We start from the raw sequence: 57,671 nt of genomic DNA, 5'->3' as shown, positions 1-57,671 counted from the left end.
CCGCGCCGCCGTGGCTGGCCGCCACCGGACCGTCGGTCTGGCCGCTGGATGCCGCTGCCCGCGGCGAGTCGGCACTCGTTGCGCTGTCCGGACCGCCGTACGTGGACCTGCCCGCCGGCGACTGGCACGCTCCGCCACAGGGTGCCTTGGTGACGCCGTTGCTGGTCCAGGGCGGCGCGCCGTGCGGATTCCTGGTCGCCGGCCTCAACCGCTACCGCCCCCTCGACGACGGATACCGGGGCTTCGTCAACCTGGTTGCCGGGCACATCGCTACCGGCATCAGCAGTGCCCGCAGCTACCGCGCCCAGCAGCGCCGGGCCGAGGAACTCGCCGAACTCGACCGCGCCAAGACTGCGTTCTTCTCCAACATCAGCCACGAGTTCCGCACCCCGATCACCCTGATCCTGGGACCGGTCGCCGAACTGCGCAGCCGTACGGCAGGGCTCGACGAACACGCCCGCCAGGAACTCGACGTCGTGCACCGCAATGGGCTGCGGATGGCCAAACTGGTCAACACCCTGCTGGACTTCTCCCGGATCGAGGCCGGCCGGATGCAGGCCCGCTACGAGCCCGTCGACCTGGGCGAGGTCACCGCGGAACTGGCCAGCGTCTTCCGGTCGGCGATCGACCGCGCCGGGCTGCGTCTGGTGGTGGAGTGCGAGCCGCTCGACGAGCCGGTCTACCTCGACCGCGACATCTGGGAGAAGGTGATCCTGAACCTGCTGTCGAACGCGCTGAAGTTCACCTTCGACGGCGCGATCACCGTGCGGGTGAGGGCTGAAGACTCCGCGGCGGTGGTCAGCGTGACCGACACCGGCATCGGCGTGCCCGCCGCAGAGATGCCCCGGCTCTTCGAACGCTTCCACCGCATCCAGACGGCGCGGGCCCGGTCCACCGAGGGCAGTGGAATCGGGCTGGCGTTGGTCCGCGAGCTCGTCGGACTGCACGGCGGCACCATCACCGCCGACAGCATCGAAGGGGCCGGGACGACGTTCACCATCCGGCTGCCCCTGGGCGCCGGGCACCTGCCCGCCGACGCCGTTATCGCCGCGGGATCGGGGTGGACGTCCTCGGGTGCCGCAGAGCCGTTCCTGCAGGAGGCATTGCGCTGGCTGCCGGGCGATGTGCGCGGCGGCAGCGATACCGGCCACCTGACTACCCTCGCCGGGCCGGCCGGGAAACTCGGTTCGCCGGCGCAGGTGCTGGTCGCCGACGACAACGCCGACATGCGCGAGTACCTGGTGCGGTTGCTGCGCAACGCCGGATATGAGGTCGAAGCCGTGACCGACGGCCATGAGGCCCTCGAACGGATTCGTTCCGGCCTGCCCGACCTGGTGGTCAGCGATGTGATGATGCCCCGGCTCGACGGGCTGGAGTTGGTCGCGGCGCTGCGGGCCGAAGCACGTACGGTCGCGGTCCCGGTTCTGCTGCTCTCGGCCCGCGCCGGGCAGGAGGCCTCGATCGAGGGATTGCAAGCCGGTGCCGACGACTACCTGGTCAAGCCGTTCGCGGCCGCCGAGCTACTGGCCCGGGTCCGGGCCAATATCGAACTCGCCCGGCTGCGCAACCACCACAGCCGGTGGCGCACCGCGCTGGTGGACTCGCTGCAGGAGGCATTCTTCGTTGTCGACGAACGCGGTGCGGTGATCGAGATCAACGCCGCGTTCACCGACATCCTCGGCTACGGGCCGGAGGGGCTGCCCTATCAGCCGATGCACCCCTGGTGGCCGAACATCGACACCGAGCCGGAAGCCAACCGGGAGATCGTCGACGCGTTCGCCGGCGTTCCCGAGGGGCCCGACGGCACCTACACGGTGCCGGTGACCCATCGCGACGGGCACCGGCTGTGGATCACCGCCAACATCGCCCACGCCGAGGATCCCGACACCGGCCGCTCGGTGATGGTAGGAACGTTCCGCGATGTCACCGCGGAACACTACGCCGTACAACGCCAGACGGCACTAGCAACACTCAATGCCCAACTCGCACAGGCAGATACGGTCGATGATGCACTGCGCGCCGCACTCGACCAGCTACGTGGGCAATGGGCCGCCATGCAGGTGCTGGCGGCGACCTTCTCCAGCCCGGGCGGCACCCCGGACGATCAACCCGAGGTTCCGGACCTGATCAGCACGCCCGGGGACGCGCGGTGGTCCGCGCTGCCCGAACGAACCCGAGAACGGATCAGCACACTGGCCGACAGTGGCGATCTGCTCACCGTCGACACCAGGACACCCGGATCCGCGGGTATCGCGCTGCAGCACCCGCAGGGAATTCTGGTGGTGTGGATAGAGCTGCCCGAGCAGCGACCGTTCACCGCCGAGGATCAGACCCTACTCAGCGTGCTAGCCGGCCGACTCGGCCAGGGACTGCAGCGCGTCCACCAACTCGACCAGCAGCGTGAAACCGCACTGGCACTGCAGCATTCGATCCTGGGCCCCGCTGATCTGCCTGCCGGGTTCGCCGTCCGCTACCAGCCGGCATCACGCCCCCTGCAGGTCGGCGGCGACTGGTACGACGTCGTCGACCTCGAAGACGGCCGGATCGCGCTGGTAGTCGGCGATTGCGTGGGCCACGACCTGAGCGCGGCCACCGTCATGGGCCAGCTACGCAGCGCCTGCCGCGCTCTGCTACTCGAAAAGTCAAGTCCGGCAGCAACATTAGCTGGCCTGGACCGGTTCGCGGCCCGATTGCCAGGCGCACAGTGCACCACCGCGTTCTGCGCCGTGCTGGATCCCGAAAGCGGTGAGCTGACCTACTCCAGCGCCGGTCACCCACCGCCGATCATGGTCGACATCGACGGCAGCACAACGCTTCTCGAGGGTGGTCATTCGATATCGCTGGGCATCCGGCCCCAACGGGTTCGCCCCCAGGCCCAGGTGACCGTGCCCGCCCAGGCGACGCTGCTGCTCTACACCGACGGGCTGGTGGAACGGCGGCGCCGGTCCCTAGACGACGGGATCACCGACGCAGCCGCCCTCATTCGCGACGACAGCTCACTCGAACTCGATTCACTCGCCGACGCGATCATGTCGAAACTGGCACCTCCGGGCGGCTACCAGGACGACGTCGCGCTGCTGCTCTACCGCCATCCAGCGCCACTGCGCGTGCAGATCCCCGCCGATGCGGTCCATCTGGCCCCGGCGCGCGCAGCGCTACGCAGCTGGCTGTCCTCGGCCGGTATCAACTATGACCAGGCCCAGGACGTGCTCGTAGCGGCGGGCGAAGCCGTCACCAACGCCATCGAGCACGGCTACCGCGGCAGCGACGGCCATGGCACCATCACGCTGCAGGCCGCCGCCGAGGTGGACCAGCTCCGCCTGACGATCACCGACGGCGGCAGCTGGAAGCCCAAGGACAATCCGGCCAACTCCCATCGCGGCCGGGGCATCCAGATCATGCGTGCACTGATGGAAGATGTCGATATCCTTCCGGATACCGCGGGCACCACCGTCCGCCTGTCCACGAGGATTCGCCGTTGACCACGCCGCTGACCGTTCAGACCAGACGCGAGGAGGACACCGTCGTGCTGGAAGCGGTCGGCGAGATCGACGCCAGTAACGTCAGCAGGTTCGCCGAGGCGCTCGACACCGCCACATCGCAGGCCACCGACAAGCTGGTCGTGGACCTCAGTGCGGTGGAATACCTCGACAGCGCGGCCATCAATGTCCTTGTGCCGCATGCGGAATCACTGCACATCGTTGCCAACCCGCTGTTGTTGCGGGCGTTTCAGGTCAGCGGCCTCGCTGCGCTGGCCCGGATCGACGAAGCAGCGCGTGACGGGAATCACTGAGCGCACACGCGCCACCCACACCACCCACAGAGAAGTCGCCGCCCGCATGTTGTAACGTGCCTACCGATCGGAACCCGAGTTCCGTTTGCGGCGAGAGGTCCGCCGCGCGGCCGTCTGGACGGTGAATGAAGGGCAGGTACCGCGGAGTGTTGCGACTTCTTCGGCGGGCATGGATCCCGCTGCTTCTGGTCGTCGTCGTCGCGATCGGCGGCTACGCGATCGTCAGGATCAAAGAGGGACTCAACCCGCCGGCAGCCACTAACGCTGACGGCAACGCCGACAACACCGCTCCGTTCAATCCCAAGAAGATCACCTACGAGATCACCGGTGGCGTGGGCGGTACGGCGACGATCGACTACCTCGACGAAAACGGCCAACCCCATCACGTGGAGACCGCCCTGCCCTGGTCGTACTCGATCGTCACCACCCTGCCGTCGATGTCGGCCAACATTGTGGCGCAGGCGAGCCCGGCGACCGATGGGTTGCGGTGCCGGGTGGTCGTCGACGGACAGGTTCGCGATGACCGCAGCACCGACGAGTACCAACCGTTCATCTACTGCTTGGTGAAATCCGTATGAGCACATCTCACGCCCAGCCCCACCGTCCGTTGGTGCCGCGACTGGTCCGCATCTTCGCACTGCCGATCATCGCCTTCTGGGTGCTGTTGGCGGTCGGCTTTGCCGTTGTCGCGCCAAGCTTGCCGGAAGTAGCCGACGCGCACTCTGCCAACCTGGCGCCGACGAACTCACCGGCCTATATCGGCATGCTGCGCATCGGCAAGGTGTTCCAGCAGTTCGACTCCGATTCCTCGGCGATGGTCGTCATCGAGGGCCAGGACAAACTTGGCGACAGCGCACATCAGTATTACAACCAGATCGTCGCCAAGCTCACCGCAGACACCGCACACATCGAGAATGTCCAGGACTTCTGGGGAGATCCGCTCACTGCGGCCGGCGCGCAGAGCGCCGACGGGAAAGCTGCCTACGTCCAGGTGTTTCTACGGGGGGCTCAGGGCACCAATCTGAGCCACGAATCCGTTGCAGCGGTGCGCAGTATCGTCGATTCGGTGCCGGCGCCTCCCGGGGTCAAGGCTTACGTGGGTGGCAATACCGTGATCGTCGCCGACACCAGCATCGCCGGCAAGAAGAGCATGGGCCTGATGGCCGGCCTGTCGATCCTGGTCATCCTGGTGATGCTGCTGATCGTCTATCGCTCGGTGATCACCACGATCGTCGCCCTGCTCATACTCGGAATTGAACTGTTTGCCGCACAAGGATTGGTGGCCTTCGTCGGCGACAAGAACATCATCGGGCTCACGCCGTACGCCGAGAGCATGGTGACCATGCTGGCCATCGCGGCCGGCACCGACTACATCATCTTCCTGATCGGCCGCTACCACGAAGAGCGATCCAAGGGGCTTGATCGCGAGGAGGCCTTCTACACCTCTTATGCAGGCGTATCGCATGTCATCCTGGGCTCCGGGCTGACCATCGTCGGCGCATTGCTGTGCTTGAAGATGACAACCCTGCCGTACTTCAATTCAATGTCGGTACCTTGTGCTGTCTCACTTTTGGCCATTGTGGCCGCGGCACTGACGCTCGCACCAGCGGTTCTGGCCGTGCTGTCGCGCTTCGGGTTGCTCGATCCCAAACGAGAACCGTCCACCCGCGGGTGGCGCAAGGTGGGCACCGTCGTCGTGCGTTGGCCCGTTCCCATCATCGTCGTCACTGGAGTCATCGCGATCATCGGTTTCGTGAGCCTGTTGACCTACGTTCCGCAATACAACGACGCGAAGTTCACGCCCGCGGACATGCCATCCAATATCGCCCAGGCCGCGGCCGAACGGCACTTCTCCAAGGCACGTATGAACCCCGAATTGTTGATGCTGGAGGCCGACCACGATCTGCGAAATCCGGCCGACATGCTGGTCATCGATCGCGTGGCGAAGGCGGTTTTCCACTTGCACGGTATCGAACGGGTACAGACCATCACCCGACCGCTGGGCGCGCCGATCGAGCACAGTTCGATCCCGTTCCAGATCGCCATGCAGAACGCGGGAACGCTGCAAACGGCAAAGATTCAGAGTGACAACACCGCGCAGATGCTCGAACAGGCTGACGAGATGAGCAAGACCATCGCCAGCATGGAACACATGTATGACCTGATGACGCAGCTCAACACCACCACGCACGACATGGTGGGTCGCACCCACGAGATGGCCGATACCACCAACGATCTGCGCGACAAGATCGCTGATTTCGACGATTTCTTCCGGCCGATGCGTAACTACTTCTATTGGGAACCGCATTGCTTCGACATCCCGGTTTGCCAGTCGATCAGGTCCGTGTTCGACTCCCTGGACGGCGTCGACACCCTAGCCGACCAGATCGGTGGCCTGACCGGTGACCTGGATCAGATGGACAAGTTGATGCCCCAGCTGGTCGCGACGTTGCCACCGACGATCCAGTCGATGAAGACGATGCGTGATTTCATGCTGTCCACGCACAGCACCATGGCCGGAATCCAAGCCCACCAACAAGAACTGGCAGAAGGGTCCACGCTGATGGGCCAATACTTCGACGAGGCCAAGAACGACGACTCGTTCTACCTACCACCGGATGTGTTCAAGAACCCCGACTTCCAGCGCGGCATGAAGATGTTCATGTCCCCGGATGGCAAAGCCGTGCGGATCATCATCACCCACCAGGGCGATCCCGCCTCCGTGCAGGGCATCGAGCACGTCGCCGGGATCAAGGACACCGTGGCCGACGCCCTCAAGGGCACGCCGCTGGAGAACGCCCGTGTCTCATTGGCGGGCACCGCGGCGATGTATGCCGATATGCAACGCGGAGCCAACAACGATCTTGCCGTCGCCTGCCTGTCGGCGATGATCCTGATCTTTGCGATCATGCTGCTGATCACCAGAAGCGTGGTGGCTGCGCTGGTGATCGTCGGAACAGTGGCCGCCTCACTCGGCACGGCGTGCGGCCTGTCGGTTCTGCTCTGGCAGGACATCCTCGGACTCGGGGTGCAATGGATCGTCATTCCGCTGGCGGTCGTCATCCTGCTGGCCGTGGGCTCCGACTACAACCTGCTGGTGGTGTCCCGTCTCCGTGAGGAGATCCATGCCGGCCTCAACACCGGCATCATCAGGGGGATGGGCGCGACCGGCCGGGTGGTGACCTCAGCCGGGCTGGTGTTCGCCTTCACCATGATGTCCATGGTCGTCAGTGACCTGCGCGTGGTCGGTCAGATCGGCATGACCATTGGCATCGGCCTGCTGGTGGACACCCTGATCGTGCGGTCATTCATGACTCCGTCGATCGCTGCGGCACTGGGGCGCTGGTTCTGGTGGCCACTCAATACCTACAAGATCACCCACCCGCAACCGGCACCGCCCAAGTCAACGGACGATCCCGAAACCGAGCCAGTGGCGGTCGCTCCGGCAGAATGACCTGATGCGTACGAGCCGTGAGCTGGCCGCCTCGGAGGGGACCAGAGTCCCCCCGGTGACCCGGCAGCGCAGCAGCGGCAGACTAGACCGCTCACGCGATGTCGCGATCCTCAATGCGACGGTGGCGGTACTCGCCGAATCGGGATACGCGGCCACCAACATGAACGACATCGCCGCACGGGCTGGAGTGGGAAAAGCCGCGATCTACCGGCGGTGGTCGTCGAAGGCCGCGCTGGTCACCGATGCGCTGGTGTACTGGCGACCTGAACTTCTCGACGACGAACCACCGGACACCGGCAGCCTGCGCGGGGACCTGGACCTGCTCGTGACACGTGTCGCCCGCAATGACGACGACATCATCACCAACGAACTGATCATGCAGGTGGCCCTGGAAGCCGGCCGAGACACCGAACTGAGCGCGGCGCTCGAGGATCTCTTGCTGGGCAAGGGAACCCGCAAGATCTCGGCGTTGTTTGAGCGGGCCGTCGAGCGCGGGGAGATCCCGCCCGGACTCGACCTACCGATGATCGCAGGTTCACTCACTGCGATGGCCCTTCACCGTGTCATCAACGGACTCCGGGTCGACGCACCGTTCGTCCGCAAGGTCATCGACACCCTGATCCTGCCCGCGCTCGGACTGGACTGAGCCCGGATCACAGACCACCCTGGCGGCTGAGCGCCAGCAGCCGCGAGGTGGCACGCAGATACTTTTTGCGGTAGCCCCCGGCAAGCATCTCCTCGGAGAACAACGTGTCGAGCTTCGCGCCGGACGCCACCACCGGAATGCCGGCGTCGTAGAGTCGGTCGGTGAGCGCCACCAGACGCAGCGCGACGTTCTGGTCGTCCAGCGGATGCACGCCGGTGATGTAGACCGCAGTCACACCCTCGATGAGCGTCAGGTAGCGGGAGGGATGCATGGTGGCCAGGTGGGCGCACAGCGCGTCGAAGTCGTCGATGGTGGCACCCGGGGTGCCGGCCGCTCCCGAGGCCACCTCGTCATCGGAGAGCGGGTCGGGCGCCGGCGGCAGGCCGCGGTGCCGATAGTCCGGACCTTCGATGCGAACGGTGGTGAAAATGCTTGCCAGCGTGTTGATCTCACGCAAGAAATCCTGGGCGGCGAATCTGCCCTCACCCAGTTGTTCGGGCAGCGTGTTCGACGTGGCCGCGATCGACACGCCGCGCTCGACCAATTGGGAGAGCATCCGCGAGATCAGTGTGGTGTTACCGGGATCGTCGAGCTCGAACTCGTCGATGCACAGCACCACATAGTCGGCCAGCAGGTCGATGCACTCGACGAAGCCGAACACCCCGGCCAGCTGGGTGAGCTCACCGAAAGTGGCAAACGCCCTGGGATGTTCGGCCGAATCCGCCAGTTGCCGGTACGTCGACGCCAGCAGGTGGGTCTTGCCGACCCCGAACCCACCGTCCAGATAGATCCCCACCCCCGGCACCGTCTCGCGCTTGCCGAACATCTTCTTCTTGCCGGCCCGCCGCTGGTGCGCCTGCACACAGAACGCCCGGCAGGTCTCCAGCGCGGCGGCCTGGGTTGGCTCGGCGGGGTCGGGCCGGTAGGTGTCGAAGGTGACGTCGGCGAAGGTGGGCGGCGGAACCAGTTGGGCGATCAGACGCTCCGGCGAAACCGTCGGATGCCGGTCGACGAGATGGTCAAGCCCCGGTACCGAATTGGCTTCGGCTGTGCGGCTTTGCATGGACGCACTGTAGCGACGTGTTGGAATCGATGACATGGCAAGCCCACCCCACGACATGCCGGATGGGACGTACTTCACACTGCTGGGCCCCGCGGGCCCCGTGGACGACGACGGGCTCTATGCGCTCTATGGCTATCCCGCCGATGGGGCGCCCTGCGTCCGCGGCAACATGATCGCCAGCCTCGACGGCGGAGCCACTACCGACGGCACGTCCGGCGGCTTGGGCGGAGCCGGTGACCGGCGGCTGTTCAACGTGCTGCGCGAGCTGGCCGACGTGATCGTCGTCGGAGCCGGCACCGCGCGCAGCGAGAACTACTCCGGCGCGCAGATGACCGTCGCGCAGCGGCGCAACCGTCAGCACCGCGGCCAGACCGAGATCCCACCGATCGCCCTGGTGACCCGCTCCGGGCGGCTGGACCACGACCTGCCGGTGCTCACCCGGACCGAAGTGCCGCCGCTGGTGCTCACGTGCACCGATGCCGCCGAGACGTCCCGTTCGCTGCTGGGTTCGGCCGCCGAGGTGATCGCCTGCTCCTCGGACGACCCGGCCGAAGTCGACCCGGCGGTCGCGGTGGCCGCGCTGGCCGACCGGGGTCTGCCCCGGATTCTGTGCGAAGGCGGTCCCAGCCTGATGGGCACATTCCTGGCGGCGGGACTCCTAGATGAGATGTGCCTGACCAGCGCCCCGGTGCTGGTGGGCGGCGACGGACCCCGCATCACCGCCGGGGCGGCGCAGGCGTTGACCCGGATGCAGCGCACCCATCTGATCTCCGATGCCGAGGGTTACATCTACGGCCGATACACGCGCGTGCGCTGACGCGGCCATCGCGGGACCGGTCGCTACTGTGGTGGGCATGCGTGATCGCCGGGTGCTCGCCGCGGTCGGCGTCGGGACCGCGGCGCTGACGGCTCTGTTGACCGGGTGCGCCCCATGGCTGGCTGCCAACCCGCAGTTCGCCAGCAACTCGGCGCACAACCCCGGCGGCGGTCCCACCACCGCCAAGCCCGCTGGTGGGCCGCCCGATATCGCGGCCCCCAAGAAAGATCTGACGGGGTGGAAGGACTGCACGTCGAAGGTGTTCGGCGATGCCGGCATGCCCGCCCTGCCCGGGGTAATCCTGGAATGCACCAACTACGACGCCGACCTCGACTCGATCGCCGGGGCCACCGGGACGATCAGCGTCGGCGTGGTGCGCGCCCGTTCGGTCCAGACCCCGCCCGACGCCGGACCGGTGGTGTTCACCACGGGCACCGACATTCCGTCGTCGATGCAATTACCGGTGTGGCTGAGCCGTTCGGGAACAGACGTCCTCAAGACGCATCCGATCGTGTCGGTGGACCGCCGCGGTATCGGGCTGTCGAGCGCGGTGGACTGCCGCGACGCGTTCGACCGCCAGGAGATGCGCGACCAGGCGCAGTTCGAATCCGGCGACGACCCGGTGGCCAACCTCGGCGCGATCACCATGACCGCCACCACCGGCTGCACCGACGCCATCGCGCCCGGCGACTCGGCCTATGACAACGCCCGCGCCGCCGAGGACCTCGAGCGGCTGCGCAGCAACTGGGACGTCCCGGCGCTGGCGATCGTGGGCGTGGGCAACGGCGCGCAGATCGCGCTGGCCTATGCCGGGTCGCATCCGGACAAGGTGGCCCGACTGGTGCTCGACTCCCCCGTCCCGCCCGGGATCAGCGCGGAGGCCGAAGCCGAAGACCAGGTCAAGAGTCAGCAGGGCGCTCTCGACGCGTTCGCCGCTCAGTGCGTCGCCGTCAACTGCGCCCTGGGCCCCGACCCCAAGGCCGCCGTCGATGCGCTGCTGTCGGCCGCCAGGGCCGGACGCGGCCCCGGTGGGGTGTCGGTGGCGGTGCTGGCCAACGCGATCGTGACCGCGCTGGGTTACCCGAGCGGGGATCGGATCGGCAGCACCGTCAACCTCGCCAACACGCTCGCCGCGGCACGCAACGGCGATACCAACGCGCTCAACAGCCTGATCACCCAGGCGCAGGGGACGCGGGATTCCGACGGCCAGTTCGTCAACTCCTGCAGTGATGCGCTGAACCGGCCCACCCCCGACCGGGTGCGCGAACTCGTGGTCGCCTGGGGCAAGCTCTACCCCCAGTTCGGCACCGTCGGCGCGCTCAACCTGGTCAAGTGCCTGAACTGGCCCAGCGGCGCGGCTCCGAAGGAACCGAAGAACCTGAAGGTCAACGTGCTGCTGATGGGTGTGCAGAACGATCCGATCGCCGGCGGCCAGGGTGTGCCGGCCTCCGCGGCCACCATCATCAACGCCGGCGCGGCCAGCAAGCGGGTGATGTGGCAGGGCATCGGCCATGGCGCCAGCATCTACTCGGCCTGCGCGCTGCCCCCGATGATGAGCTACATCGACACCGGCAAGATGCCGCCCACCGACACCTACTGCCCCGCCTGATCGGTCCGGGCCGCGGTCCGGTGTACGGTGCGGACGTGGCGGTAGCTGACTCCCTTCGTTCCGGCCTGCGACAGGCGTTCGCCCCCCGAACCAGCCCGGCCAGCGCGGCCTCCGTGCTGCGCTCGGCGCTGTGGCCGATCGCGATCGTGTCGATCATCCATCGCAGCTATGTGCTGTCCTCCAACGGATACATCACCGACGACTTCGGCCCCGTGTACCGGGCGGTGTCGAACTTCCGCCGCGGGCTGGACATCTACAACGAGCACTTCGACCACGTCGACCCGCACTATCTCTATCCGCCGGGCGGCACTCTGCTGATGGCGCCGTTCGGCTACCTGCCGGTCTTTGCCTCGCACAACTGGTTCGTGTTCTTCAACACCGTCGCGATGATCGTCGCGGCCTGCCTGATCGTGCGCTTGTTCAACTTCCCGCTGACCTCGGTGGCGCTGCCCGCGCTGCTGCTGGCCATGTTCTGCACCGAGTCGGTGACCAACACGCTGGTGTTCACCAACATCAACGGCTGCATCCTGCTGGCCGAAGTGCTGTTCTTCCGCTGGCTGCTCGACGGCAAGGTCAACCATCAGTGGCTGGCCGGCGTGGCGATCGGGCTGTCACTGGTGGTCAAACCGCTGCTCGGGGTGCTGTTGCTGCTGCCGCTGCTCAACAAGCAGTGGCGCACCCTGATCGCTGCCTTCGCGGTGCCGCTGGTGTTCAACATCGCCGCCTGGCCGCTGGTATCCGACCCGATGGATTTCGTGCGGCGCACCCTGCCCTACATCTTCTCCACCCGGGACTATTTCAACTCCTCGGTGCTGGGCAACGGCGTCTACTACGGCCTGCCGATGTGGCTGATCCTCGCTCTGCGGGTGCTGTTCGCAGTGCTGGCGGTGATCAGCCTGTGGCTGCTGTACCGCTACTACCACCAGCGCGACCAACTGTTCTGGATGCTGACCTCCTCCGGCGTCCTGCTCATCACGTCGTGGCTGGTGCTGTCGCTGGCGCAGGGCTACTACTCGATGATGTTGTTCCCGTTCCTGATGACGGTGGTGCTGCCCAACTCGGTGTTGCGCAACTGGCCGGCGTGGCTGGCGACCTACGGGTTCTTGACGATGGACCGCTACCTGATGTGGCGCTGGCCGACGACAGGCCGGTTCCTGGAGTACATGAAGATCACCTACGGCTGGTCGCTGATGCTGATCGTGGTGTTCTGTGTGTTGTACTTCCGCTATCTCGATGCCAAGGCCGACGGCCGGCTCGACGAGGGCATCGACCCGCGCTGGATGCACGAGAACGACGCGGCCGAGGCGCCGAACGCCACACCGGCGTGACGCCCGCCGCCGAGAGCGGCTCTGATGTGACGCTCGACGGGGGTGCACGCGTACGCGGTACCGTGGTGCCATGAGTTCGATTCCCGCCCCAAAGCTGGAACTGACCGACGACGAGTGGCGCACGCGCCTGACGCCCACGGAGTATCACGTGTTGCGCCAGGCCGGCACCGAGCGCCCGTTCACCGGCGAGTACACCGACACCAAGACCGAAGGCATCTACCAGTGCCGAGCCTGCGGAGCCGAATTGTTCCGCAGCACCGAGAAATTCGAGTCGCACTGCGGCTGGCCGTCGTTCTTCGACCCGTCGCATTCCGAAGCGGTGATCCTGCGCCCGGACGACTCGCTGGGTATGCACCGGGTCGAAGTGTTGTGCGCCAACTGCCACAGCCACCTGGGTCACGTGTTCAGCGGCGAGGGCTACCCCACCCCGACCGATCAGCGCTACTGCATCAACTCGGTGTCGCTGAAGCTGGTGCCCACGGAGGATTAGCGAGCATCGCGAGCAGAACGTCGCGCTCCACCGGCCTGCTGAAGTAAAAGCCTTGTCCCACATCGCAACCCAACTCGCGCAGACGGGACAACGTGCCGAAATCTTCGATGCCTTCGGCGACGGCGCTCAGACCCAACTCGTGCGCCAGGTCGACGACGGCACGCACCACCGCGGCCGAGCGCGGGTCCGATGTGATCGGTTCAACGAACCGGCGATCCAGTTTCACCACATCCAGCGGAAGGTCGGGCAGATACGACAGCGCCGAGTAGCCACTGCCGAAATCGTCGACCGCGATCCGCACCCCCGCGGCTCGCAGCAGTCCCAGCACCCGGGTGGTCCGCTCGAGCCCTTCGAGAAACAGGTCTTCGGTGATCTCCACGATCAACGAGGAGGCGCTTAGACCTCGCGCGGACACCGCACGGGAGATCGTCGTCGCGAGCTTCGCCGTGGCCAATGACGGCGCGGCGACGTTGACCGCCACCGGAACCTCGAAACCGGCCCGGTGCCAGATCAATGCGTCGTCGAGAGCTCGGTTGATCACCTGATCGGTGACCGTCAGCATCAGCCCGTGCCGCCGCACCAGCGGGAGGAACTCCTCGGGCCCCAGCATCCCGCGCGAAGGATGCGGCCAGCGCACCAATGCCTCCACTCCGACGATCTCCAATGAGCGCAGGTCGACTTTCGGTTGATAGTGCAACGCGAGTTCATCGCGATCGATGGCCTGCCGAAGCTCGCCGAGGAGGCGGACGGCCGAGGTCTGCTTGCTGCCCACTGGCACCGGCTCCCGATGCAGGAAACTGCCCACGAAGAACTCGGCCACCATCTCGGGGGCAAACGCGTGGACACCAGGGACCCTCGACTTCTTGGCCGCCACCCGCGCGACATCGGATCGCTGCAACAATTCAGCGGTCGTGATGTCACAGTCGTCCGGATCTGCGATGGCCAACCCCATGCTGGCCCGAATGATCAGTTCCTGACCGGCGACGGTGAACGGCCGGTCCAGCGCCTCGGCCACCCGATGAGCGACCACCTGAGAGTGGTCATCCCGTCCCTCGATGAGCACCGCGAATTCATCGCCACCCACCCGTGCCACCGTGTAGCCGGAATGTACAGCGGTCACGATCCGCTCGCCGACTAGCAGGAGCAACTCGTCGCCGATGTGATAGCCGAAGGTGTCGTTCACCATCTTGAAGTCGTCGATGTCGAGGGTCATCACCGCGACCGAGACCCCGTCCCGATCCCGCATCTGCATCGCGTGACTGACCCGGTCGTGGAAAGCCGCGCGGTTGGCCAGGCCGGTCACCGGGTCATGCAGAGCGTAGTCGGTGACGGTCGCGAACAGCCTCGCGTTCTCGCCGGCGACGAGGATCTGCCGCGCCAGGAACGCGACGATCAACAGCGCCCCAGCGACCAATGACGGGCCGGACAGCAGTTGCTGAGGCTGTCGGGTGAAGGTCGCCGCGATCGCCGCCACCACCGGCACGAAGGGCAGCAACACCGACGCCGACGACGGCGGCTGTACCACCGTGGTGTACCGGTATGCGCACGTCCGTCCTGCGATGGCGACTGCGACGAACAGTAAGAGCCCGGCGAGCCATCCGACGGCGACCACCCGATGGTCGAAGTACTGCTGCGCCGAAATGTAATACACCGCGGCGTCGTTGGTCAGTGCGAAGCAGAAGCCGGTTGCGGTGATCAGACCGGTGGTCAAGCGTTGCCCGGGCAACGCCCGCAAGAACGCCAACAGCGCGATGGTCACCCACGCCGCGTCGACCATCGGGTAGGCGATCGACATGGCGAGCATGGCCCGGTCGGCCGGGCGGCTCTGATAGACCTCGTCCAACACCCCGATCCACACCACGATGATGAACGAGCCGGTGACGACGAGCCCGTCGAGCAACAGTCGCAGACGCGACATCCGGGTCAATCCCAACGGCAGCAACAACACCACGACACATCCGGCCAACGGAAGCACCAGTCGAAGCAGATCCGCCCAGAAGGGGAACGCTCGCTCGCTGCCGGCGATCGCGTCCCACGCGCGCGTTCCCACGGCGACCGCGTACACGGCGAGAGCGCCGGCCAGCGCCAGCCACGCCACCCGGGCCTGCCCCCGCGCCAGGAGACCGGTACGCACGGTCAGCACCGACGCCAGCACTGCCGCCAGCGTCAGGACGGTCTTGAAGGCGGCGATCGTCGACTGGCTGGGCGAACCACTCAGTGCGACCACCGCGATCACCAGCAATCCGACCGCCGCAGCGACACCGCCGCGCACCGATCTGGACGCGACACAGCGCTGTTGCATCAGGCCCCCGCCCCCGCATCGAAAGTCAGGACAGCCTAACAAATTGATGGGGGGTACCTGACTAGCGCATACCATCCGCCCAGATCATCCATTTCCGCAGCGCTACGGCGTCGATCTCGATCGCGTCGACGCTCGCGTCTGACGCCTGAGCAATTCCAGTAGTTGGGCAGCCGTCACAGGTCGGCTGAAATAGAAGCCCTGCCCGATATCGCTGCCGTACTCGCGGACCTTCGCCGCCGTCTCCGCGTCCTCGACACCCTCCACCACGATGACCAAACCGAGCACATGCGCCAGCCCGACGACGGCCTCCACGACCGCGGCCGCACGCTCGTCGGCGAGGATCGGCTCGATGAAGGCGCGGTCCAGCTTCACCTCGTCGATCGGCAACTCGCGCAGATACGACAGCGCCGAGTAGCCACTGCCGAAGTCATCGATAGCAATACGAATCCCGTTGCGACGCAGCTCTTCCAACACCGATCGGGTGCGCTCGAGATGGTCGAGGAACATGTCCTCGGTGATCTCAACGGTAATGCTCGCCGGAGCCAGGCCCCGCTCGGTCAGCGCGTGATCGATCTTGGCCGGGATGCCCAGATTGGCCAGCGACGGTGCGAACAGATTGACCGCAACCGGGACGTCGAAGGACGCCCGCTGCCATACCAGCGCGTCATCAAGGGCCCGGTTGATGACGAAATCGGTCACGGGACCCATCATTGCGTGCCGGCGGACCAGCGGCAGGAAATCGTCGGGGGTCAGCACGTGACCGTCCGGACGCGGCCATCGCAGCAGAGCCTCGGCACCCACGATGCGCTCGGTCGACAGCTCGAACTTCGGTTGGTACACCAGCGTGAGGTCGCCGTTGGCGATCGCGTGCCGCAGGTCGCCGAGCAGCTGGATCGCCAGCACCCCGTCGGAATCCCGCGCCATCGCCGACTCGTTGAGAAGCTGGGCGTCGACGGCCTCATCAGCCAGCTTGAGCTCGGGATCGTAACTTTGGACGTTGCGGCTGCGTGAGCGCTTGGCGGTGTACATCGCCGTGTCGGCGCGCCGGACCAGCTCCTCGGAACTGAGCACAGCCTCCTCACCGTCGGCGACGGCCAACCCGACGCTGGGGCGCACCAGCAGCTCGTGGCCGGCCAGCACGAAGGGCCGCTCGAACGCATCCACCACCCGATGGGCCACCAGATACGAGGCGTCGACGCCACCGCAGACCAGGATGGAGAACTCGTCACCGCCCAGTCGTGCGACGGTGTCTCCGTCGCGCGCACAGTGACCCAGCCGGTTGGCCACCCCGATCAGCAGATCGTCACCCACCGGATGGCCGAGGTGATCGTTGACCAGCTTGAAGTCGTTGAGATCCAGCGTGACCACACCGACCGACGTTCCGTCGCGGTCTCGTACGGCCATCGCGGAGTCCAGCCGCTCGTTGAACACCGCCCGGTTGGCCAGACCAGTCAACGGATCGTGCAGGGCCTGCTCGGCAACGGTGGCCAACAGCGTGCGATTCTCACTGACCGCCAGGAACTGCCGGGCCAGCACCGCGATCACCAGGAGTGCCCCGATGGTCTCGACCGGCCCTGACCGGAGCAGCGTGGGCGGGTTGGCGCCCATGACGATGCCGGCCAGCAACAGCGGCGCATAGGGCAACCACACCGAGGCCCATCCGGGTAGCTCCGCGGCGTCGGGGTCATCCCCGATACTTTGACGACTCGCAGCCGCCGCCACCGCGATCAACAGCAGGCCGGCGACCCAGCCGATGTCGATGACGTCGCCACTCTCGTACTCGTTGAGCACCGTCAGGTACGTCCACACGCTGTCCGACAACGCAATACAGGCGACACCGACGGTGACCAGGGTGAGGGCAACCCGGTGCTCGGCGTCTGAGCGCACCAAGACCACCGCGGCCAGGGTGAGGGTGACCAGATCCGAGGCCGGGTAGGTCAACGACACGAAGAACGCCAACCGATCCGTACCGCCGCCGGTGTAGATGGGGCCGAGCACGGTCACCCAACTGGCCAGGAACAGCGAGCCGGCGACGATCAGGCCGTCCAGGAACACCCGGCCGCGGAAACGGCCGGTGCGTTCGGTCGGCATCAGCAGCAGGCCGATGCACGCACCGATCGGGAAGATCAGGTAGGCGGCATCGGCAGGCGAGGGAAACGGCGTCCGTTCGAGGACCAGTTCGTAGTAGCAGGCGATCGCCTGGCCGACCGTCCAGCCCAGCAGGCCCACCGTGATCCAGAGCCAGCCGAGCCGCAACCGGCCGCGGGTGCCTCGGGCCACCAGTGCGGCGAACACCGTGGCGGCTGCCGCGGCGACCAACAGCGTGACATCGGAGACCCCCAGCCGCACCAGCCCGTGCGACCAGTCACCGAGCACCCAGACGGCGAAGGCGAGGAAGAAGACGCTCCCTACCGCGGCGACATGTCGAGTCCTCGGCAATCCAGAATCCTCCTACGAATCGAGTGTGCCGCTGCCGGAGGGCGATGTGCCGGCCACCAAGGCCACCAGCGTCGCCGCATCCACTGGCGGACTGAGGTAGAAACCCTGCCCGATGCGGCAGCCGTGATCACGCAGCCACGCCACCGTCTCGGCGTTCTCGATGCCCTCGGCGACGGTGGTCAGGCCCAGCTCGTCGGCCAGCGAGATCACCGCACGCACCACCGCCGCTGCGCGCTGGTCGACCAGGATGGGCGCGATGAACGTGCGATCCAGCTTGACCTCGTCGATCGGCAGGTCCCGCAGATACGACAACGCCGAGTAGCCGCTGCCGAAGTCGTCGATGGCAATCCGGATCCCGTTGTGCCGCAAGGTTTCCAAAACGTTCTGGGTGCGCTCCAGATTGTCCAGGAACAGATCCTCGGTGATCTCGACAGTGAGCGCCTCAGGCGGAAGCCCACGTTCGGCCAGCGCCCGGTCGATGGTGGCCGGGATCCCGAGATTGGCCAATGACGGCGCGAACAGATTGACCGCGATCGGCAGACCGACCGACGCCGCCCGCCATGCTCTGGCGTCGTCGAGCGCACGATTGAGCACGAAGTCGGTGATCGTCCCCATCAGTCCGTGCCGTCGAACCAGCGGAAGAAACTCCTCGGGGGTCAGTACCGGGCCGTCGGGCCGCGGCCAGCGCAACAACGCCTCCACGCTGACGATCCGCGCACTGATCAGGTCAAATTTGGGCTGATACACCAACGTCAAGATGCCGTCGGCAATGGCCCGGCGCAGGTCGCCGAGAAGCTGGATCGCCGCGACCCCGCCGGGTTCGGACGTCGCGGCCGGCTGAGCGAACACGTCGGCCAGCGCGGTCAGTTGCATCTCGGGGTGATAGGTCTGCACCCCGTGCAGGCGGGCCCGTTTCGCGGCGTACATCGCGGCGTCCGCGCGGATCAACAGGTCGTCGGCGGTGAGGGCGGCTTCGTCAGGTTCGGCGATCGCCAGGCCGATGCTGGGACGCATCAGGAGTTCGTGATCGGCGATGCGGAACGGCAGATCGAAGGACTCCGCCACCCGGTGGGCAACCAGATGCGCGGCGTCGGCACTACCTTCGACCAGGACCGAGAACTCGTCGCCACCGATGCGGGCGGCGGTATCGCCGGCCCTGATCGAGTTCATCAGCCGATTGGACACCCCGATCAGCAGATCGTCCCCGACGGGATGCCCGAGGTTGTCGTTGACCAGCTTGAAATCGTTGAGGTCCACCGCCACGACGCTGACGGTGGTCCCGTCGCGCTGGCGAAGTTGCATGGCGTGGTCGAGACGCTCGCTGAACAGCGCGCGGTTGGCCAGACCGGTCAGCGGATCCCGCATGGCCTGCTGGGCGACGGTGGCCAGCAGGCGCCGGTTCTCCCTGACCGCCAGGAACTGGCGGGCCAGCACCGCGATCACCAGCAGTACCGCCACCACCTCCACCGGCGATGTTTTCAGCAGCGGTACCGGCTGCGCGGCAGCGATGATGCCGGCGAGCAGCAGCGGCGCATACGGCAACCAGATCGAGGCCCACCCCGGCAGTTCCGGCGCTTCGGTGGGCTCGTGGGTGCTCTGCCCGCTCGCCGCCGCGGCCACCGCGATCAACAGGAGGCCGGCCGCCCACCCGATGTCGATCACATCCCCGCTGGCGTACTCGTCCTTCGCGGTGAGATAGGTGAACAAGCTGTCCGACAACGCAATACACGCCAGCCCGACGGTGAGCAGGGTCAACGTCAACCGGTGCTCCGGCCCGGTACGGACCAGCACGACCGCAGCCAGCGTCAGGACGACGACATCGGAGACCGGGTAAGCCAGCGATACCGCGAACGCCACTTGGTCGGTGCCGCCGGCAGCATAGAGCGGCTGCAGGATCGTCACCCAGCTGACCAGAAACAGCGAGCCGGCCACGATCAGTCCGTCGAGGAAGACCCGACCGCGAAACGGCCCGCCGTGTTCGCTGGGGAACAACAGCAATCCCGCGCAGGCCCCGACCGGAAACATCAGGTAGGCGGCGTCGGCCACCGACGGATAGGGCACCTCGTTGAGGACAAGTTCGTAGTAGGTCCAGATCGCCTCGCCGATCCCCCACGCCACCAATGCCACCGTCATTGCCACCCACGCCATCCGCAGGCGGCCGCGCGCCGAGCGCGCCGCGATCGCGGCGAACACGGCGGCCGGAATGGTCACGATGAGCAGGACGAGGTCATCGATGGCGGATAGCTGCTTGCCCTGGGACACCCCGCTGAGAATCCAGCCGACGAACGCGAGGAACATCGCACCGGAGAAGGCAGCTACATGCGCAGCCCTGGGCACAACACCGCCCCCCTCCCCTAGGCCGCCGCGGGTGAGACGACGGCAGAAGTTTATCCGAGCACACCCCTGCCGGTATGCGTCTCGCCACACTCTGCGGCGCGCCGATTCAGCAATGTCAGCAACTCGTGGGTGCTCAATGGCGGGCTCAGGAAGTGCCCCTGCGCCAGGCGGCACCCATTGCCGCGAAGCCATGTCTCGGTCTCGGCGTCCTCCACCCCTTCGGCCACCGCGGCCAGGCCCAGCCCGTCGGCCAGGCCCAACAGCGCACGTACCACCGTCGCCGCCCGCGGGTCGTCCACGACCGGCGCGATGAAGTGCCGATTGAGCTTGACCTCGTCGATCGGCAGCTCCCGCAACAGCGGCAGCACCGAGTCACCACTGGCGAAGTTGTCGATTGCAATCCGAATACCGTTGCGGCGCAGATCTTCCAGCACTGCACGCGTCCGTTCGACATTGTCGAGGAACACGTCCTCGGTGACTTCCACCGTCAAAGTGTCCGGAGCCAGGCCACGCTCGGACAGCGCTGCGGTGAGCCGGGCCGGGATCCCCCGGTTGGCCATCGAGGCGGCGAACAGATTCACCGACACCGGAATGTCGAACGACGCCGCATGCCAGGACACCATGTCGTCGAGGGCGCGGTTGAGCACGAACTCGGTGACCGGAGCGGTGAGTCCATGCCGGTGGACCAACGGCAGGAAGTCCTTCGGCGTCACCACCCGGCCATCGGGCCGGTTCCAGCGCAACAATGCCTCCACCCCGACGACGCGCTCGGTGAGCAGATCGAACTTGGGCTGATAGACCAGGGCCAACTCGGCATTGGTGAGCGCGCCACGAAAGTCGCCCAGCAACGCAATCGCCTCCACTCCAACGGATTCCGACTCTGCGGGGACGAACATCTGCCCGTCGTCGGCCTCCGCGCTGAGCTGCATCTGCGGGTCATAGGTCAGCACGCCGCGGTTGCCGCTACGCTTGGCCGCATACATCGCCGTGTCGGCGCGCGTCATCACCTCGTCGGCGCTCAGCGCCGGCTCACCTGCCCCGGCGATCGCCAGTCCGATGCTGGGCCGCATCGGCAGTTCATGACCGGCGATCATGAACGGCTGGTCGAACGCTCGGGCCACCCGGTCGGCCACCACGTGCGGGGCGTCGGCACCCCCCGACACCAGCAGGCAGAACTCGTCACCGCCAGGCCGGGCGACGGTGTCGACCGATCGGACCGCGCCGCGAAGTCGGTCCGCGACACCGATGAGCAGTTCATCACCGACGGAATGACCGAGGTTGTCGTTGACCAGCTTGAAGTCGTTGAGGTCCAGGGAGATCACGCCGACCGAGGAGCCGTCGCGCTGACGCATCCGCATCGCGTGATCCAGCCGGTCGTCGAAGCGGGACCGGTTGGCCAGGCCGGTCAGCGGATCTCGCAGGGCCTGCTCGGTCACCGCGGCGACCAGCATCCGATTCTCACTGACCGCCAGGAACTGCCGCACCAGAACCGCAACCACCAACAGCCCGGCCACTGCCAAGACCATCCGGTTCCGGAACAGATCAGGCGGGTTGGCCGCCGCGACGACACCGGCCAGCAGCACCGGCACGTAGGGCAGCCAGATCGAGGCCCAGCTCGGAAGTTCCTGCGCCTCGCGGTTCTCCCGGGTGGTCTGCATGGCGGTCACTGCGGCGACCGTGATGAACAGCAGACCCGCCACCCAGCCGATGTCCGGGGCGCGGCCGCTGCTGTACTGCCCCTTGGACGCCAAGTAGGCAAAGGTACTGTCCGACAGCGCAATACATGCCACACCGACGGTCACCAAAGTCAGCGGGAGCCGGTCGCGAGCTCCCGAGCGGACCAGGACGACGGTGGCCATGGTCAACACGACGACATCGGAGAGCGGGTAGGCGATCGCGACGACGAACGCAAGCCGCTCCACTCTGCCACCGCTGGCGTACAGCGGTCCCAGGACCGTCACCCAGCCGACCAGGAACAGCGCGGCCGCCACGATGAGCCCGTCCAGCAACGCCCGACTGCGAAACGGTCCGGTTTGCTCGCCGGGCAAGACCAGCAGACCGACACATGCGGCAACGGGGAAGACCAGGTAGGCGGCGTCGGCCGGGGACGGGAACGGGCTTTTGTGCGCGACCAGCTCGTAGTAGGTCCACAACGCCTCGCCGATCCCCCAGCTGAGCACGCCGACGGTCAGCGCCGCCCAGGCCAGCCGTACCCGGCCGGCCGAGGCTCGCGCGGCCAACGCGCTGAACACGACCGCGGGCACCACGAACAGCAGCATCGCGATGTCGGAGACCGCCACGAGCGTGGTGCCGTCAGACAGCCCGCCCACGAGCCAGACGGCGAAGGCGAGGAAGAAGACGCCGGCGGCGACGGCCAGATGCGCAGCCCTGGGCACGGCACCTCCCGACTGGACAGGCGGACAAATATTGACGCTGGCGGAAGTTTAGCGAAGGGTGCGCGCCAGAGTGTGGACCGCGGACCGGCGGAACAGGTCGATCACCTCCTTCGAGGACACCGGCGGGCTCAGGAAAAAACCTTGGCCGATGCTGCATCCGTGCTCGCGCAGCCAGCCGGCGGTCTGCCCGTTCTCGATACCCTCGGCGACGATGGACAGACCCAGTTCGGCGGCCAGATCGATGACGGCTCGTACCACCGCCGCCGCCCGTGGGTCGCCCAGCATCGGGGCGATGAAGTGCCGGTCGAGTTTGACTTCGTCGACGGTCAGCTCGCGCATGTAGGACAACGCCGAATAGCCGCTGCCGAAGTCGTCGATGGCGATGCGGACCCCGCGCTCACGCAGGCGAGCCAGGACGAGCTTGGTCCGTTCCATGTTGTCCAGGAAGAGATCCTCGGTGATCTCGACGGTCAAGATGGACGGATCAAGGTCGCGGTTGCCCAGAGCCAGACTGATCGTGTCCGGCAGCCGCAGGTCGGCCATCGACGGCGCGAACAGGTTGATGGCGATAGTCGTGGGAATGCCTGCGGTACGCCACTCGACGACGTCGTCGAGCGCCTTGTTGACGACGACATCGTTGACGCGGCCCATCAGCCCGTATCGGCGGACCAGAGGAAGGAACTGATCGGGTGCCAGCACGCCCCGCTCGGGATGCGGCCAGCGCACCAGCGCCTCGACACCCACGATCACCCCGGTACGCAGGTCGAACTTGGGCTGGTAGACCAGGGTCAGCTCGAAATGGTCGATGGCCTGCCGCAATTCGCCGAGCAGCCGGACGGCTTCGGCGCCGCGGCCACGGTTGGCCGGCGCCGGCTTGCCGAACAGGTTGCTGTCGGGCGACTCGGCCAGCAGCATCTCGGCGTTGAAGGTGTGCACACCGCCGGTGCGGGTGCGCTTGGCCCGGTACATGGCGATATCGGAGCGCTTGAGCAGGTCCAGGGCCGTCACGTCGGGGTCCTCGGTGTCGGCGATGGCCAGCCCGGCACTGGGCCGCACCAGCAGCTCTTGGCCGTCGACCACGAACGGCCGGTCGAAGGCCTCCACCACCCGGTGGGCGATCAGCTGGGTCTTGTCGTCGCGCCCCTCGAGCAGCACCGCGAACTCGTCGCCACCCAGGCGCGCCACCGTGTCGCCGTCGCGGACACAGCCCAGGATGCGCTCGGCGACCAGGCTGAGCAGTTCGTCACCGGCCGGATGGCCGAGGGTGTCGTTGACCACTTTGAAGTCATCGAGGTCCATCGCCAGCACCCCCACGGTCAGACCGTCGCGCTGACGCATCTGCATGGCGTGGTTGAGATGGTCACCGAACACGATGCGGTTACCGACACCGGTCAGTGGATCACGCAGCGCCTGTTCGGCAACCGCCCCGAGAAGTCTGCGGTTCTCACTCATCGTCAGGAGCTGACGGGTCAAGAAGGCGATGACGAGCACGATGCTGGGCACCATGATCGGCGGCGTCCTGATCAGCTCCGGCGGCACCAGCAGCGCCGCCACACTCGCCGCCACCACCGGGACGAACGGCAGCCACACCGAAGCCGCTGAAGGCGGCTGGGCCGCAACGGTATCCCGTACCGCGAAGTCCCGCCCGGCGACGGCCGCCGCGATCATCAAGGCCAGCCCGGCCAGCCATCCCAGATCGATCACCTCGAATTGTGAATGACGTTGGGTGGCAGCCAGATACACGAAGGCGCCGTCCGAGATGGCGATGCAACTCGTGGCCAGCGCCAACAAGGCCAGCGTGCGCCGCTGGCCCGGCAGGGCCCTGGCCAACACCAACACGGCGACGGTCAGAACGGCGGCGTCGAGCACCGGATAGCTCAGGGATACCGCGATCTTGACCTCGTTGACCCGCTCGGCCTCGACCACTTCCTCGAGCACCAGCACCCACGCCACGATGGTGAACGACGCCGCGACGATGAGTCCGTCGAGGATCAGACGCGTGCGCGAGGTCCGGGACAGCCCGGTGGCCAGCAGAACCAGGGCGATGGCCGTCATCACCGGCAGGATCAGATAGGCGATATCGGCCACCGACGGGAAGGGGGCTTGGTTGCCGCTCACCTGGTAGTACCGCCAGATCGCGGCACCGACGGTGAATCCGGTCAGACCGGCGGTCATCGACAGCCACGCGGCTCGAACCCGGCCCCCGGTGACGCGGGCGGTGACCGCCGAGGCGAACGCCGCCGCCGCGGCGACCACGACCAGCAGCGTGTCCGAATCCAGAATCAGTGACAGCAGCTCCGACGCCGGACGCAGGGACATCAGCCAGCCGAGGTAGCCGAGGACCACGAGGCCGGCAACGGCCGCGCTCATCCCCACCCTCGGTGTCACCTGAGGTCGACCCACCCGGCCCCCGATCGTCGTGGCACTTCTTGCCGAAAAATGATCGTCGGAAAAAATGCTATCCAGGTGGGGCGCTCCGGGCGGGGCTTCAGGGCAGCTTGGCGACCAGTTCCTCCACGCCGACCCGCGGGCCGGTGAAGAAGGGGATCTCCTCGCGCACGTGCCTGCGGGCTTCGGTGGCCCGCAGATCACGCATCAGATCGACGATGCGGTGCAGCTCAGGGGCCTCGAACGCCAGGATCCACTCGTAGTCGCCGAGCGCGAACGCGGGAACGGTGTTGGCGCGGACGTCCTTGTATCCGCGGGCGGCCATCCCGTGGTCGGCGAGCATCTTGCGACGCTCCTCGTCGGGCAGCAGGTACCAGTCCAGCGACCGGACGAACGGGTAGACACACACGTAGTTGCCGGGCTCCTCGCCGGCGAGGAACGCCGGGACGTGGCTCTTGTTGAACTCCGCCGGGCGGTGCAGTGCCACGCTGCTCCAGGTGGGCCTGCTGGCCCGCCCCAGCGTGGTGGTGCGACGGAAATCGCTGTAGGTGGCCTGCAGCGATTCGATCCGCTCGGCGTGGGTCCAGAACAGGAAGTCGGCGTCGGCGCGCATGCCGGCCACGTCATAGATGCCGCGGAACACGACCCCGCTCTCCTCCTGCTGCTTGAGGAAGGTGGCGGTCTCGTCGACGACGGCGGCGCGGGCGTCGTCGTCATAGCCCAGCGCCCCGGGTTCCACGGCGAACGCCGAGAACATGACGTATCGGATCGTGGCGTTGAGCTCGTCGTAGTCCAGTCGTGCCATGGCATCCATCGTGCCACGCGGGCCGGTGGCTATCTGCGCGTGGTGGCAGCCACCACGGCCGCGGCGGCAGCGCCGGCGACCGCGAGGCAGGCGGGCACCCCGATGCCGTCGAGATAGTTGCCTGCCAGAGCCAGCGTGGGCGGCAGATCGGCCCGCAGCTGGGCGGCCAGCGCGGCATGGCCGGGGCCGTATTGCGGCATCGCGTCGAGCCAGCGGTGGACCAGGACCTCGACCGGGTCGACGTCGATGCCGAACACCGTCTCGAGATCAGCTCGAGCCCATGCCTGCAGCTCGGCGTCTGAGGTGACGCGCGCCGGATTCTTCTCGGCGTCAGCGAACCGGCCGAACGACATCCGCAGCAGCTCGCAGTTCCCGTGCGCACCCCATTTGCGGCTCGACAACGTTATTGCCTTGGTGTGCAACTGTTCTCCGCTGGCCACCAGCACCCCGGACTGCGGTGGGAACGGGGTGCCCCCGGGCGCGGCCATCGCGAGGACCGCGGCCGAGGCGACCGGGATCCGGGCGGCCACCGCGGCCGTGCGGGGTGCGATGTCACCGATCAGCGCGGCCAACCGCGGCACCGGCACAGCCACCACCACGGCGTCGGCATGCCAGTGCGTGCCCTCGTCGTCACGCAGCGACCAGCCCGCGCCGTCGGCGGCGATCCGGCTGACCGCCGCCTGCACCCACTGCAACCCGCTGCGCTGGATCAGCGCGTCGAGCAGCACCTGGTATCCGCCGTCGATGGCGCCGAACACCGGCCCAGGGCTGCCGGCGGGCAGGGCGCGGCGGGCCGCCTCGGTGAGGCTGGTCGCGCCGGCGTCGAGGGCGGCGGCGATGGTCGGCGCCGCCGCGCGGATGCCGATGGTTGCCGCCGATCCGGCGTACACCCCGGACAGCATGGGATCGACCGAGCGGGCCACGACCTGCTCGCCGAACCGGTCGGCCACCACCGCACCCACCGCGGGATCGGCACCGGCCTGCCAGGACAACAGCCGATGGGGTTCGGCAGCCATCTGGGCGATGGTCGCGTCGTCGACCAGACCGGCCACCGAGGCCGCCGAGGTCGGAATGCCGTTGACCGTGTCCGGCGGCAGCGGATGGATCCGTCCCTGGCTGAAGATCGTCGGACGTACCCCGGTGGTGCTGACCTGGCGGGCCGCCAGGCCCAGCTCGGCCAGCAGCGCAGGCACCTCGGGACGGCGCGCGACGAACGCCTCGGCGCCGATGTCCATGACCTGGCCGCCGATCCGCTCGGTGCGCAAGATGCCACCGAGCCGGTCGGCCGGGTCGAACAGCGTGATGGTGGCGTCCGGACCGACGGCGGCGCGGATGCGATAGGCGGCGACCAAACCCGAAATACCGCCCCCGACAATGCAATAGGACGGAGTTGTCACAGCGAGTGCACCAGGGCCACCAGGTCGGTGAGCAGCTCGGGGTCAGTCGCCGGCAGCACACCGTGCCCCAGGTTGAAGATATGCCCGGCGGCACCGGCATCGATGGCCAGGCGGCCGTCGTCGACCACCGCGCGGGCCGCCTTCTCGACCACCGGCCACCCGGCCAGCAAGGTCACCGGATCCAGGTTGCCCTGCAACGCCACACCGGGACCGACCCGGGTCGCGGCATCGGCCAGCGAGGTGCGCCAGTCGACGCCGACGACGGCCGGGGCACCGTGCCCGGAGACCGCCGCACCCATCGCGCCCAGCAGCTCGGCGGTGCCGACCCCGAAATGGGTCATCGGCACGCCGTAGCCGGCCAGTGCGGTGAAGACCCGCGTGCTGTGCGGCAGGACGTGAGTGCGGTAATCGGCCAACGACAGGGTTCCGGCCCACGAGTCGAACACCTGGATGGCATCCACGCCGGCGTCGAGCTGCACTTTCAGGAAGGAGATGGTCAGGTCGGTGAGCACCCCCATCAGGGCATGCCAGGTCTGCGGCTCACCCAGCATCATCGCCTTGGTGCGCTCGTGCAGCTTGCTGGGGCCGCCTTCGACCAGGTAGGACGCCAGGGTGAACGGGGCGCCGGCAAAGCCGATCAGGGGCACCTCCCCGAGCGCGCCGACCAGCATGCCCACCGCATCGGTGACCGCGCTGACCCGCTGCAGCTCAAGGCTTTTCATGGCCTCGACGTCGGCGGCGGTGCGCACCGGATGGGCGATCACCGGACCGACGTCGGGCACGATGTCCAGGTCGATGCCCGCCCCGCGCAGCGGCACGACGATATCGGAGAACAGGATGGCCGCGTCGACATCGTGCCTGCGCACCGGCTGCAGGGTGATCTCGCAGATCAGCTCCGGGTCGAAGCAGGCCTGCATCATGGTGTTCTTGGCCCGCAGCGCCCGGTATTCGGGCAACGAGCGGCCGGCCTGCCGCATGAACCACACCGGAACCCGACTGGGTTTACGGCCCGTGGCGGCGGCCAGGAAGGGGGCCTCGGGCAGTGCACGACGCGTACTCATCGCGTCCATGCTGCCACGGTGGCTGCCGCCGGGATCGGGCCGATGGGGTGAATTCGGCGCGCCTGCCTCCCCGACCTCGCCGATGCCGCTAGCGTCAATCGGCGTGACCACTGCGGAACCGGCGCAATTCCGCGAGGCGGTGGCGGCGATGAACGCCGCACAGGTACGGCCGGAGATCGAACTGGGGCCGATCCGGCCACCTCAGCGTCTCGCGCCGTACAGCTATGCGATCGGCGCCGAGGTCAAGCACCCGGAGACCGACGTCGTCCCCGAGCGCTCCGAAGGCGACGCCTTTGGCCGGCTGATCCTGCTGCACGACCCGGACGGCTCGGAGGCGTGGGACGGCACGATGCGACTGGTCGCTTACATCCAGGCCGATCTGGACTCCAGCGAAGCGGTCGACCCGCTGCTGCCGGAGGTGGCGTGGAGCTGGCTGATCGATGCCCTGGAGGCCCGCTCCGAGCACGTGACCGCCCTCGGCGGGACCGTCACCGCCACCACCTCGGTGCGCTACGGCGACATCTCCGGCCCGCCGCGCGCCCACCAGCTCGAACTGCGTGCATCGTGGACGGCCACCACCCTCTCGCTGGAGACGCACGTGCAGGCGTTCTGCGAGGTCCTCGAGCATGCGGCCGGACTCCCACCGGTCGGCGTCACCGATCTGAACTCCCGCACCCGCGCCTGACATGGATTCCGACGACCGGGGCGCCGCGGCGCCCGACACTCCCGACGAGGAAGCGCCGTCGGCCGTTCCGTTGTTGGAGCCCGCCGAAGGTGTGCCGCCGCTGTCGACCAGCGTCAGCGAGATCGCCGAGGCCGCCGAGAAATTGGCCGCCGGCCACGGCCCGTTCGCGATCGACGCCGAGCGCGCGTCGGGCTTCCGCTACTCCAACCGTGCCTACCTGATCCAGATCCGCCGCACCGGGGCCGGCACCGTGCTGATCGACCCGGTCAACCACGGCAGCAGCCCGATCGACGTCCTCAAACCGGTCGCCGAAGTGCTGGCCGAAGACGAGTGGATCCTGCACGCCGCCGATCAGGATCTGCCGTGCCTGGCCGAGGTCGGCATGCGACCTCCCGCGCTGTACGACACCGAATTGGCAGGCCGGCTGGCCGGTTTCGACCGGGTGAACCTGGCCGCCATGGTCCAGCGGCTACTCGGGCTGGGTTTGGCCAAGGGCCACGGTGCGGCGGACTGGTCCAAACGGCCGCTGCCCGACGCCTGGCTGAACTACGCCGCACTCGATGTCGAGGTGCTGATCGCGCTGCGCGAATCGATCGCCGCCGTTCTGGCGGAACAGAACAAAAGCGATTGGGCTGCAGAAGAATTCGAGCATCTGCGGTACAGCAGCCTGGCAACCGCGCAGGTCACCCGGCGGGATCGGTGGCGGCGGACGTCCGGCATGCACAAGGTGCGCAGCCGGCACGGCCTGGCGGCGGTGCGCGAACTGTGGACGGTGCGCGACCAGATCGCCCGCAGCCGCGACATCGCGCCCGGGCGCATCCTGCCCGACTCGGCGATCATCGCCGCGGCGATGGCCGACCCGAAGACCGTCGAGGACCTGACGAAACTGCCGATCTTCGGTGGTAGCAAGCAGCGTCGGAGCGCACACGTGTGGCTGGCCGCGCTCGAGACCGCGCGGACCAACCCCGAGCCGCCCGATTCCGGCGACCAGCAGAACGGGCCGCCGCCGGCGGTGCGCTGGGCCAAGCGCAAACCGGAGGCCGCCGCCCGCCTCGATGCCGCGCGCAGCGCGCTGAGCGAACTGTCGGCGCAGGTCGGCGTGCCCACCGAGAACCTGGTATCCCCCGAGCTGATCCGCCGGTTGTGCTGGGACTGGCAGGAACGCCAGGAAGACCGCGAGGCAGCGATCGACGACTTCCTGCGCGACGGCGGAGCCAGAGCCTGGCAGCGTCAGCTGGTGGTGCCGGTGCTGGCCGGGGCGCTGACACCGCAGGCCTGATCGATTCTGCGGTGAGGGTGCACTTTTCGGTGGAAATCGCGCCCTCGCCGCAGAATCGATGCAGAGTACGCCCTAGTCGACCTGTTCGCTGACCGTCTCGTCGAGTGACCCCTGGGCTGCCACCCAACCGGTGACCTGACGGGCCACGTTCTGCTCGGTCAGGCCGACCTCGGCCAGCACCTCGCCGCGGGCCGCGTGGTCCAGGAACTGCTGGGGCACACCGACATCGCGGCACGGCACGTCGATCTCAGCGGCGCGTAGCGCGGCCGATACTGCCGAACCGATACCGCCGTGCACCCCGTTGTCCTCGAGGGTGACGACCAGCTTGTGCGACTTCGCCAGCGGCTCAAGGGCTTTCGGCACCGGCAGGACCCAGCGCGGGTCCACCACCGTGACCCCAATGCCCTGGTTGCGTAGCCGCTCGGCAACCTTGAGTGCCATCGATGCGAACGAGCCGACCGCGATCAGCAGCACGTCGTCGCCGAGACCGTCGGCCGGTGCGGCCAGGATGTCCACGCCGTCGCGCCGCTCGAGAGCCGAAATATCTTCGCCCACAGCGCCTTTGGGGAACCGCAGCGCGGTCGGTCCGTCACTGACCTCGAGGGCCTCACCGAGCTCCTCGCGCAGCCGCGCACCGTCACGTGGGGCGGCCACCCGGATGCCGGGCACGATGTTGAGCATCGACATGTCCCAGATACCGTTGTGGCTGGCGCCGTCATTGCCGGTCACACCAGCCCGGTCGAGCACCATGGTGACCGGCAGCTTGTGCAGGGCCACATCCATCATGACCTGATCGAACGCGCGGTTGAGGAACGTCGAGTAGATGGCGACCACCGGGTGTAGGCCACCCATCGCCAGGCCCGCGGCGGAGGTCATGGCGTGCTGCTCGGCGATACCGACATCGAACAGCCGGTCCGGGAAGCGCTCCCCGAACGCCGACAGGCCGGTCGGGCCCGGCATCGCCGCGGTGATGGCGACGACATCGCGGCGCTTGCCGGCGTAGGTGATCAGTGCATCGGAGAACACCGACGTCCACCCGGGCGCCGAGGCCTGGGTGGCCCGCCCGGTGACCGGGTCGATGACCCCGGTGGAATGCATCTGCTCGGCCTCGTCGTTCTCCGCCGGCGGATAGCCCATGCCCTTGCGGGTGACGACGTGCACGATCACCGGGGCGTTGAACCCACGGGCGTGGCGCAGCGCGTTCTCGACGGCGTGCTCGTCATGACCGTCGATCGGGCCGACGTACTTCAGCCCCAGATCGGTGAACATCGCCTGCGGCGACAGCGCATCCTTGAGGCCCGCCTTGACGCTGTGCAGGGCCTGGTAGAACGCCTCGCCCACCAGCGGCACGCCGCGAACGGCGGTACGCCCCCGCTCCAGCACGCGCTCATAACCGGGCTGTAGCCGAAGGCCCGCAAGGTGATTGGCCAGACCGCCGATGGTCGGGGCGTAACTGCGGCCGTTGTCGTTGACGACGATGACCACTGGGCGCCGGGAGTCGGCGATGTTGTTCAGCGCCTCCCAACACATGCCACCGGTCAGCGCGCCGTCGCCGACGACGGCCACGACGTGCCGATTGCGGTGACCGGTCAGCCCGAAGGCCTTGGCCAGACCGTCGGCATAGGACAACGCCGAGGAGGCGTGGCTGGATTCGACCCAGTCGTGCTCGCTTTCGGACCGCGACGGGTAACCCGACAGGCCGTCCTTCATCCGCAAGGTATCGAACTCGCCGGCCCGTCCGGTCAGCATCTTGTGCACATAGGCCTGGTGCCCGGTGTCGAAGATGATCGGGTCATGCGGGGAGTCGAAGACACGGTGCAACGCCAGCGTCAACTCGACCACGCCGAGATTGGGCCCCAGGTGCCCACCGGTCGCAGCGACCTTGTGAATCAGGAACTGGCGAATCTCCGCAGCCAGTTCGCCGAGCTGTTCTTGCGACAGGTGTTGCAGATCAGCGGGGCCGCGAACCTGTTCTAGCATCTGGCCAGTCTACGCACGGCCGAGGTGATCAGTCCTGCTGGGAACCATAGATGTCGGGTACCCCGTCGTGGTCTGTGTCACGTGTCTCCATCAGCCAGACCGTCCGGTAATGCCGGTTGCGCAGCCGCAGCACGACGGCCGCGAGCAGCGCGGCCAGCAAACTGCCGGTGAGGACGGCGACCTTGACGACGTCGTCGCGCGCGGAGCCCGATTCATAGGCCAAATCCCCGATCAGCAGGGATACCGTGAACCCGATGCCGGCCAGCATCGACATCCCGAACACGTCGATCCAGCGCAGTGTGGCGTCCAGGCTGGCGCGGGTCGCGGCAGCCAGGATCCAGGTGGTGCCGAACACCCCCAGGGTCTTGCCCAGCACCAGGCCGCAGACAATGCCCAACGCGATCGGGTTGCTCAGCGCTGTCACCAATCCGTCATAGCCCCCGAAGGTGACACCGGCGGCGAAGAACGCGAACACCGGCACGGCGAAGCCCGCCGACACCGGCCGCATCACGTGCTCGAAGTGTTCGGCCATCCCCGGTCCGCTCTCACCGGCGTCGCGCTCGTTGCGCAGCACCGGGACGGTGAAGCCCAGCAGCACCCCGGCTACCGTCGCGTGCACGCCGGATTCGTGGACGAAGGCCCAGGTGAGCGCCGCCAACGGGAGCAGCAGCCACCAGGACTGGATGCGCCGCTGCACCAGGATTGCGAACAACGCCAGCGGGATCAGCGCCAGCAGCAGCGGCACCAGCTTGATCTTCTCGGTGTAGAACACCGCGATGACGGTGATGGCCAGCAGGTCGTCGACCACCGCGAGGGTCAGCAGGAAGGTGCGCAGCGCCGAGGGCAGGTGCGTGGAGATCACGGCCAGCACGGCCACCGCGAACGCGATGTCGGTGGCGGTCGGGATGGCCCAGCCGCGCACGGCGCCGTCACCGGCGTTGACGGTGAAGGCCACGAAGATGGCCGCCGGCACCACCATGCCGCCGACGGCCGCCGCGATGGGCAGCGCCGCCCGGCTCGGGTCACGCAGGTCGCCGGCGACGAACTCGCGTTTGAGCTCGAGCCCGACGACGAAGAAGAAGATCGCCAGCAGACCGTCGGCGGCCCAACCACCCAGGCTGAGGTCGAGATGCAGTCCGAGCCGGTCGGTACCGACGTGGAAGGCAGTCAGGCTGTGGTAGGACGCCGACCACCTCGTGTTGGCCCAGATGAGTGCAACGGCGGCGGCGAACAGCAGCAGCGCCCCGCCGACGGTCTCCTTGCGCAGGATCCCGGCGATGCGCGAGGTCTCCGACCACGAGCCGGGCGAGAACAGCGCACGCTGCAGGAGGGGCTTACGGTCGGGCACGGTTCACCTCGCGTCGACGGGTCGGTGTGAGATTAGCGATCCGCTGCATACCCGTCATCTGCTGAGCAGAGCGACGCACTCGACATGGTGGGTCAACGGGAAGGAGTCGAAAACCCGGATCTGCTCGACGGTGTAGCCACGGGTCCGGTAGAGCCCGATGTCGCGGGCGAACGCGGCGGCCTCGCAGCCGACGTGGATCACCCGGGGCACCGCGGCCGCCGCGAGCAGGTCGATCACCTCGCGGCCGGCTCCGGCGCGCGGCGGGTCCAGCACCGCGATGTCGGCACCGCCGCGGGCCGCGCCCAAGGCGCGGCGCACCGAATCGGTGAGGATCTCGATCTGCGGCAGGTCGGCCAGGGCCGCGCGGGCCGCCCGTGAGGCGCTGCGCGCGGTGTCCACGCTGAGCACCCGCCCCTGCGGGCCGACCACCTCGGCGAGCACCGCGGCGAACAGTCCCGCGCCGCCGTAGAGATCCCATGCTGTGGTCGCGCCCGCATCGGCCGACCACTGCCGCACCAGCTCGCTGTAGGTGGTGGCGGCCTGGCGGTGCGCTTGCCAGAAACCCGTCACCGGCACCCGCCACACCCGCTCACCTGCGCGCTGAACGGCCTCGTCGGCGCCCTCCACCGCACGTGTGCGCCGGGGCTGACGGGTGGTGGCGACGATGTGTCGGTGCCCGTCGTCGTCGAGCACCACGTGCACCTGCTCACCGGGCTCCCAACGGTTGGCCTCGATCCCGTCGAGCATGCCGTCGGGTAGCTGCCCGCAACGCAGGTCGGTCACCAGCTCATCGCTGTGATAGCGATGGAATCCGGCCCGGCCGTCCGAGCCCACCGCCAGCCGCACCCGGGTGCGCCAGCCGCGGGCCGCACCGTCGCCGACCGGTTCGGCGACGCCGTCCCAGGTGAAGTCGCCGAGCCGGGCCAGCTGGTTGGCCACCACCTGGCCCTTGATCGCACGGGTTGCCACGGGATCGGCGAAAGCCAGATCGCAGCAGCCCGCGCCGTCGACCCCGGCGATCGGGCACAGCGACTCGATCCGATCCGGCGAGGCTTGCAGGATCTCGAAAGCTTCAGCGTGCCAATACGATCCGCGATCACCGGTGACGCGGGCACGGACCCGCTCCCCCGGCAGTGCGTAGCGGACGAACACCACCCGGCCGTCGTGCCGGGCTACGCAGCTGCCGCCGTTGGCCGCCGGACCGGTGTCGAGGATCAGTTCGGCGGGTGCTGCAGCGCTCACTCCACGAAACCGCGACGCACGTCACCGGGCGCGTTCTGAGTCTGCAGATCGTGCAGCCGCTCCGAGGAATTCAATTGCCATGGAACGGACGTCACCATGACATTGGGCATGAACAACAGCCGGGTCTTGAGCCGCAGCGCGCTCTGATTGTGCAGGATCTGCTCCCACCAGTGCCCGACGACGTACTCGGGGATGAAGACCGTGACGACCGTGCGCGGGGCTTCCTTGCTGATTCGCTTCACATAGTCGAGCACCGGCCGGGTGACTTCCCGGTACGGGGATGCGACGACTTTCAGCGGCACCGTGACGTCGCTGTCCTCCCACTTGTGCACCAGCTGTCGGGTCTCGGCGTCGTCGACGCTGACGGTGATGGCCTCGAGCACATCGGGCCGGGTGGCCCGCGCGTAGGCCAGTGCCCGCAGCGTCGGCAGGTGCAGTTTGGACACCAGCACCACGGCGTGGTTACGGCTGGGCAGCACCATCTCGCCCTGCTCGGCCTCCTGGGAAGCCAACTCGCGCGACACCGTGTCGTAGTGCTTGTGGATCGCCTTCATCAGGATGAACAGGCTCGACATCGCCACGATCGCGATCCAGGCGCCGGCCACGAACTTGGTGACCAGCACCACGATCAGCACCGCCCCGGTCGCCACGAATCCGATCGTGTTGATCACCCGGGAGCGCATCATGCGCCGCCGGGCCGCCGGGTCGGTCTCGGTGCGCAGATGCCGGGTCCAGTGCCGCACCATGCCGATCTGGCTGAGGGTGAACGAAATGAAGACGCCGACGATGTAGAGCTGGATGAGAGCGGTGACCTCGGCGCGGAACGCGACGACGAAGGCGATGGCGGCAACAGCGAGGAAGACGATGCCGTTGGAGAAGGCCAGCCGGTCACCGCGGGTGTGCAACTGCCGCGGCAGGTAGCGGTCCTGGGCCAGGATCGATCCCAGCACCGGGAAGCCGTTGAACGCGGTGTTGGCCGCCAGCACCAGGATCAGCGCGGTGACGCCGGTGATCAGGAACAGCCCGGGCGGGAAGTTGTGGAAGATCGAGTCCGCCAGTTGCGCGACCAGGGTCTTCTGCTGGTAACCGGCGGGCGCTCCGATCAGCTGCTCGTCGGGGCGCTCGGCCACCTTGGCGCCGGTTTCCAGGGTCAGCACGATCATGCCGATGAACAGGGTGACGGCGATGCCGCCCAGCAGCGCCAGGGTCGTCGCGGCGTTCTTGGACTTGGGCTTGCGGAAGGCCGGGACCCCATTGCTGATCGCCTCCACACCGGTCAGCGCGGCGCAGCCCGACGAGAACGAGCGGGCGACCAGGAATACCAGTGCCAGCCCCATCACGTCGCCGTGCTCGGAGCGCAGGTCGAAGCCGGCCGACTCGGCGCGCAGTTGGTGTCCCAGGACATGGATCTGGAAGAAGCCCCACAGCAGCATCACGAACATCGAGATCATGAAGGCGTAGGTGGGGATCGCGAACGCGGTGCCGGACTCGCGGATACCCCGCAGGTTGGCCGCGGTGAGCAGCACGATGGCCACCACGGCGAAGAGAACCTTGTGCTCGGCGATGAACGGCACCGCCGAGCCGATGTTGGACATCGCCGAGGCCATCGACACCGCCACGGTGAGCACATAGTCCACCAGCAGGGCGCTGGCCACCGTCAGACCGGCGGTCGGGCCCAGGTTGGTGGTCACCACCTCGTAGTCGCCACCACCGGAGGGATAGGCGTGCACGTTCTGCCGGTAGGAGGCCACCACGACGAGCATCACCAGCGCGACGGCCACACCGATCCAGGGGGCCATCGAGTACGCGGCCAGCCCGGCGACCGAGAGCACCAGGAAGATCTCCTCCGGCGCGTAGGCCACCGACGACATGGCGTCGGAGGCGAACACGGGCAGCGCGATGCGCTTGGGGAGCAGCGTGTGGCTCAGCTTGTCGCTGCGGAAAGGCTGCCCCAGGACCAGCCGACGTGCGGCGGTCGAAAGCTTAGACACGAGTGCCAAGACTAAGCCCAACCCGGTTTGGCTGTAGCGTTCCCCATACGGTCGTTGTCCGGACGCATCGGTCAGCCACTTCCCGGCCCCGGTTGCGACGGCCCGACGCACGACGTAGCCGAGAGGACACCAGGTGCGGATAGTGGTGATGGGGTGCGGCCGAGTGGGCGCCTCACTGGCCGACGCGCTGTCGCGAATCGGGCATCAGGTCGCGATCATCGACCGCGACCCGACAGCCTTCCACCGGCTCTCCCCCGAGTTCTCCGGCGAGCGGGTGCTCGGTATGGGATTCGACCGAGAAGTGTTGTCCCGTGCCGGAATCAAGGACGCCGACGCCTTCGCCGCGGTGTCCTCGGGCGACAACTCGAACATCATCTCCGCGCGGGTCGCCCGCGAGACTTTCGGGGTGCAGCGGGTGGTGGCCCGCATCTACGACGCCAAGCGGGCCGCGGTCTACGAGCGCCTGGGCATTCCGACGGTGGCGACCGTGCCGTGGACCACCGACCGGCTGCTGAACACCCTGGTCGGTGACGCCGAGACCACCAAGTGGCGCGACCCCACCGGCACGGTGGCCGTCGCCGCGGCCTCGCTGCACGAGGGCTGGGTGGGGCACCGGGTCACCGACCTGGAGGCCACCACCGGGGCGCGGGTGGCGTTCCTGATCCGGTTCGGCACCGGAATCCTGCCCGAACCCAAGACCGTCGTGCAGGCCGGCGACCAGGTCTACATCGCGGCGGTGTCCGGTCGGGCCGCCGAGGCGCTGGCGATCGCCGCGCTACCACCGGCCCCGGACGTCGGAGAGGGGCACTAGCGAGATGGGCGAGAAACGGTTGAAGGTCGCGATCGGCGGCGCCGGCGCGGTCGGTCGGTCGATCGCCCGCGAGCTCGTCGACAACCAGCATGAGGTGACGCTCATCGAGCGCAACCCCGAGCACGTCGACGTCGACGCCATCCCGGCCGCGCACTGGCGGCTCGGCGATGCCTGCGAGCTGAGTCTGCTCGAGTCGGTGCACCTCGAGGACTTCGACGTGGTGATCGCCGCCACCGGCGACGACAAAGCCAACGTGGTGCTGTCGCTGTTGGCCAAGACCGAATTCGCGGTCTCGCGCGTGGTGGCCCGCGTCAACGACCCGCGCAACGAGTGGCTGTTCGACAACGCCTGGGGGGTGGACGTCGCCGTCTCCACGCCGCGGATGCTGGCCTCGCTCGTGGAGGAGGCCGTCGCGGTCGGCGATCTGGTGCGGCTGATGCAGTTCCGGCAAGGCCACGCCAACCTCGTCGAGATCACGCTGCCCGACGACACCCCGTGGGGTGGGCGGCCGGTGCGCAAGCTGACACTGCCGCGCGACGCGGCGCTGGTGACCATCCTGCGCGGCCAACGGGTGATCGTGCCCGAGCCCGACGAGCCGCTCGAAGGCGGCGACGAGCTACTGTTCGTGTCCGCACCCGAGGTCGAGGGCGAGCTGCGCGCGACGGTGCTCGCGGAGACGACGGGCTAGCGCTCAGTCCTCGACCGGGGTGACCTGAGCGTCGGCGGTCTGTCCGTCGGATTCCTCGGCGTGCTGGGCATGCACCGCACGCTGCGCCACCCGGATCGCCAGATAGGTGACCAGAGCCGCGACCGCGGTCAGCGGCCAGCCCATGGCGATGCGTGCCACCCCCAGCCAGCCGGTGCGGTCGGCGTCGTAGAGGTGGTGTTGCACGGCGAAGCGCGCGCCGAACACCAGCACCCAGGTCAGCGTGGCGATGTCGAAAGCCAGCACGGCGCGCCGGCTCGTGCGCCAAGCCCGGTCATGGCCGTTGACCCAGCTCCACACATAGCCGACCACCGGGCGCCGGATCAGGATCGAGAGGGCGAACACGACGGCCCACACCAGCGAGGTCCAGATACCGAGCAGGAAGTAGCCTTTGGAGGCCCCGACCATCCAGGCGATCAGCGCGCTGATGCCGACACCGATGAAGCCGGAGACGGCCGGTTGCACCGAATCGCGGCGGATCAGCCGCCACACCAGGATCAGCGCGGCCACACCGAGTGCGGCGCTGATCGCGGGGACCAGACCGAAGGCGGTGTTCACCGGGACCAGGACGGCCACCGGCAGGGCGGAGTAGATCAGGCCACTGATGCCGCCCATCTGGGCCAGCAGGGCCTGAGCGGGGGTCTTCTTGTCTTCTTCGTCCACTGGCTCGGAGGTGACCGGTGGTCCACTCACCGCTGAATCTCGTAGTGCGGGTTGTAGATGGCCTTGCTGCCGTTCTCCAGCGTGCCCAGCCGGCCGCGCACGCGCAGAGTGCGGCCGGACTCGATGCCCGGGATGCGGCGCTGGCCCAGCCAGACCAGGGTGACGCTGTCGGTGCCGTCGAAGAATTCGGCGCGCACACCGCCTGCGCAGCCCTTGGCATTGGCTTCCACGGAGCGCAGCATGCCGACCATCGTGACCTCTTGTCCGCGACAGCAGTCCGCGGCGCGCTGGGCGCCGGTGCTGGCGGCCTCACCGGTCAACTCTTCGGCGTCACGCTGCTCGGGATCTTCCGTCAACCGACGCGTGATGCGGCGAACAAAACCTTCGGCCGTAGCCATGGCCTCTCCTGAACTTGGATCACACTGCCAACGTCACGGTAGACCTCTTGGTTCCCCAATGCCACGTGGCCTACCCGGGTCCGGTCCGGTGAACCAGCTACAGGGCACGATGGCACGATGACCACCCCCCTCGACGGCGTCACGGCGGTGCTTCTGCCCGGAACCGGATCCGACGACGACTACGTCTACCGCGCGTTCGCAGCACCCCTGCATGCCGCCGGTGCGGTGGTGGTCGCGGCACCGCCGCAGCCGACCCGCCTGGTCGTCGGATACCTCGACGCTCTCGAGGAGGCGGCGCGCGGCGGGCCCATCGCGGTGGGCGGGGTGTCGATCGGCGCCGCGGTGGCCGCGAGCTGGGCGCTGACGCATCCGCAGCGCTGCGTCGCGGTGCTCGCGGCACTACCGCCCTGGACCGGTGAGCCGCACCAGGCGGCGGCCGCGCTGGCCGCCCGGCATACCGCCGCGCAGCTTCGCAGCGACGGGTTGGCGGCCACCACGGCCCGGATGCGGGCGTCGAGCCCGGCCTGGCTGGCCGACGAGTTGACCCGCAGCTGGCTGGGTCAGTGGCCCGAGCTGCCCGACGCCATGGACGAGGCGGCCGGATATGTCTGCCCAACGACCGCCGCGCTGGAACGGCTGGCGGTACCGATGGGGGTGGTTGCGGCCACCGACGATCCGATCCACCCGCTGGAGGTGGCCCTGGAGTGGGTGTCGGCCGCGCCGCGCGCCGCCGTGCGCACGGTGACGCTGGACGAATTCGGGCCGCAGCCCGCCGTGCTGGGGGCCGCGTGTGTGGCGGCGCTGCAGGAGGCGGTCGGCTAGCCGCCGGTGCTGGTGCTGCGCAGCTGCTGCATTGCCGAGCCGTCGGCGCCGCGGCGCTCGGCGGGCTGCAGGCCCTGGGCCTGCTGCTGCTGGATCATGGCCTGCTGGGCCGCCATCATCTGAGCCTGCTGTGCCGCGGCCTGGCGCAGCTGTTCGGCCATCGGCTCGGGCAGCTGGATCTGCAGCGGCGTGCGCACCGGCAACGGTGTGTCACCGCGACGAACCACGGTGTCGGCCAAAGCTTCTCGCGCCTCGGCGACAAGACTCTCCATCGATTCGGGGGCGCCGTTGACCACACAGCGGATCATCCAGCGGAAGCCGTCGACGCCGATGAAACGCACCACACCCGCACCGGTGCCCACGACCTCGCGGCCCCACGGGCCGTCCTGGATGGATACCTGGGCGTTGTCCTTGCGCAGGGAGTCGGCCAGCTCGCCGGCCACCTCACGCCACAGTCCGGGCGATTTCGGCGCGGCGTAGGCGGCGATGGTGAAGCGGCCGTTGGGGGTGACCACCCAGATGGCGCTGGGCACCCCGGCCTCGTTGAGTTCGACCTGGACCTGGCCGGCCGGCGGCATCGGGATGAGCACCGAGCCCAGGTCCAGCCGCGCCTGCACGGCGTCCTCCGGATTGTCGAAGTCCTCGATGTCGAAGGGGCCACCCTCGAACTCAACGACGTCGTCGAGCTCCGGCTCGGCCGGCGCAGGCGGTTCCACGGTGGTCTCGTCGCGGGAGTCGTCGTTCTTACGTCTGCCGAATGCCATCACAAACTCGCATGTCCGCCGGAGGATCCGTGGCCGCCCTCGCCACGGGTGGTGTCAGCCAGTCCGGCCTCGTCGAACGAGGCCACCTCGACCAGCTCTGGTAATTCGACCCGCTGGACCACGAGTTGGGCGATGCGGTCGCCACGCCGGATCTCGATCGGCGTGGCGGGGTCGAGGTTGATCAGTGCGACCTTGATTTCCCCGCGATAGCCCGCGTCAATCGTGCCGGGGCTGTTCACGATCGAAAGTCCCACGCGCGCAGCTAAACCGGAGCGCGGGTGAATCAGTCCGACCATGCCGTGCGGGATAGCCACGGCGATCCCGGTACCCACCAGCTCGCGCTGCCCGGGCGCCAGGTCGACGTCCTCGGCGGAATACAGGTCGACGCCGGCATCGCCGTCGTGAGCGCGGCTGGGCATCGGGAGATCGCGGTCCAAGCGAACCACCGCGAGACTGGTCGGCACGATGGCACAGACTACCCTTGGGCCCGTGTCTGGTTCGCGTGTGACCTCGCAAACCGTGCGGTATCGCGAGCGGTTGTGGGTGCCGTGGTGGTGGTGGCCCTTGGGATTCGTGCCGGCGTGGATCATCGCCAAGGAAGTGACGATGGGGGTGCGCTCGATACCCACCTGGCTGCCCTACACCGTCCTGGGCCTGGTGGCCGTCGGAGCGTTGTTGTGGCTCTCGCGCACCGAGGTCCGGGTGGTCGCCGACGGGCCCGACGTCGAGCTGTGGGCCGGGCAGGCGCATCTTCCGGTCTCGGTGGTGACCCGCTCGGCTGAGATTCCCCGCACCGCGAAGTCGGCCGCCCTGGGCCGCCAGCTCGATCCGGCGGCGTTCGTGCTGCACCGGGGCTGGGTCGGCCCGCTGGTCCTGTTGGTCCTCGACGACCCCGACGATCCGACGCCGTACTGGTTGGTCAGCGCACGGCACCCCGACAAGGTGCTCTCGGCGCTGCGGAGCTGACTGTTCGGCTAGGCCGCGCAGTCGGTGCAGATCAGCACACCGTTCTTCTCGCTGGCCAGCCTGCTGCGGTGGTGCACCAGGAAGCAGCTCGAACAGGTGAACTCGTCGGCCTGCTTCGGAATGACCCGGACCGACAGCTCCTCGCCGGAAAGGTCGGCGCCGGGCAGCTCGAAGTTTTCCGCCGTGTCTGATTCGTCGACGTCGACGACAGCTGACTGCGCCTCGTTGCGACGCGCCTTGAGCTCTTCGAGCGAGTCCTCAGACACGTCGTCGGTTTCTGAACGCCGTGGGGCGTCGTAGTCGGTAGCCATCGTCTCGTCCCCTCGTAACCTCAGCAGAGCTTTGTATCAGCGTCGAACGCATCCGCCAAACGATTCGTGCCCAGATCACACCGCGTTGAAGTGTGAAATACATCACATCTGTTGATATGCCGTGTTGGGCGTGTTCCACCTCGCTGCCCGTAGTGGTTCTAGAGTGCTTCCGTGGTCGCACAGATAACCGAGGGCACCGCCTTCGACAAGCACGGTCGTCCCTTCCGCAGACGCAACTATCTGCCCGGGATCATCGCGCTGGGCGTGCTGTTCGTGATCACCGCCGTGGTGTGGGGAATCGTGCTGACCCGGCCGGTCGACGTGCGCGAGGCCGCCGCCTGCAACGCCCCGCCGGCCGCCACCGACGCCAATGCGCCCAAGCTGGGCCAGCAGGTGTCGCGGTCCACGCTGATCGACGTAGCGCCCGCCAAGCTGGCCGACGCCAAGATCCGGGTGCTCAACGCCAGTGGCCAGGGCGGCCAGGCCGGCGAGGTGGCCGGCGCCCTGCGTGACCTGGGTTTCGCCCAGCCGACCGCGGCCAACGACCCGATCTACTCCGGTGAACGGCTGACCTGCCAGGGCCAGATCCGGTTCGGCCCGAACGGGAAGCCCGGAGCCGCCGCGGTGTGGCTGGTCGCACCGTGCGTGGAGCTCTACCAGGACGACCGCAAGGACGACTCCGTAGACCTGGCCATCGGTACCGACTTCACCACGCTGGCGCACAGCGACGACATCGACGCGGTGCTGGCCGGGTTGCGACCCGACGCCACCGAACCGGCGGACTCGGCGCTGATCGCCAAGATCCACAACGGAACCTGCTGACCGTCACGGCAGGGCGCGCAGACCCCCGAAACCCTCCAGCGTCTCGACCAGCGGGGTGAAAACCCCGGGGGCGGCGGCGACCACCAGAGCACCGTCACCCTCGGCAGGCTCCGGAAGTCGCACCAGCGCACCGGCTTCGACCGCGACCAGCGCCGCGGCCGCCCAGTCCCACACGTGCAGGCCGTGTTCGTAGTAGGCGTCCAGCCGCCCCTCGGCGACCAGGCACAGATCCAGGGACGCCGAGCCGATGCGCCGCACGTCGCGCACCACCGGCAGCATGCGGGCCAGCAGTGCCGCCTGCTCGGCGCGCCGACCGGCTGCATAGCCGAACCCGGTGCCCACCAACGACATCGGCAGCTCCGTGACCGTGCTGCAGCTCAGCGCTCGGCGGCTACCGGCACGCAGCACCTGCGCTCCCCCACCCTGTGCGGCCGAATACACGTCACCACTGACCACATCGGCCACCGCGCCGGCCACCGACTGCCCGCCGATCTGCGCCGCGACCGAGACGGCGTAGGCCGGGAGCCCATAGACGAAGTTGACGGTGCCGTCGATCGGATCGAGAACCCAGCAGACACCGTCACCAGAACCGGTCTGGGGACCACCGCCCTCCTCGCCGAGCACCGCGTCGCCGGGCCGCTGGGCGGCCAGCCGAGAACGCAGCAGCGATTCGGTCTCGGTGTCGACAACGGTCACCGGATCGGTGGGCGTGCTTTTGACCCGCACGGCCTGCACCGCATTCGCCGGATCCGAGCTGTCGCCGGGCCGCTGTCCGAAGATCTCGGCTCGGCGCCCACGAACGAACGCCGCCGCCTCCACCGCCAGCGCCTCGGCCAGTGCTCGCAGATGCTCAGGGCGGTTGTCGCTCACCGGCCTATCGCAGCACACACCGGCTCACACCGGCACATCCGGCGGCCGGTACGCACTAGTGTGTGGATCGCGCAGAGACCCCGCCTCGCTCAGGAGCCGCCATGACCGACACCGAGACCGCCGCAGGACAGAACCGAGGATTCGGAGTCGACGTCGGCGGCAGCGGCGTCAAGGGCGGCATCGTCGATCTTGACACCGGCCAGCTGATCGGTGACCGGTTCAAGTTGCTCACCCCGCAGCCGTCGACCCCGGAGGCCGTCGCCAAGACCGTCGCCGAGGTGGTCCGGCACTTCGACTGGACCGGCCCGTTGGGGGTCACCTACCCCGGAGTCGTCGTCAACGGGGTGGTCCAGACCGCCGCCAATGTCGACAAGGGCTGGATCGGCACCAACGCCGCCGAGATCATCGGCGGCGAGCTGGGCGGTCAGCAGGTCACCGTCCTCAATGATGCGGACGCGGCAGGACTGGCCGAGGAGCGCTACGGCGCCGGACGCGCCGAGAGCGGTGTCGTGGTGTTGCTGACCTTCGGCACCGGAATCGGTTCGGCGGTGATCCACAAGGGCGTGCTGCTGCCCAACACCGAGTTCGGCCACCTCGAGGTAGGCGGCAAGGAAGCCGAGCACCGCGCGGCGTCCTCGGTCAAGGAACGCAAGGACTGGAGCTACGAGCGGTGGAGCGAAGAAGTCACCAAAGTGCTGGTCGCGATCGAGAATCTGATCTGGCCTGACCTGTTCATCGCCGGCGGCGGGATTAGCCGCAAGGCCGACAAGTGGATTCCGCTGCTGAAGAACCGCACCCCGGTCGTGGCCGCCGAATTGCTCAACGAAGCGGGCATCGTGGGCGCCGCGATGGCCGCTGCAGGCAGCGCCCGGCGCTGATTTTTTGGCCGCGGAGCGCGGTACAGGGCCGAGCAGTAGTTACAATGGTCGATGGCGGCCGCCTACCGGATAGCGGCAAGAATCCCCCACGAGATCCACGCCGATATTCCTGATAGCCGACGCTTTCGGTCGGGCGCGCCCACGCCCGCCGACAGCCAGCACGACCGAAAGGGTGTACGTGGCAGCGACCAAAGCAAGCCCGGCAACCGAAGAGCCGGTGAAGCGCACCGCCACCAAGGCCCCCGCCAAGAAGCCGGCGGCCAAGGCACCCAACGGGTCCGCCCCGGCCAAGCGGGCCACCAAGGCCACCGCGACGCGGGCCACCGAGGGCGAGGACGCCGAGGCCAAAACCCGTCCCGCGGCGAAGAAGGCCACCAAGGCTCCGGCCGGCCGCGCCAAGAAGGCTGACGCCGGTGTCGACGGTGGCGTCGTCGCCGACGATCTCGACACCGATCTCGAGGCCGACCCCGAGCTCGACGTCACCGACGACGACATCGAGCTCGATGACCTCGAAGACGTCGCTGAGGACGACGTCGAAGAGGCCTCCGACGAGGAGGCGACCCCGGCGGCCGAGGCCGACGAGGACGCCACCGACGAAGACATCGCCGAGCCGTCCGAGAAGGACAAGGCCTCCGGCGACTTCGTCTGGGACGAGGAGGAGTCCGAGGCGCTGCGTCAGGCACGCAAGGACGCCGAACTCACCGCATCGGCGGACTCGGTGCGGGCCTACCTCAAGCAGATCGGCAAGGTCGCGCTGCTCAACGCCGAGGAAGAGGTCGAGCTGGCCAAGCGGATCGAAGCCGGCTTGTACGCCACCCAGAAACTCTCCGAGCTGGCCGAAAAGGGCGAGAAGCTGCCCGTCCAGCAGCGCCGCGACATGCAGTGGATCTGCCGTGACGGCGACCGCGCGAAGAACCACCTGCTGGAGGCCAACCTGCGCCTGGTGGTGTCGCTGGCCAAGCGCTACACCGGCCGTGGCATGGCATTCCTGGACCTGATCCAGGAGGGCAACCTCGGTCTGATCCGCGCGGTCGAGAAGTTCGACTACACCAAGGGCTACAAGTTCTCCACGTACGCCACCTGGTGGATCCGGCAGGCCATCACCCGCGCCATGGCCGATCAGGCCCGCACCATCCGTATCCCGGTGCACATGGTCGAGGTGATCAACAAGCTCGGCCGCATCCAGCGCGAGCTGCTTCAGGACCTGGGCCGCGAACCCACCCCCGAAGAGCTGGCCAAGGAGATGGACATCACCCCGGAGAAGGTGCTGGAGATCCAGCAGTACGCCCGGGAGCCCATCTCGCTGGACCAGACCATCGGCGACGAGGGTGACAGCCAGCTGGGTGACTTCATCGAGGACAGCGAGGCCGTGGTGGCCGTGGACGCGGTGTCGTTCACGCTGCTGCAGGACCAGCTGCAGTCGGTGCTCGAGACGCTGTCCGAACGCGAGGCCGGCGTGGTCCGGCTGCGGTTCGGCCTGACCGACGGCCAGCCGCGCACCCTCGACGAGATCGGCCAGGTGTACGGGGTGACCCGTGAACGCATCCGCCAGATCGAGTCCAAGACCATGAGCAAGCTGCGCCACCCGAGCCGCTCGCAGGTCTTGCGCGACTACCTGGATTAGGGGAACGAGGCCTCGGCACCAGTCGGGGCCTCGTAAAGTGTTGCAGCGTAGGGCATTTGCACCACATACGTGCGTCAGCAGATCGCGCGATCAGGACAAACTCGAGCGCAGCTAATTCCTTCGCCAGAGTCAAATACCTATACGGCGCCGTCCGGCGATGACATGATCATCAAGATCAGCTCTTCCCGGACCTCCCAGCCGAAGGGTTTGCCGTGTCGTCTCACTCCGCTGTGCGGCCGCATTTCTCCGTCACATCATCTGCCGTGATCCTGGCGATCGGAACGGCGATCGCCGGCGCCGGTCTGCTGCTGGCCAACGCGGGTACCGCCCAGGCGGCACCTGCCGAGGCGTCCTCCCCCGGCGGCCTTCAATGCCTCATGACGAATACCGACTGCCCCGCCGGTGGTCAGGTCGCCGCCAGGACCGTCGCGTTTGCCACCCCGATCGACAACGTCAACATCCGTGACGTCCCGATCATCGGCATCTTCATCGGGAACGGCGCCGACGCCCAGCCGGGCTGCGTCGGTGCCGCCTGCAACGGCGGCAACGCCGGTCTGCTGTTCGGCAACGGCGGCAACGGCCTCGACGGCGGCAACGGCGGCGCAGGCGGCTTCTTCTTCGGCCACGGCGGCAACGGCGGAGCGGGTGTTGCCGGCACCGCGGGCACCCTGGCCGGCGACGACGGGGGCCACGGCGGCAACGGCGGCAGCGGCGGAGCAGGCGGGTTTTTCTTCGGCCGCGGTGGCGACGGTGGAGCAGGCGGCACCGGCGGCAGTGGCGCCAACGGCGGCGTGCTGTCCCCGACCACCGTCGGGAACGGCGGCGACGGCGGTAACGGCGGCGATGGCGGAGCGGCCGGGCGGGGAGGTTTCTTCGGCCTGTTTGGATTGGACGGCAACACCGGCAGCGGCGGAGGTGGCGGAACCGGTGGCGCCGGCGGCAGCTCCTTCAGCGCGCTTATCGGAGGTGCCGGCGGCAACGGCGGTAGCGGTGGCAACGGCGGCGCCCTCGGTGGCCAGGGCGGCACCGGAGGGGCCGGCGGGCTGGGCGAGTCCGGTGGCGACGGCGGTAATGGTGGCCAGGGCGGCGACGGCGTCACCGGCGGCTCCGGCGGTACCGGCGGTTCTGGTGGCATCGCCTCCAAGGGCAACGGCGGCCAGGCGGGTAACGGCGGCCAGGGCGGCACCGGCACTCAGCTAGGCGGTGCCGGCGGATCCGGCGGCTACGGCGGCACCGGTGGCCAAGGGGGCGGTGGGTTCAGCGGTGGCGCCGGCGGCTCTGGCGGCATCGGCGGTCAGGGCGGTACCGGCGCGACCGGCGGCCCCGGTGGCACTGGCGGCACCGGCGGTACGGGCGGTGTCAGCTTCGATTCGGGCACCAACAACGGCGGCGCAGGTGGCAGCGGCGGCGCCGGCGGCGCCGGCGGTCTGGGAACGGTGGGCTCTGGTGGTCGCGGTGGCACCGGTGGTACCGGCGGCTTCGGCGGCAACACCGACAACGGCGTGAGCAATACCGGCGGGGCGGGTGGCACGGGCGGCGCCGGCGGCAAGGGCGGTTCAGGCGCTAACGGCGCCAACCCTGGCAGCACCGGCAGCACGGGCGGACCCGGCCAACCGCAGTCCAGCGGTGTCGGCGGCCGTGGCGGCAGCGGCGGATCGGGTGGTACGGGCGGCGCCGGGACCAGCTGATCGCCAAGTTTCTCCGCCACGGGCGGGAGCGGCCTCATGTCCAGCACGCTTCAGTTGCTTGGACTTCGAGCACTGGAAGGAAAGCCGCCCCCGCGTAATTGACGCTAGCGGTCCCCGACCACCAGCAACAACCGGAGCGAGAAACTCGGGTGCGCGGCCCGACCGCGTCGGCCTACCCTGACCGCCGTGACCGCACGGGTGAACTTGTCCTCGGAATCCCGCTACGAACCTGAGGTGGGGTACTCCCGCGCGGTACGCACCGGAGGGTTGATCGTGGTGTCCGGCACCACCGCCCCGGGTGCCGACATTGCCGAGCAGACCCGAAACGCATTGCACCGCATCGGATCTGCTGTGCAGGCCCTCGGCGGGGAACTCGCCGATGTCATCCGCACCCGGATCTTCGTCACCGATATCTCGCAGTGGCGCGCGGTCGGCGCGGTGCACGCCGAATTCTTCGGCGGCATCCGACCGGCCGCAACCATGGTCGAAGTGTCGGCCCTGATCGATCCGGGACTGCTCGTCGAGATCGAAGCCGATGCCTACGTCGCGGGCTGAAGCGGCAGGAAGCGGCCGTCGGCCGCCGGCCGGTAGTCGGTCACCTCGACGACGGCGTCGACCGGTAGCGGCCCGTACAGGTGTGGGAACACCATGGCCTCGGGATCGGTTGGCACACCTGGTTCCCAACGCAACGGTGCGGCAAGGCGACTCGGGTCGATCTGCAGCAGCACCAAGTCGGTGCGACCGGAGTAGAGCCGATTGGCCGGCAGGTGCACCTGATACGGCGCCGACAGATGGACGAACCCCACCTCGGCCAGCGAAACAGGGCGAAGCTCGCCATCGGCCTGGGCGTTGTCCCAGTCACGCCGTCCGCACAGGTGGAGTAGGAATTCCGGGTTCGGGTACATACGAGCACACTCCCACCATGCGCAACACAGGCGGGCGTGAGACACGACACAACATCAAACCCCCGGGGAACAAGGCCGGAACGCAAAACGTCTGAGACAGTAGAGATACGCGACGGTGGCGCCGAAACCGCCGGCGCGCTGAGCACCTTACGGAGGAGCCCATGAACGCAACCCTGACCAGTCCCGAATTGACCAGGGCTGATCGCTGCGACCGCTGCGGTGCGGCGGCCCGGGTGCGAGCAAAGCTTCCTTCTGGAGCCGAACTGCTGTTCTGCCAGCATCACGCGAACGAGCACCAGGCCAAGCTCGTGGAGCTGGCCGCCGTCATCGAAGTGAGCCCCGCGGACGCATGACACGGCCTGACGGCCGCGTCGCTGGGCAGGACCGGCACCGTCAGGAATGCTGGACTGGTCATGACTGACCAGCCTGTGAAGCCATCCCGCCACCACGTGTGGCGCATCAGCAAGAGAACCCTGTCGAAGAGCTGGGACGATTCGATCTTCTCGGAGTCCGCCCAGGCGGGTTTCTGGTCGGTGCTGTCGTTGCCACCGCTGCTGCTGGGGGTGCTCGGGAGCCTGTCCTATATCGCGCCGCTGTTCGGTCCGGACACTCTGCAGCGGATCCAGGAACAGCTGATCAACACCGCGAATAGTTTCTTCTCGAAGAACGTCGTGGCCGAAATCATCGAGCCGACCGTCCGTGACATCGTCGCCGGCGCCCGCGGTGAGGTGGTGTCGGTGGGGTTCGTGATCAGCCTGTGGGCGGGGTCGTCGGCGGTCTCGGCGTTCGTCGACTCGGTGGTCGAAGCCCACGACCAGACGCCGCTGCGGCACCCGGTGCGGCAGCGCTTCTTCGCGTTGGGCCTGTACGTGGTGATGCTGCTCGTGGTGATCGCGGCCGCGCCGTTCGTGGCGCTGGGCCCGCGCAAGGTCTCCGAGTACATCCCGGACAGCTGGGACAACGTGCTGCGGTACGGCTACTTCCCCGCGCTCATCCTCGTCGCGATCGTCGCGGTGACCGTGCTGTACCGGGTATCGCTCCCCAAGCCGCTACCGACCCATCGGTTGATCTGGGGTGCCGTACTGGCAGTAGCGGTGTTCGTGGTGGCCACCATGGGGCTGCGGTTCTACCTGACCTGGATCACCAGCACCGGCTACACCTACGGCGCACTGGCGACCCCGATCGCGTTCCTGCTGTTCGCGTTCTTCCTGGGCTTCGCGATCATGATCGGCGCCGAGCTGAACGCGGCCATCCAGGAGGAATTCCCGGCGTCGGTCCCCCGCGGCCACCAGCTGCGGACGTGGCTCCAGTACAAAGCCCGCTCGCTGGGCGAGAACACCAACGGCCGGGCCAAACCGACCGAGCCGAGCCCGCAACCGCAGGGCGAGCCGGTCAGCCCTTCTTGAGCGACTCGTAGACCCGCTTGCAGTCCGGGCACACCGGCGAGCCCGGCTTGGCCGCCCGGGTCACCGGGAAGACCTCACCGCAGAGCGCCACGACGTGGGTCCCCATGACCGCGCTCTCGGCGATCTTGTCCTTCTTCACGTAATGGAAGACCTTGGGAGCGTCGTCGTCGGTCCCGTCGTCGACGCGCTCGTCGCTGTCGGTCCGTTCGATGGTCTGGGTCTGCATGAACACCATTCTGCCCGGTTAGAGGAATGTAAGAAACCGGCCGGGTTAAACGGCCCCGGATGTGGAACAGTAGAGACATGAAGCGTGAGGTGGGTTTCGACGACGACGGTCGGCCCGTCCTCATCACAGCGGCCGCGCCCGCCTATGAGGAGCAGCATCGCGCGCGGGTGCGGAAGTACTTGACGATCATGTCTTTTCGCATTCCGGCGCTGATCTTGGCGGCCGTCGCCTACGGCATCTGGCACAACGGTCTGATTTCCCTGGCGATCGTGGCGGTGTCGCTTCCGCTGCCGTGGATGGCGGTGTTGATCGCCAACGATCGGCCGCCCCGCACCGCCGAGGAACCGCGCCGCTACAACGATGTGCCCAACCGCACCCAGCTGTTCCCGCGACCGGACCGCCGCGCCATCGAGGCGAGCATCACACCTACCGCGCAACCGCATCCGGCCGGAGGGGCCGACGCCGGTTCCCACTGAGCACCGGCTAGCTCCTTTCTCAGCACATTCTCAGGACGTCGTTGCGTTTGCGCACGTCAGAGGGTGTGAGATGACGGCCCCGTGGGAACTCTTAGCTCCGATCAGTCGTTGGACACATTGACAGTCGGAGCCGATCAGGAGGCCACCATGGCAAATGCCACCACTAGCCGGGTTGACAGCGATCTGGACGCTCAGAGTCCAGCAGCCGACCTCGTGCGCGTGTATCTCAATGGCATCGGCAAGACCGCTCTACTGAGCGCCGAGGATGAGGTCGAACTGGCCAAGCGCATCGAAGCCGGTCTCTACGCCCAACACCTGCTGGACACCCGCAAGCGCCTCAGCGACAACCGCAAGCGCGATCTGGCGATCGTGGTGCGGGACGGTCAAGCCGCTCGCAGCCACCTGCTGGAGGCCAACCTGCGCCTGGTGGTGTCGTTGGCCAAGCGCTACACCGGTCGCGGAATGCCGCTGCTGGATCTCATCCAGGAAGGCAACCTGGGCTTGATCCGCGCGATGGAGAAGTTCGACTACACCAAGGGATTCAAGTTCTCGACCTACGCCACCTGGTGGATCCGCCAGGCCATCACCCGCGGTATGGCCGACCAGAGCCGCACCATCCGGTTGCCCGTCCACCTGGTCGAGCAGGTCAACAAGCTCGCGCGAATCAAGCGTGAGATGCACCAGAACCTAGGGCGCGAGGCCACCGATGAGGAATTGGCCGAAGAGTCGGGCATCCCGGTGGAGAAGATCAACGATCTCCTCGAGCACAGCCGCGACCCGGTGAGCCTGGACATGCCCGTCGGCAGTGACGAGGAAGCCCCGCTGGGTGACTTCATCGAGGATGCCGAGGCGATGTCGGCGGAGAACGCGGTGATCTCCGAACTGCTGCACACCGATATCCGCAGCGTGCTGGCCACCCTGGATGAACGCGAGCACCAGGTGATCCGGCTGCGGTTCGGCCTCGATGACGGCCAGCCGCGCACGCTGGACCAGATCGGCAAGCTGTTCGGTCTGTCCCGCGAGCGCGTGCGCCAGATCGAGCGCGAGGTGATGGCCAAGCTCCGCAACGGTGAACGAGCTGATCGCTTGCGGTCCTACGCCAGCTGAACCACCCCTCTCCTGTGTGCCCGTCGGCCTGCCCGGCGGGCACACAGCTGTATGCGGACGGTGTTGTCCGACCATTCGCCCAGCCACGCCAGTAGACTCGACGGCGACGAAGGGTGACCTATGAACGACTTGGTCGATACCACCGAGATGTACCTCCGGACCATCTACGACCTCGAAGAAGAGGGCGTGACGCCGCTGCGTGCACGAATCGCCGAGCGGCTCGAACAGAGCGGCCCGACGGTCAGCCAGACCGTAGCCCGGATGGAGCGCGACGGACTGCTGCATGTGGCCGGTGACCGTCACCTCGAACTGACCGAGAAGGGCCGCGCGCTGGCGATCTCGGTGATGCGCAAGCACCGGCTGGCCGAGCGCCTGCTCGTCGATTTCATCGGCCTACCCTGGGAAGAAGTGCATGCCGAGGCCTGCCGGTGGGAGCACGTCATGAGTGACGATGTCGAGCGCCGACTGGTCAAGGTGCTCGATGACCCGACCGTGTCCCCGTTCGGCAACCCGATTCCCGGCCTGACTCTGCTGGGCCTCGACGGCGGCGCTCGGCATCGGGACTACAACCTGGTGCGATTGACCGAATTACCTGCCGGCTCGCCGGTCGCGGTGGTCGTGCGTCAGCTCACCGAACACGTCCAAGGCGACGTCGCGCTGATCAGCCGCCTCAAGGACGCCGGAGTGGTGCCCAATGCCCGGGTGCAAGTGGAGAACAACCCCAACGGCAGCGTCACGATCATCATCGGTGGTCACGAGAACGTCGATTTGCCGCACGAGATGGCCCACGCCGTCAAGGTCGAGAAGGTCTAACCCCTAGACCGCGCGCCGGCCGAACGTCCGGCGCGGCGGCAGCTGCACACCGAGCCGCTTGGCCAGCCGGTAACCGGTACCGGCAAGTTCCCGAATCTGTTCAGGCCGCATCCCGGATTGCAGGGCGGTATCGAGCATCCCGGCCATCCGATGCTCGGGGTCAGCGCGCAACGCCGCCTCCAACGACAGGCCCGCCAGTGGTCCGTCGCCGCGGGCATACGCCGAAAACGCCAACAGGACAAGCGCTTCCACCCGCCATGGGCCAGGCAAGCTGCGCGCCAGCAAGGCCCAGAGCGTCTCGGCCTCCCCCGCACCCGACCCGACAGCCAAGGCGTAGAGGGTGTCACGCACCGCCACATCGGTGATGGCACAGGCCAGCGCCGCGAGCTCGGAGTCCTCGAGTGCCCCACCCGCGCTGACCCTGGCAGCCGCGGCTATCGCCGCCTCGACATCGCGACGCCCACACGCGTCGGCATCGGCCCGCCACAGTGGATCCTTGTCGGTGGCACACCGGCCGATCAGTTCGATCAGCGACTGTGCGTGCACCGGGTCGTCCAGCGCGATCACCGCCTGCAGGTCCGCCCGCCGCCCGTAGAGCCGCCGGCCGTCCAGGACAGCGGCGGCGGCCAGCGGCGAGGCCATCGGATCCTCCACCGGTCCACTGTCATCGCAGCCGTCCGCGCAGTGCCACGTCCCGCCGACCTCGATCCGGTCGACCACATGCGCGGCGTACAACGTCATGCCCTCGTCGGCGAGCCCGGCGCCCAGTTCCCCGCACAGCTCGCGGTAGTCGTCGTTGCACATCGGGCAGGGGGCGCCCTTGTCGTCGACGATCACGGCGATCACGGCCTCGGCGCCCGACGCCGAGGCCAGCTCGACCAGACGGCTCATCCCGTCGGCCATCGCGTCGGTGAGGTCGGCTCGCATGACCGCACCCATCTGTCCGTGCTCGAGGGCGACGAGAACCAGGGAATGCTCGGGGACGAACCCGAGCACGGCAGGGATGGCGGCGATGAGCGCGCCGGGGCGGTTGATCCGGAAATCGGGACGGTAGGTGGTCATGGCCCCGACGCTGTCAACAAACCCCGTCAGAACCCCGACCGGTGAGCTGGTCGGCCCGCCAACCTGTGGATGGAGTGGGGTCTGGGGATGACTCAGTGTTCACGTCGTATTGCCGCCGTCGGCATGCGAGATTCGGCAAACCGGCGTACACCTGTTGCTCATGGGTTTGGAATACGACCTCGTCGTCATCGGCTCGGGCCCCGGCGGGCAGAAAGCCGCCATCGCCGCGGCCAAGCTCGGCAAAACGGTGGCGATCGTCGAACGAGGCCGCATGCTCGGCGGCGTCTGCGTCAACACCGGAACCATCCCGTCGAAGACACTGCGCGAAGCGGTGCTCTACCTGACCGGGATGAGTCAGCGCGAACTCTACGGCGCGAGCTACCGGGTCAAGGAGAAGATCACCCCGGCCGACTTGCTCGCCCGCACTCAGCACGTCATCGGCAAAGAGATCGACGTCGTGCGAAATCAGTTGATGCGCAACGGAATCGAGCTCTATACCGGACTCGGGCGGTTCCTCGACGAACACACGATCCTGGTGGAGGATCCGGGCCGGGCCGAGCGGATCACCGTCAGCGGCCGCTACATCATCATCGCCACGGGCACGGTCCCCGCCCGGCCCCCCGGTGTCGAGTTCGACGAGAACCGGGTGCTGGACTCCGATGGCATCCTCGACCTGAAATCCATCCCGTCCTCGATGGTGGTCGTCGGGGCCGGGGTGATCGGCATCGAGTACGCCTCGATGTTCGCCGCCCTGGGCACCAAGGTCACCGTGGTGGAGAAGCGCGACTCGATGCTGGAGTTCTGCGATCCCGAGATCGTCGAATCGCTGCGCTTCCACCTGCGCGATCTGGCGGTCACCTTCCGGTTCGGCGAAGAGGTCACCGCCGTCGACGTCGGCGCGAACGGCACCGTCACCACCCTGGCCAGTGGCAAGCAGATCCCGGCCGAGACGGTGATGTATTCCGCGGGACGGCAGGGCCAGACCGACAGCCTGGACCTGCCCAACGCCGGATTGGAGTCCGACAACCGGGGGCGGATCTTCGTCGACGACAAGACCTTCCAGACCAAGGTCGACCACATCTACGCTGTCGGCGACGTGATCGGGTTCCCTGCGCTGGCTGCCACCTCGATGGAGCAGGGCCGACTGGCCGCCTATCACGCCTTCGGCGAACCGACCGCGGGGATGACCGCCCTGCAGCCGATCGGCATCTACTCCATCCCCGAGGTGTCCTATGTCGGGGCTACCGAAGTCGAACTCACCAAGGATTCCATCCCCTACGAGGTCGGCGTCTCGCGCTACCGCGAACTGGCTCGCGGACAGATCGCGGGCGACTCCTACGGCATGCTCAAACTGCTGGTGTCCACCGAGGACCTCAAGCTGCTCGGGGTGCACATCTTCGGCACCAACGCCACCGAGATGGTGCACATCGGCCAGGCCGTGATGGGCTGCGGCGGCACGGTGGAATACCTGGTGGACGCGGTGTTCAACTACCCGACGTTCTCCGAGGCCTACAAGGTGGCCGCGCTGGACGTGATGAACAAGATGCGCGCACTGAGCCAGTTCCGGAAGTGACCGGCTAACACTCGTTGTCGAAGGTGTTGGGTGCCGCGTCGCCGGGGCCGCCAGCCTCAGCACGGCGCAGCAGCGCCGCCGTACCGGAATCGAACGGCGCCGAGTACGACACGTTGTCCTGGCAGCCGCCTGCCTCGCGGCCACCGATCACGCCCACCACGTGCGTACCGGTGATCCAGGGAGCGCCGCTTGTGCCGTCGACCAGACCACCACACTGCAGCGTCGGGAACCCGCCGGTGTCGGGGCTGGCGACGGTGTCGCAGCTGACCGGCTTACCACCCACCCCCATCGGATAGCCGACGACCGTCACCGGACTCGACGGCACGGGGGCCGCGCCGAGCGTCAGCGCGGCCCCGACGATCGTCTCAATGGACCCACCCGCCGGCCTGCTGACCCGCAGGAAGGCGTAGTCGGCGTTCGGATCCTGGGTGGCCACCCAGCGGGGATCGAGATAGACGGCGTCGACGGTCCAGACCTCACCCGGGTCGGCGGTGTCGGCGAACCCGGGCACGAACGTGGCGGGATACTCCTGCGCCAGGCAGTGCGCCGCCGTGAGCACCAGGTCCTTGGACGCCGAGTGGATGACCGAACCACTGCAGGTGTGCGTGTCGGTCGCACCGAGGAACAACGCCCCCACTGCCGACTGGGGCGACACCGTCCGGGCGGCGATCGCCACCGCGACGGGCTGGACCCGCTCGGCGGCCTTGGCGTGCGGTTCGGCGGCGTGCTGGCAGCCGGCCAGCAGCACGGCGGCGGCCCCGATGCCCACCGCCGCTACCGTCCGCATGCAGGAGATCATGCCCGATTCGCCGAGCGCGAGCAGGGAACGAGCGCACGGGCGCCTGCGTTGTGCAGACGGGGGCTCCCCCGATGGCGCCCGCCAGGGTCTGCGAGACACTAGGTGTCACGGTACGGAGGCGACGACGTTCCCAGACACCGCGAGGAGGCGAAACGATGGCTGACGAGCAAGGACAGCACTATCAACCCGAACCGACCGGGATGTACGAGCTGGAGTTCCCGGCACCGCAACTGTCCTCGTCCGACGGGCGCGGTCCCGTGCTGTTGCACGCACTGGAGGGTTTTTCCGACGCCGGTCACGCCATTCGCTTGGCGGCCGAACATCTGCGCAACGTGCTGGACACCGAATTGGTCGCCTCATTCGCGATCGACGAGCTGCTCGACTACCGCTCGCGCCGGCCGGTGATGACGTTCAAGACCGATCACTTCACGAACTACGACGAGCCGCAGCTGAACCTGTACGCGCTGCACGACAGCGTCGGGACGCCGTTTCTGCTGCTCGCCGGTCTGGAGCCGGACCTGAAGTGGGAAAGGTTCGTCACCGCGGTGCGGTTGCTCGCCGAACGACTCGGGGTGCGCCAGACCATCGGGCTGGGCACCATCCCGATGGCGGTGCCGCACACCCGGCCGGTATCGATGACCGCCCACTCGAACAATCGTGAACTGATCGACGACATCCAACCGTGGGTCGGCGAGGTGCAGGTACCGGGCAGCGTGTCCAGCCTGCTGGAGTACCGGATGGCCCAGCACGGCCACGAGGTCGTCGGGTTCACCGTGCACGTCCCGCACTACCTGGCCCAAACCGACTACCCCATCGCCGCCGAGGCGCTGTTGGAACAGGTGGCCAGGACGACTTCGCTGCAGCTGCCGCTGCGAGCCCTCACCGACGCCGGCGCGGCCGTACGGACCAAGATCGACGAGCAGGTGGAGGCCAGTCCCGAGGTCGCTCAAGTGGTGACCGCGCTGGAGCGACAGTACGATGCATTCGTTGCCGCGCAGGAGAACCGGTCGCTGTTGGCACGCGACGAGGAACTCCCCAGCGGAGACGAACTCGCCGGGGAGTTCGAGCGTTTCCTGGCCCAGCATGCCGAGGACTTCAAGGACGGTCTCACCGACGACGGCGAGACCTGAG

General features: G+C 67.8%; 50 protein-coding genes (1 of these 50 cut by a window edge). 27 read left to right on the top strand and 23 right to left on the bottom strand.

What is annotated here, in order from left to right:
* The 5 genes from G6N35_RS03700 to G6N35_RS03680 all read left to right on the top strand — a co-directional run.
* Window positions 1–3,482: the 3' portion of a SpoIIE family protein phosphatase gene (locus G6N35_RS03700; protein WP_163803022.1), read on the top strand. The gene continues 688 nt to the left of window position 1, outside the view; only the last 3,482 of its 4,170 coding nucleotides appear in the window; its start codon lies beyond the left edge, outside the window; the stop codon is at window positions 3,480–3,482.
* A complete protein-coding gene (locus tag G6N35_RS03695; protein WP_163803021.1) occupies window positions 3,479–3,793 on the top strand; it encodes an STAS domain-containing protein in 315 nt (104 codons plus the stop codon). The genes G6N35_RS03700 and G6N35_RS03695 overlap by 4 nt, the downstream gene beginning before the upstream one ends.
* A 146-nt stretch (window positions 3,794–3,939) precedes the next feature.
* Window positions 3,940–4,371: an MmpS family transport accessory protein gene (locus G6N35_RS03690; protein WP_246224192.1), complete on the top strand. Its 432-nt coding sequence runs from the start codon at window positions 3,940–3,942 to the stop codon at window positions 4,369–4,371.
* Window positions 4,368–7,247: an MMPL/RND family transporter gene (locus tag G6N35_RS03685; RefSeq protein ID WP_163803019.1), complete on the top strand. Its 2,880-nt coding sequence runs from the start codon at window positions 4,368–4,370 to the stop codon at window positions 7,245–7,247. Before G6N35_RS03690 ends, G6N35_RS03685 begins: the two co-directional genes overlap by 4 nt.
* Window positions 7,248–7,251: 4 nt before the next feature.
* Window positions 7,252–7,893, top strand: a complete 642-nt coding sequence (locus G6N35_RS03680; protein WP_163803018.1) for a TetR/AcrR family transcriptional regulator — start codon at window positions 7,252–7,254, stop codon at window positions 7,891–7,893.
* A gap of 7 nt (window positions 7,894–7,900) precedes the next feature.
* On the opposite strand, the gene zapE is transcribed toward G6N35_RS03680, so the two are convergent.
* Window positions 7,901–8,992, bottom strand: a complete 1,092-nt coding sequence (gene zapE, locus G6N35_RS03675; RefSeq protein ID WP_163803017.1) for a cell division protein ZapE — start codon at window positions 8,990–8,992, stop codon at window positions 7,901–7,903.
* A gap of 19 nt (window positions 8,993–9,011) precedes the next feature.
* Here zapE and G6N35_RS03670 point away from each other — a divergent pair, with 19 nt between their 5' ends.
* The 4 genes from G6N35_RS03670 to msrB all read left to right on the top strand — a co-directional run bounded on the left by G6N35_RS03670 (window position 9,012) and on the right by msrB (window position 13,200).
* Entirely contained in the window at window positions 9,012–9,773 is a 762-nt protein-coding gene (locus tag G6N35_RS03670) for a pyrimidine reductase family protein (RefSeq protein ID WP_163807451.1), read from the top strand.
* A gap of 37 nt (window positions 9,774–9,810) precedes the next feature.
* Window positions 9,811–11,382 (top strand): alpha/beta fold hydrolase, encoded by a 1,572-nt coding sequence (locus G6N35_RS03665; RefSeq protein ID WP_163803016.1) that lies wholly within the window; start codon window positions 9,811–9,813, stop codon window positions 11,380–11,382.
* A 20-nt stretch (window positions 11,383–11,402) separates the two neighbouring features.
* On the top strand, window positions 11,403–12,710 hold the full coding sequence (aftC, locus tag G6N35_RS03660; protein ID WP_163803015.1) for an arabinofuranan 3-O-arabinosyltransferase: 1,308 nt from the start codon (window positions 11,403–11,405) through the stop codon (window positions 12,708–12,710).
* Window positions 12,711–12,780: 70 nt separating this feature from the next.
* Window positions 12,781–13,200 (top strand): peptide-methionine (R)-S-oxide reductase MsrB, encoded by a 420-nt coding sequence (gene msrB, locus G6N35_RS03655; protein ID WP_163803014.1) that lies wholly within the window; start codon window positions 12,781–12,783, stop codon window positions 13,198–13,200.
* Here msrB and G6N35_RS03650 read toward each other — a convergent pair.
* The 8 genes from G6N35_RS03650 to hemE form a co-directional block, all read right to left on the bottom strand.
* On the bottom strand, window positions 13,160–15,472 hold the full coding sequence (locus tag G6N35_RS03650) for a putative bifunctional diguanylate cyclase/phosphodiesterase (protein ID WP_163803013.1): 2,313 nt from the start codon (window positions 15,470–15,472) through the stop codon (window positions 13,160–13,162). The genes msrB and G6N35_RS03650 overlap by 41 nt on opposite strands.
* 132 nt (window positions 15,473–15,604) lie before the next feature.
* On the bottom strand, window positions 15,605–17,941 hold the full coding sequence (locus tag G6N35_RS03645) for a putative bifunctional diguanylate cyclase/phosphodiesterase (protein WP_163803012.1): 2,337 nt from the start codon (window positions 17,939–17,941) through the stop codon (window positions 15,605–15,607).
* Window positions 17,942–17,953: 12 nt separating this feature from the next.
* Window positions 17,954–20,278: a putative bifunctional diguanylate cyclase/phosphodiesterase gene (locus tag G6N35_RS03640; RefSeq protein ID WP_246224191.1), complete on the bottom strand. Its 2,325-nt coding sequence runs from the start codon at window positions 20,276–20,278 to the stop codon at window positions 17,954–17,956.
* A gap of 50 nt (window positions 20,279–20,328) precedes the next feature.
* Window positions 20,329–22,674, bottom strand: a complete 2,346-nt coding sequence (locus tag G6N35_RS03635) for a putative bifunctional diguanylate cyclase/phosphodiesterase (RefSeq protein WP_246224190.1) — start codon at window positions 22,672–22,674, stop codon at window positions 20,329–20,331.
* 48 nt (window positions 22,675–22,722) lie between these two features.
* Entirely contained in the window at window positions 22,723–25,044 is a 2,322-nt protein-coding gene (locus G6N35_RS03630; protein WP_163803011.1) for a putative bifunctional diguanylate cyclase/phosphodiesterase, read from the bottom strand.
* A 118-nt stretch (window positions 25,045–25,162) separates the two neighbouring features.
* Window positions 25,163–25,867, bottom strand: coding sequence for a hydrogen peroxide-dependent heme synthase (hemQ, locus tag G6N35_RS03625; protein WP_163803010.1), 705 nt, complete (start codon window positions 25,865–25,867; stop codon window positions 25,163–25,165).
* A gap of 29 nt (window positions 25,868–25,896) precedes the next feature.
* Entirely contained in the window at window positions 25,897–27,264 is a 1,368-nt protein-coding gene (locus G6N35_RS03620) for a protoporphyrinogen oxidase (protein ID WP_163803009.1), read from the bottom strand.
* A complete protein-coding gene (hemE, locus tag G6N35_RS03615; protein ID WP_163803008.1) occupies window positions 27,261–28,325 on the bottom strand; it encodes a uroporphyrinogen decarboxylase in 1,065 nt (354 codons plus the stop codon). The genes G6N35_RS03620 and hemE overlap by 4 nt, the downstream gene beginning before the upstream one ends.
* Window positions 28,326–28,428: 103 nt before the next feature.
* On the opposite strand from hemE, the gene G6N35_RS03610 reads away from it, so the two are divergent.
* Window positions 28,429–29,010, top strand: a complete 582-nt coding sequence (locus G6N35_RS03610) for a DUF3000 domain-containing protein (protein WP_163803007.1) — start codon at window positions 28,429–28,431, stop codon at window positions 29,008–29,010.
* 1 nt (window position 29,011) lies between these two features.
* Entirely contained in the window at window positions 29,012–30,289 is a 1,278-nt protein-coding gene (locus tag G6N35_RS03605) for an HRDC domain-containing protein (protein WP_163803006.1), read from the top strand.
* Window positions 30,290–30,361: 72 nt separating this feature from the next.
* Here the strand turns inward: G6N35_RS03605 and dxs are convergent, their stop codons facing one another.
* Genes dxs through G6N35_RS03585 form a run of 4 tightly spaced genes read right to left on the bottom strand, consistent with a single transcriptional unit; the run spans window position 30,362 to window position 36,859 of the window.
* Window positions 30,362–32,269 carry a 1-deoxy-D-xylulose-5-phosphate synthase gene (gene dxs, locus G6N35_RS03600; RefSeq protein ID WP_163803005.1) on the bottom strand — a complete coding sequence of 636 codons (1,908 nt, stop codon included), beginning with the start codon at window positions 32,267–32,269 and terminating at the stop codon, window positions 30,362–30,364.
* Window positions 32,270–32,297: 28 nt separating this feature from the next.
* Window positions 32,298–33,617 (bottom strand): Na+/H+ antiporter NhaA, encoded by a 1,320-nt coding sequence (nhaA, locus tag G6N35_RS03595; protein WP_163803004.1) that lies wholly within the window; start codon window positions 33,615–33,617, stop codon window positions 32,298–32,300.
* Window positions 33,618–33,671: 54 nt separating this feature from the next.
* A complete protein-coding gene (locus tag G6N35_RS03590) occupies window positions 33,672–34,859 on the bottom strand; it encodes a class I SAM-dependent RNA methyltransferase (RefSeq protein WP_163803003.1) in 1,188 nt (395 codons plus the stop codon).
* A complete protein-coding gene (locus tag G6N35_RS03585) occupies window positions 34,856–36,859 on the bottom strand; it encodes an APC family permease (RefSeq protein ID WP_197748405.1) in 2,004 nt (667 codons plus the stop codon). Before G6N35_RS03585 ends, G6N35_RS03590 begins: the two co-directional genes overlap by 4 nt.
* 124 nt (window positions 36,860–36,983) lie before the next feature.
* Here G6N35_RS03585 and G6N35_RS03580 point away from each other — a divergent pair, with 124 nt between their 5' ends.
* On the top strand, window positions 36,984–37,661 hold the full coding sequence (locus G6N35_RS03580; protein ID WP_163803001.1) for a potassium channel family protein: 678 nt from the start codon (window positions 36,984–36,986) through the stop codon (window positions 37,659–37,661).
* Between the two features lie 19 nt (window positions 37,662–37,680).
* The gene (locus G6N35_RS03575) at window positions 37,681–38,349 is read left to right on the top strand and encodes a potassium channel family protein (protein WP_163807448.1); all 669 of its coding nucleotides are present in this window, start codon (window positions 37,681–37,683) and stop codon (window positions 38,347–38,349) included.
* Window positions 38,350–38,352: 3 nt separating this feature from the next.
* Here the strand turns inward: G6N35_RS03575 and G6N35_RS03570 are convergent, their stop codons facing one another.
* Both G6N35_RS03570 and G6N35_RS03565 read right to left on the bottom strand, forming a co-directional pair.
* Entirely contained in the window at window positions 38,353–38,982 is a 630-nt protein-coding gene (locus tag G6N35_RS03570; protein ID WP_163807447.1) for a DUF3159 domain-containing protein, read from the bottom strand.
* 74 nt (window positions 38,983–39,056) lie between these two features.
* On the bottom strand, window positions 39,057–39,428 hold the full coding sequence (locus G6N35_RS03565) for an OB-fold nucleic acid binding domain-containing protein (RefSeq protein ID WP_163803000.1): 372 nt from the start codon (window positions 39,426–39,428) through the stop codon (window positions 39,057–39,059).
* A 117-nt stretch (window positions 39,429–39,545) separates the two neighbouring features.
* On the opposite strand from G6N35_RS03565, the gene G6N35_RS03560 reads away from it, so the two are divergent.
* Window positions 39,546–40,250, top strand: a complete 705-nt coding sequence (locus G6N35_RS03560; RefSeq protein ID WP_163802999.1) for an alpha/beta fold hydrolase — start codon at window positions 39,546–39,548, stop codon at window positions 40,248–40,250.
* On the opposite strand, the gene G6N35_RS03555 is transcribed toward G6N35_RS03560, so the two are convergent.
* Both G6N35_RS03555 and dut read right to left on the bottom strand, forming a co-directional pair.
* Complete coding sequence (locus G6N35_RS03555) at window positions 40,247–41,014, bottom strand: DUF3710 domain-containing protein (RefSeq protein ID WP_163802998.1); 768 nt, start codon at window positions 41,012–41,014, stop codon at window positions 40,247–40,249. The two genes, G6N35_RS03560 and G6N35_RS03555, sit on opposite strands and share 4 nt — an antisense overlap.
* The gene (dut, locus tag G6N35_RS03550; protein ID WP_163802997.1) at window positions 41,014–41,478 is read right to left on the bottom strand and encodes a dUTP diphosphatase; all 465 of its coding nucleotides are present in this window, start codon (window positions 41,476–41,478) and stop codon (window positions 41,014–41,016) included. The genes G6N35_RS03555 and dut overlap by 1 nt, the downstream gene beginning before the upstream one ends.
* A gap of 25 nt (window positions 41,479–41,503) precedes the next feature.
* Here dut and G6N35_RS03545 point away from each other — a divergent pair, with 25 nt between their 5' ends.
* On the top strand, window positions 41,504–41,980 hold the full coding sequence (locus G6N35_RS03545; protein ID WP_170313111.1) for a DUF3093 domain-containing protein: 477 nt from the start codon (window positions 41,504–41,506) through the stop codon (window positions 41,978–41,980).
* 8 nt (window positions 41,981–41,988) lie between these two features.
* Here the strand turns inward: G6N35_RS03545 and G6N35_RS03540 are convergent, their stop codons facing one another.
* A complete protein-coding gene (locus G6N35_RS03540) occupies window positions 41,989–42,291 on the bottom strand; it encodes a DUF4193 domain-containing protein (protein ID WP_163802995.1) in 303 nt (100 codons plus the stop codon).
* 171 nt (window positions 42,292–42,462) lie between these two features.
* On the opposite strand from G6N35_RS03540, the gene cei reads away from it, so the two are divergent.
* Window positions 42,463–43,113, top strand: coding sequence for an envelope integrity protein Cei (cei, locus tag G6N35_RS03535; RefSeq protein ID WP_163802994.1), 651 nt, complete (start codon window positions 42,463–42,465; stop codon window positions 43,111–43,113).
* A gap of 3 nt (window positions 43,114–43,116) precedes the next feature.
* Here cei and G6N35_RS03530 read toward each other — a convergent pair whose 3' ends face one another.
* Window positions 43,117–43,983 (bottom strand): inositol monophosphatase family protein, encoded by an 867-nt coding sequence (locus G6N35_RS03530; protein ID WP_163802993.1) that lies wholly within the window; start codon window positions 43,981–43,983, stop codon window positions 43,117–43,119.
* 101 nt (window positions 43,984–44,084) lie between these two features.
* On the opposite strand from G6N35_RS03530, the gene ppgK reads away from it, so the two are divergent.
* The 4 genes from ppgK (at window position 44,085) to G6N35_RS03510 (ending at window position 48,728) form a co-directional block, all read left to right on the top strand.
* A complete protein-coding gene (gene ppgK / locus G6N35_RS03525) occupies window positions 44,085–44,861 on the top strand; it encodes a polyphosphate--glucose phosphotransferase (RefSeq protein WP_163802992.1) in 777 nt (258 codons plus the stop codon).
* 178 nt (window positions 44,862–45,039) lie between these two features.
* Window positions 45,040–46,485: an RNA polymerase sigma factor gene (locus G6N35_RS03520; protein WP_246224188.1), complete on the top strand. Its 1,446-nt coding sequence runs from the start codon at window positions 45,040–45,042 to the stop codon at window positions 46,483–46,485.
* Window positions 46,486–46,958: 473 nt separating this feature from the next.
* Entirely contained in the window at window positions 46,959–48,173 is a 1,215-nt protein-coding gene (locus tag G6N35_RS27570) for a hypothetical protein (RefSeq protein ID WP_456093994.1), read from the top strand.
* Window positions 48,174–48,359: 186 nt separating this feature from the next.
* Window positions 48,360–48,728 carry a RidA family protein gene (locus G6N35_RS03510; protein WP_163802989.1) on the top strand — a complete coding sequence of 123 codons (369 nt, stop codon included), beginning with the start codon at window positions 48,360–48,362 and terminating at the stop codon, window positions 48,726–48,728.
* Here G6N35_RS03510 and G6N35_RS03505 read toward each other — a convergent pair.
* Entirely contained in the window at window positions 48,713–49,078 is a 366-nt protein-coding gene (locus G6N35_RS03505; protein ID WP_163802988.1) for a DUF952 domain-containing protein, read from the bottom strand. The two genes, G6N35_RS03510 and G6N35_RS03505, sit on opposite strands and share 16 nt — an antisense overlap.
* A 161-nt stretch (window positions 49,079–49,239) precedes the next feature.
* Between G6N35_RS03505 and G6N35_RS03500 the strand changes: the two genes are divergently transcribed.
* Both G6N35_RS03500 and G6N35_RS03495 read left to right on the top strand, forming a co-directional pair.
* Entirely contained in the window at window positions 49,240–49,431 is a 192-nt protein-coding gene (locus tag G6N35_RS03500; protein WP_163802987.1) for a DUF7455 domain-containing protein, read from the top strand.
* Between the two features lie 60 nt (window positions 49,432–49,491).
* A complete protein-coding gene (locus tag G6N35_RS03495; RefSeq protein ID WP_163802986.1) occupies window positions 49,492–50,484 on the top strand; it encodes a YihY/virulence factor BrkB family protein in 993 nt (330 codons plus the stop codon).
* On the opposite strand, the gene G6N35_RS03490 is transcribed toward G6N35_RS03495, so the two are convergent.
* Window positions 50,471–50,710 carry a DUF3039 domain-containing protein gene (locus G6N35_RS03490; protein WP_059022352.1) on the bottom strand — a complete coding sequence of 80 codons (240 nt, stop codon included), beginning with the start codon at window positions 50,708–50,710 and terminating at the stop codon, window positions 50,471–50,473. The genes G6N35_RS03495 and G6N35_RS03490 overlap by 14 nt on opposite strands.
* A gap of 59 nt (window positions 50,711–50,769) precedes the next feature.
* On the opposite strand from G6N35_RS03490, the gene G6N35_RS03485 reads away from it, so the two are divergent.
* The 3 genes from G6N35_RS03485 (at window position 50,770) to G6N35_RS03475 (ending at window position 53,106) form a co-directional block, all read left to right on the top strand.
* The gene (locus G6N35_RS03485) at window positions 50,770–51,186 is read left to right on the top strand and encodes a DUF3099 domain-containing protein (RefSeq protein ID WP_163802985.1); all 417 of its coding nucleotides are present in this window, start codon (window positions 50,770–50,772) and stop codon (window positions 51,184–51,186) included.
* A 147-nt stretch (window positions 51,187–51,333) separates the two neighbouring features.
* A complete protein-coding gene (locus tag G6N35_RS03480) occupies window positions 51,334–52,293 on the top strand; it encodes a sigma-70 family RNA polymerase sigma factor (RefSeq protein WP_163802984.1) in 960 nt (319 codons plus the stop codon).
* A gap of 120 nt (window positions 52,294–52,413) precedes the next feature.
* Window positions 52,414–53,106 carry an iron-dependent transcriptional repressor DtxR gene (locus tag G6N35_RS03475; RefSeq protein ID WP_163802983.1) on the top strand — a complete coding sequence of 231 codons (693 nt, stop codon included), beginning with the start codon at window positions 52,414–52,416 and terminating at the stop codon, window positions 53,104–53,106.
* A 3-nt stretch (window positions 53,107–53,109) separates the two neighbouring features.
* Here the strand turns inward: G6N35_RS03475 and G6N35_RS03470 are convergent, their stop codons facing one another.
* Entirely contained in the window at window positions 53,110–54,168 is a 1,059-nt protein-coding gene (locus G6N35_RS03470) for a DUF4192 domain-containing protein (RefSeq protein ID WP_163802982.1), read from the bottom strand.
* A gap of 160 nt (window positions 54,169–54,328) precedes the next feature.
* On the opposite strand from G6N35_RS03470, the gene sthA reads away from it, so the two are divergent.
* Window positions 54,329–55,741 (top strand): Si-specific NAD(P)(+) transhydrogenase, encoded by a 1,413-nt coding sequence (gene sthA, locus G6N35_RS03465; protein ID WP_163802981.1) that lies wholly within the window; start codon window positions 54,329–54,331, stop codon window positions 55,739–55,741.
* A gap of 4 nt (window positions 55,742–55,745) precedes the next feature.
* Here the strand turns inward: sthA and G6N35_RS03460 are convergent, their stop codons facing one another.
* The gene (locus tag G6N35_RS03460) at window positions 55,746–56,528 is read right to left on the bottom strand and encodes a trypsin-like serine peptidase (protein ID WP_163802980.1); all 783 of its coding nucleotides are present in this window, start codon (window positions 56,526–56,528) and stop codon (window positions 55,746–55,748) included.
* A 167-nt stretch (window positions 56,529–56,695) separates the two neighbouring features.
* Here G6N35_RS03460 and G6N35_RS03455 point away from each other — a divergent pair, with 167 nt between their 5' ends.
* A complete protein-coding gene (locus tag G6N35_RS03455; RefSeq protein WP_163802979.1) occupies window positions 56,696–57,670 on the top strand; it encodes a proteasome assembly chaperone family protein in 975 nt (324 codons plus the stop codon).
* Window position 57,671 lies beyond the last annotated feature (1 nt).

This window comes from Mycolicibacterium anyangense (assembly GCF_010731855.1).
Lineage (GTDB): Bacteria > Actinomycetota > Actinomycetes > Mycobacteriales > Mycobacteriaceae > Mycobacterium > Mycobacterium anyangense.
Note: the sequence above shows the minus strand (reverse complement) of the source record. Positions and strands in the feature narration are given on the sequence as shown.

Bases quoted from the DNA above. Each gene is read 5' to 3' on its own strand.
- G6N35_RS03685 (WP_163803019.1), top strand. From the start codon at position 4,368: ATGAGCACATCTCACGCCCAGCCCCACCGTCCGTTGGTGCCGCGACTG.
- G6N35_RS03680 (WP_163803018.1), top strand. From the start codon at position 7,252: ATGCGTACGAGCCGTGAGCTGGCCGCCTCGGAGGGGACCAGAGTCCCC.
- zapE (WP_163803017.1), bottom strand. From the start codon at position 8,992: ATGTCATCGATTCCAACACGTCGCTACAGTGCGTCCATGCAAAGCCGC.
- G6N35_RS03670 (WP_163807451.1), top strand. From the start codon at position 9,012: ATGCCGGATGGGACGTACTTCACACTGCTGGGCCCCGCGGGCCCCGTG.
- G6N35_RS03665 (WP_163803016.1), top strand. From the start codon at position 9,811: ATGCGTGATCGCCGGGTGCTCGCCGCGGTCGGCGTCGGGACCGCGGCG.
- msrB (WP_163803014.1), top strand. From the start codon at position 12,781: ATGAGTTCGATTCCCGCCCCAAAGCTGGAACTGACCGACGACGAGTGG.
- G6N35_RS03630 (WP_163803011.1), bottom strand. From the start codon at position 25,044: ATGAGCGCGGCCGTTGCCGGCCTCGTGGTCCTCGGCTACCTCGGCTGG.
- hemQ (WP_163803010.1), bottom strand. From the start codon at position 25,867: ATGGCACGACTGGACTACGACGAGCTCAACGCCACGATCCGATACGTC.
- hemE (WP_163803008.1), bottom strand. From the start codon at position 28,325: ATGAGTACGCGTCGTGCACTGCCCGAGGCCCCCTTCCTGGCCGCCGCC.
- G6N35_RS03605 (WP_163803006.1), top strand. From the start codon at position 29,012: ATGGATTCCGACGACCGGGGCGCCGCGGCGCCCGACACTCCCGACGAG.
- dxs (WP_163803005.1), bottom strand. From the start codon at position 32,269: ATGCTAGAACAGGTTCGCGGCCCCGCTGATCTGCAACACCTGTCGCAA.
- G6N35_RS03570 (WP_163807447.1), bottom strand. From the start codon at position 38,982: ATGGGCGGCATCAGTGGCCTGATCTACTCCGCCCTGCCGGTGGCCGTC.
- G6N35_RS03565 (WP_163803000.1), bottom strand. From the start codon at position 39,428: ATGGCTACGGCCGAAGGTTTTGTTCGCCGCATCACGCGTCGGTTGACG.
- G6N35_RS03560 (WP_163802999.1), top strand. From the start codon at position 39,546: ATGACCACCCCCCTCGACGGCGTCACGGCGGTGCTTCTGCCCGGAACC.
- G6N35_RS03555 (WP_163802998.1), bottom strand. From the start codon at position 41,014: ATGGCATTCGGCAGACGTAAGAACGACGACTCCCGCGACGAGACCACC.
- G6N35_RS03540 (WP_163802995.1), bottom strand. From the start codon at position 42,291: ATGGCTACCGACTACGACGCCCCACGGCGTTCAGAAACCGACGACGTG.
- ppgK (WP_163802992.1), top strand. From the start codon at position 44,085: ATGACCGACACCGAGACCGCCGCAGGACAGAACCGAGGATTCGGAGTC.
- G6N35_RS03505 (WP_163802988.1), bottom strand. From the start codon at position 49,078: ATGTACCCGAACCCGGAATTCCTACTCCACCTGTGCGGACGGCGTGAC.
- G6N35_RS03500 (WP_163802987.1), top strand. From the start codon at position 49,240: ATGAACGCAACCCTGACCAGTCCCGAATTGACCAGGGCTGATCGCTGC.
- G6N35_RS03495 (WP_163802986.1), top strand. From the start codon at position 49,492: ATGACTGACCAGCCTGTGAAGCCATCCCGCCACCACGTGTGGCGCATC.
- G6N35_RS03490 (WP_059022352.1), bottom strand. From the start codon at position 50,710: ATGCAGACCCAGACCATCGAACGGACCGACAGCGACGAGCGCGTCGAC.
- G6N35_RS03485 (WP_163802985.1), top strand. From the start codon at position 50,770: ATGTGGAACAGTAGAGACATGAAGCGTGAGGTGGGTTTCGACGACGAC.
- G6N35_RS03480 (WP_163802984.1), top strand. From the start codon at position 51,334: ATGGCAAATGCCACCACTAGCCGGGTTGACAGCGATCTGGACGCTCAG.
- G6N35_RS03475 (WP_163802983.1), top strand. From the start codon at position 52,414: ATGAACGACTTGGTCGATACCACCGAGATGTACCTCCGGACCATCTAC.
- G6N35_RS03470 (WP_163802982.1), bottom strand. From the start codon at position 54,168: ATGACCACCTACCGTCCCGATTTCCGGATCAACCGCCCCGGCGCGCTC.
- sthA (WP_163802981.1), top strand. From the start codon at position 54,329: ATGGGTTTGGAATACGACCTCGTCGTCATCGGCTCGGGCCCCGGCGGG.
- G6N35_RS03460 (WP_163802980.1), bottom strand. From the start codon at position 56,528: ATGCGGACGGTAGCGGCGGTGGGCATCGGGGCCGCCGCCGTGCTGCTG.
- G6N35_RS03455 (WP_163802979.1), top strand. From the start codon at position 56,696: ATGGCTGACGAGCAAGGACAGCACTATCAACCCGAACCGACCGGGATG.